The sequence below is a fragment of the Ligilactobacillus ubinensis genome (genome assembly GCF_024160875.1).
GTDB lineage: Bacteria > Bacillota > Bacilli > Lactobacillales > Lactobacillaceae > Ligilactobacillus > Ligilactobacillus ubinensis.
On sequence record NZ_JAIULA010000003.1, the window covers coordinates 57,672 to 115,342 of the forward strand.

Sequence of the window (57,671 nt, forward strand, 5' to 3'; positions counted from 1 at the left end):
CAGCTAACATATCACTAGGATTCTCACTAGCATTAACATTTTCGTATGCTTTAGTAATTATTCCTTTTTCATCAATAAGATAAGTTGTACGCACAATTCCCATTTTTCCTTTTGTTTTTTCATGCCAAACATCATAAGCGCTAATTGCATCTTTATCAGTATCTGAAAGCAAAGTAAATGGCAATTCATATTTCTCTTGGAAATTCTTATGTGATTTAACTGAATCCTTACTGATGCCTAAAACAACTGCACCCTTTTCCGTAAATTGCGGATAGAGTTCTCCAAAAGAACATGCTTGTTTAGTACAACCCGCTGTATTGTCTTTAGGATAAAAATATAAGACTACTTTTTTCCCTTGATAATCTTCTAATGTATGAAAAATACCATCTTGATCTGGTAATTTGAATGTTGGTGCTTTTGTACCTATTTGTAACATCCATATCATCTCCTAAACACTTTAATGTCTTTATTGTATCAATTCAGTTTATTCTACGTCAAAAAAGATGCACTTTTATACCTCACTAGGGTATGCGTGCGCTTTGCTCATGCCCCGGCGGGGTATAAATAGTTTGTTGTTAATCTGAGGAACTGTTAATCTTTATATTTTCAAAGGATATGGTATAATAACATTGTTAGTTAAAGTAACATTTTATGGAGGTACCTTTATGAACTTTCCGTATGCAAAAAGATTTCGCTATTATTTACAAAATGATAGAATGCTAGAAAACTCTACTATTAATGATATAGAGCATGATGTTGACGATTTATTTAATTATCTACGAAAATTCAATGTTTTATATCAAAACAATCCTGATCTTTCCGATTTAGAAGAAACCGATATTAAAACATACTTCAATATGCTACAACTAAATCGCAATATTAAAAATACAACGTATAATAAAGTTTTAACTCACCTTAATACTTACTTTATATTCTTATTTCAAAATAAGCTTTCTAATAGTCTACCTACCATCGCTTTAAAAGGTTTAAAACGTACAAAAGAGTCAACTATTCGTTTAGATTGGACTAATAGTATAACTGAATATCTAACCGATGAAAATTTGTCGTATTATACTCGAATGGTATTATTATTAATTAGCCATTTTTACACTATTACAGAAATACTCCAACCAAATTTTTATCAAGTTGTAGCACGTGAAAATTTTGCTGATTCAGAACTAAAATTTCTTACGGCATATAATAGTTTCCTTGCTCCTCTTCAAAAAAAACAAGGCACTTCAAATCTATTTTTAAAACAACATATCAATTTAGCTGATCCATGTCTCACCCTCCCTGCTTTACACAAATATCTAAAAAAAGATCAGCCCAAAATTAATATTACACTTCAGCCTAGACAACTTTATCAAAATGCTATTTGTTATTTTATAATCAGCCACCAAGAGTTAAGTGACTCTACCTTATCAAATCGTTTACGCTTACAAAGTGCTTCGCTTAATTACTATCGGCAATTAAATGGTAACTTTTTCAAGAGTTAATTTCGTATGATTGCAAAAAAACACCCATACATCTAATTAAAGTAATCTTTAAATGCTAGACTAAAACCTAACATTTGTCCCTTACTTTAACGCTCTGATGTATGAGTGTTTTTTATTAATTACCCTATTAATGTGTTGAGAGTTGTCGTGCTTTAGCTTGTAACCAAGCATGTAATTTTACATAAATCACTGCAAATAATGCACTTACAACCACACCTTTTATAAGATTAAAAGGTACAACTCCAAATAAAATAAGTTGATTTAAAGGTACACTTAATTTCATTCCTAGAACTGCAATATATAACGGTGTAATAACAGTCCAGTTAGCTATAGATAAGAAAAAGGTTAAACTTGTTGTTCCCGCTATAGTAGCTAAAGTATAATCTTTTATACCTGCATTAATTTTTTTATTCAATACATAATAAATTGGAAGACATAAAGCAAAACTAGCTAATAAATTAGTTCCAACACCAATTATGCTAGCAACTGAGATACCTGAAATAATCAAATACAAAATTGAACGAACGATCGCAATCATTACACCACCTAATGGACCCAGTGTAAAAAAACCAAGTAAAATAGGAATGTCCGCAAAATCAATTTTCATCCATGGTACTAATGGAATAATTGAAAATGATAAAAACATCAATAAATAAGATATTGCCGCTAAGCACGCTATTATAACGTACTTTCTAGTTGATAAATGACTCATAATAAGCCCTCCTATTATAACAGGTATATCTTCATGCAAAATTTTATCTAACAAAAAAACTCTATTGCCGTTTCAGAGCAATAGAGTTTTCATTTTACTTTTCTCGTTAAATAAAACCCTATCTTCTTTCATCCAGACTATACTGTCGGTATTGGAGTTTCACCAATTCAACCTCTAACGAGGGTCGCGGACTATACCGCCGGTCGGGAATTTCACCCTGCCCTGAAGATAAACCAAAATATATTAATTTATACGATTATATTACCATAGCTTCAGTATAAAAACAAGTTAATTTTTAAATATTTATTACTTAAATTTTGTCGTTAGTTCTTTAAGCCGTTCAACTTCTGCATTTGTTAGTTTTCTATACTTTCCAGCGCTAAGTCCGGTTAAATCAAGAAAGCCATATTGCTCTCTTTTAAGTTTTTGCACAGGATATCCCAATGCTTTAAACATTTTTTTAACTTGATGATATCTACCTTCATGAATCGTCAATTGCACAATCGATGTTTTCTTATTTTTATCACTACTTAAAACCTTAGCCTTAGCTCGCGCTGTTTTTTTGCCGTCAATCATTACTCCTAAGCGTAATTTCTTCAAATCATCGTTTTTAAGCAGCCCTGTTACCTTAGCCACATATACTTTATCAACCTTATAGCGCGGATGCATTAAAATATTGGCAAGCTGTCCGTCATTTGTTAATAATAAAATACCAGATGTGTCGTAATCAAGTCTTCCAATCGGATAAATACGTTCAGGTATATCTTTAAAATAGTCAGTTACCACTTTACGGCCTTTATCATCACTAACTGCTGAAATAACACTGCGTGGTTTGTAAAAAAGATAGTAGACTTTTTTCTCTACATCAATCCCCTGACCATTTACTAAGATAACATCACTGCTGTCAACTTTAGTACCTAGTTCATGAATAACTTGGCCATTAACACTAACTTTACCTTCTAAAATCATTTTTTCACTTGAACGACGTGATGCAATTCCAGCATTTGCCATTACTTTTTGTAGTCTCTCCGCCATTAAATATCTCCTTCATCATCGTTATCATTAGATGCAAGTGTCTGTTGAAATAATTCTAAATAATCCGTATCTGTTGGCTCTTTTTCGTCTTCAGTAATACTTTTTTCAAGCGGTGGTAGGTCAGATAAGGATTGTAACCCAAAGTAATCCAAAAAGTTCTCTGTTGTTACATACAGTATTGGTCGTCCAGGTAAATCTAAACGTCCATTTTCAGCAATTAGATCTAGCAAGAGTAGTTTTTGAACCATCCCACTTGATTGAACTCCACGAATTTCATCAATATCAATTCTAGTCACGGGTTGCTTGTAAGCAATAATTGCTAACGTTTCTAATGCAGCTCCTGAAAGTTCAGTAACTGTTGGCGATTCAAAATACTGTCTTACTAATGGCGAAAAACTTTTTTTCGTGGCGAGACGATAGCGTTCATCAGCTTGTAATAACGCTAGACAACTGCCTTTATCAGCTTTATATTTTAAATCTAATTTCTCCAACTGTTCCAGTATAGCTGGTTTCAAAAGACCAGTTAATTGTGCAAGTTCACCTAATGTGATACCTTGCGCGCCACTAACAAATAAGAGACTTTCAATTTTAGCTTGATTCGAGAGCATTATCTTCCCCACTTCTCATTATAATTGGACCTAGCGTCGTTGCTTGAGATACTATCACTGCACCTCTTTTAATTAATTCTAAAAGAGCTAAAAAAACCGTTACTAACTGTTCTGTATCAGTTTCATCACTTACTACTTCTGTAAATTCAATAGCATTTTTAGTAGTAAAAATGCGTGCTTTTAAACGAACCATTTCTTCTTTTAGAGTATAACGTTCAATATGTACTTGTCTGGTCACAGGCCTAGAAAGTTGCTTTTTCGTTATTAAACGTGCAAATGCATGCTGTAATTCATAAACCGAAGTACCTTGTTTTAATTGACCAAGCTTGGCATCTGATGGCACCGGTTCTTGTTCACGACTTGTACTTTTTTGACGTTCAGATGCATAGTCCTTGAATTTTCCTGCAGCCATTTGAAATGTTTGGTGTAAAATCAGTTGTTGAACCAATTCCTCACGCGGATCATCAAACTCTTCTGATTCTTGCGCTTGTTCATTTGGTAAAAGCATCCTACTTTTAATATTTAATAGCATTGCAGCTGTAACCAAATACTCCCCAGCAATATCTAACTCAAGTGTCTGCATTTGATGCAAATAGTCGATATACTGAGAAGTAATAGTTGCCATTGAAATATCATATATATCCATTTGATTCTCTTTTATTAAGTGCAACAATAAATCTAATGGTCCTTCAAAAGTCGCCAGTTTAAAGGTTAGTTTCTGGTTTTCTATTTTGTTTTTCTCGTTCATTTTTTCTTCGTTCCCATTTCGTGATAATTGATGCTACCTCTAAACTGCCCATCATTTTAGCACTAGGATATAGTTGTGCTACTTCATCTAAAACAGTATATGTTATTCCTTCATTTCTCTCAGCTGGTGATAACGCAATATGACGTATAACAATAATATCATCACTAACTTCCAACCCTACAATGCCACAAAAATCACCATGCTCATTTTTCCACAAATACAAACACCTTGAGCTCTCACTGGTATACCAGTTTAGTTCTGTTTGAAGATGTGAAATTTCTTTTAATCCAGGAATAAATGAGAGCAACCCCATTGCAATTTTTTTGTAACTTTCTTTATATTTATAGAGCATCTTTGCCTCCCTAGCTGTACAATTAACATCTTTTACACAATAGCATACTTTTATTTTAAATACAAACTACGCACGTGGATGAGTATTGTTATAAATTGCACTTAAACGTTTCTTCGACAAATGTGTATATAACTGTGTAGTTGAGATATCAGCATGACCTAATAATTCTTGTACAATTCTTAAGTCTGCTCCATTTTCTAAAATATGTGTTGCAAACGAATGTCGCAGCGTATGTGGCGTGACATTTTTTTCAATTCCAGCTTGTCTAACTTGTGCTTTCAAATTTTTCCAAATACCTTGTCGCGTTAATTTACTTCCATGAAAATTTAAAAATAGATAATTGTTGCGCTTTTGCTTTAATAACTTAGGGCGACTAAGCTTTAAATAATTACCAACCCAAGTAATCGCAACATCACCAATTGGGACTAAACGTTCTTTTTGTCCCTTTCCTATCGTTTGAATAATTCCAAGTTCAAGGTGTAAATCCGCTAATCTTAAATTAGCAATCTCACTAACACGTAATCCAGTGGCATACATTACCTCCAACATTGCACGATCTCGCAATCCTAGCGCTTTACTTGTATCTGGCACTTGTAATAATTTATCAACCTCTTGCAGCGATAGAACCTCTGGTAATCTCGTTTTTTTCTTAGGTGTATCTATCAAAAGCAATGGATTACTATCAATTATTTTTTCTTCAATTAAATACTGAAAAAACTTTCTTAAGCTAGTAATTAATCTTAAAATACTAGCATTTGCTATTTTCTTATTTGTTTGAGCCTCTAAAAAATCAAGAACTACTTGTTTAGTTACTTTATCAAAACTAACAATTTTATTCAACTTTAAATATTGGCAAAACTTTTTTAAATCGTTATGATAGCTAGCGACTGTATTAGTTGACAAGCCACGTTCAACTAATAAATAGTGTAAATAATCTGTTACAATATTGTTTATTCTAATCGCCCTCTTAATTTAAAACCAAAAGACCGTCTTTTTGTTGCACAAGACCTGCTTTCATTAAATGTCCAACTGCACGTTTAAATTGCCCTTTGCTAATTCCAAAATAGGCTTTAATTTCATCAGGCGTACTCTTATCTGTAAAAGGTAAAGTCTTGTCTGCGCTATGCTGTAACGCAGCTAATAACATCTGAGCATCATCACTTATAGCTTCATACGCTCGTGGTTTTAAAGATAAGTTCAACGTACCATCATCACGCACACCAATCACACGTGCATGTACAACTTGCCCCAAACGAGGTTCTTCATCTCGTTCCGTCGGATGAATAAATCCTAAGTTGTAATCAGTTGTAATTACATAACTACCAACAATTTTTAATCGATATACTGTGGCCGTAACATCCTTGTTTTTCAACTTATTTTCAGCTTTGACTGAAACAGCATGAATCATTTCTTCAGATGCTAAATCACCCCATAAACGCCCTTTGCTATCTACCTTTAAACCAATCATTAGTCGATCACCTTTTTTGGGCCATAAATTGGTTAGTTCAGATAATTCATCTAATGAAACAGCAACATCTTTATTGGGTAAACCGATATCAACAAAAACACCTAGGCTACGATTAACATTTACCACTTCTCCCCAAGCGTAACGATCTATACCTATCTTAGGAACAATTTTTGTTAATTGTAACTGATGGTCCTCGTTTTCGTATGCAAAACCTGTTATGTTTGCACCTAGTTTTGGCAATTTCAACAGTTCTTTTTTAGCTAAACGAAAAGTTAATCCCTCGGCTTGTGCGAATACATATTCTTCATTTTCATCCATCACCTGTGCGGTAATTTGATGACCTATTAAATCTGCTAACATTTTTTCTCCTCAATTCTTAAAAACTAAGATGCAATAAACTTACTAAACAAAAAGTAATCCCTGCAGCAATTACAGGACCTGCCGCTACACCCTTCAAAAAAACAACACCGATTATTGTTCCCAGGACCAAAGCAACTGTTACTTGCGGTGAACTGGTTAGTAAACTAACACCATTTCGTGATAAAACTGCAACTAAAATACCACATGCTATCGCAATCCACCCTACCGGGCCTTTGGATGCAGCTATCAAATCTGAAAAACCAATTTGTCCAGTAGCAATTGGTACTAAGACTGAAATTGTTATTATAATAACTCCCCAATTAATCCCTTCAGTATGCAAAACAGAAAAGATTTTATTCGACACTGGTAACAATTTTAATAACATTACAACGCCTGTAGCAATAATCAGTGACATATTTTTTCCAAAATATGCAACTAACATAATAACTGCTAAAAATAACCAACTCTCCAAAAATACCACCCCGTCCGTCTAAATATCCAGATTACATTGTACATTAGTTCCAGAAAAAAAGCGAATTTAACACAACTAATCTACAATTTCTAAATTATAACGTTTAGATGTGTACATAGCATCACCATTATACTTAGCAATAGATTCTATTTTTAATGTTTTATCTTGACTTTCGACAAGGACAATTCTTTCTTTAAAACTAGCATCTGGATTTATTACTTGCTGATTTTCAAAAAAATATCCGTCCTTTTTTAACTTTGTTAGAATCTTTTTATACCCTTTTTCACTTCGAATTAAATATGCCTTTCTTACCACTATTGATCCTCATTTCTAAGTTAACTCTTACATAGTAGAATACATCCTCTAATTAAAAAGGGCAAGATTATCATAGATATTGTTTGGTAAAAAATAAGTCTGGCACAATGACATATCCCCCAAAGTTAAGTGATTTTCACTTTAACTTCAGGAATATGCCTAAAGTCCAGACTTATTTTTATCTTTGCATATTTGATATTTACAGGCAGTAAATTGTGCTCAAACGTAACTATACATTTTAAGCTCCAGATTATCCTCACTAAAGCAACCTAGCTAACTGCACTATGTTACAATTTTATTCATTCTATTTAATATAATCCTGAAATAGTTCCATCGCTATCTATATCCATCCCATTTGCAGCTGGAGATTTAGGTAGACCAGGCATCGTTAAAACATTACCTGTTAGAGCTACAATAAACTGTGAACCTAATTTAGGTATAAACTCGCGAACATGTACTGTAAAACCTTTAGGCGCTCCTAAAAGTTTAGCATCATCTGATAATGAATATTGTGTTTTTGCCATACATACAGGAAGTTTATCCCAACCCAATTCAGCAAATTGTTTTAATTGTTTTTTTGCTTTCGGACTGTACTCAACTTTTGCACCACCGTATATTTCAGTAACTATTTTTTCAATTTTACTTGTTATTGAATCTTCTGGTGCATATAATTGCTTAAAATCATGTTCTTGATCAGTTGTTTCAAGTACTTTTTGAGCTAGCTCTATTGCACCTGTACCACCCTTTGCCCAAACATTCGCTATACTTGCGTAGGTATCGTCTGTTGCACATAATTCCTTTATTCGATTAAGTTCAGCTTGTGTATCCGTTGTAAATTGATTAATTGCAACCACAACCGGAATATTGTAACGCTTCATATTGTAAATATGTTTTTGCAAATTAGCATATCCTGCTTCCAATGCAGCTATATTTTCGTTGTCTAAATCATTTTTAGCAAGACCGCCATTCATTTTTAAAGCACGTACAGTTGCCACAATTACAATTGTATCTGGAGTCTTTTTCAAAACAGGTGTTTTTATATCTAAGAATTTTTCAGCTCCTAAATCAGCTCCAAAACCTGCTTCTGTAATTGTGTAATCAGCTAAGTTCAACGCTGTCTGTGTCGCAAGCACGCTATTACAACCGTGTGCAATGTTAGCAAACGGTCCTCCATGAATTATTGCAGGTGTGTGTGCTAGTGTTTGTACTAAATTAGGTTTAACAGCATCTTTCAATAACATAGCCAATGCACCAGTCACATCCAATTGTCCAACTGTGACTGGCTTTTTTGTATATGTATAACCAATTACTATTTGACTTAATCTTTGTTTTAAATCAGCAATATCTTTAGCCAAACATAAAACAGCCATCATCTCGGATGCAACCGTAATATCAAATCCATCTTCACGTGGTATTCCTTGCGTTAATCCACCCAAGCCAATCACAACGTGACGCAATGCGCGGTCATTTATATCTAAAACTCGTTTCCAAATAACTCGTCGTGGATCAATATTTAAGGCGTTTCCTTGGTAAATATGATTATCTATTAAGGCTGCTAATGTATTATTTGCAGCAGTTAAAGCATGCATATCACCAGTAAAGTGAAGATTGATATCTTCCATTGGTACAACTTGTGAATATCCTCCACCAGTCGCACCACCTTTCATACCCATAACAGGCCCCAATGATGGTTCACGTAAAGCAATTATAACCTTTTTATCTAACTGCTGTAATGCATCGCCTAAGCCAACAGTAACTGTTGATTTCCCTTCTCCAGCAGGTGTTGGATTAATTGCAGTTACCAAAATTAATTTTCTTTTTGTATTATAAGTTTTCTTTAACGGTAACTTTATCTTAGCTTTATATGCACCATATTGCTCAATATCATCAGGTTCTAAACCCGCTTTCTTAGCCACATCAACTATTGGTGCCATTTCGCTTTGCTGTGCAATCTCTATATCTTTCACTGCAAAAACCTCCTTATCAGATAAAATAAGTATACCGTTAAAGTTTCTTTTTGTCAGTAATTAGGTTCTAAATAACCAAATTTTATTAATTCAGCTATTAAAAATCATCAAAAGACGAATATTATACAAAAGATTTCAAAATATTGTAAATATTATTTTGCGTTTTACTTCTTACTAAAAGTGTATACTTAATATATTTTGTTTCTAATAATATTCTTTGCTTTTTTTTCTTAACTGCAACCAATTCATTAAGATTAATTTCTTTGTTGTTAAGTGGTATTACTGCCTGTATTGTTATTTTATTTTCATTAATAATTAAACGGCGTCTAAGAATCTGAATTCCAGCTACTAATAAAAACAAAACAAATGCAATCACCGTCCAAACTTGAAAAACTGTAATTTCTAGCCATAATAATAAACTAGCTAAAAGAATCATTGCTGTATACGACCAGCAAGTAACGCTTGTCGCAATATCTGGTTGATAATAGAATTTTTTTTGCAAATAAAACACCTCATTTCTTTTTTAATTATACCAAATATAAGAACTAGACAGCTATTAAGATTTAGCAATATAATATAACAAAAGTAAAAGGAGTTATAAAAATTGATTAAACTTTATACAGATGCAGCTACTCGGAAAGATTTAAGTAGTGCCGGCATTTTAATTATCCATAAAAATATACAATTGCAACTTAAATATCCCTTAAAAGCAATGGACAATCACGAAGCTGAATTTTTAGCTGTAATTAAAGGTTTAACAGAAACGCTAGCCCAATTTAATTCAACAGAAGCCATTTTTTTATATTCTGATAGTAAGATAGTAATAGATAGCATCAATAAACAATATAGTAAACATTATTCAACACAATTACAACAGATTCTACTTTTACTTGAAAAGTTCTCTCTGGTAACATATCAATGGATTCCTGAAAAACAAAACCAAGGCGCTCACACTTTAGCACTGCAAGCTTTACACGCACAAAATTCTTAAAACTCTATACACCACAAAAAGACCCACAAAGTGAGTCTTTTTGTTTAACTTTATATTAATGATTAAAGTACGTTTGAAGCACCATGATATACAATACCACGACGAGAATCAACTGTGATAACTTCACCGTTAGCAACTAAATCTGTTGCATTAGTTGCGCCAACAATTACAGGAATTCCCATAGAAATACCTACAACAGCTGCATGTGATGTTAAACCACCATTTTCAACAACTAAAGCTGCTGATTTTTCAATTGCTGGTAAATAATCTTTATCAGTTGCTTTAACAACTAAGATTCCGCCTTCTTCAGCTTTTTCATTAGCTTCAGCTGCAGAATTAGCAACAACAGCTTTACCAATAACTGTTTCATCACCTACACCTTGACCATCAACTAACTTAGAACCAATTAATTGAATTTTCATTACATTAGTTGTACCCTTTTCACCAACTGGCACACCAGCAGTAATTAAGATTAAGTCGCCTTCTTTAGCAAAACCTGCTTTCTTAGCTTCTTCAGTAGCTAAAGCAAACATTTCATCAGTTGATGCTGGAGCTTCTGCCATAACAGGATATACACCCCAGTTAATAGCCAAACCGCGACGAGTACGATCATCAAATGTAACCGCCAAAATTTCAGCATCTGGACGATACTTAGAAATCATGCGTGCTGTATGACCAGATTTTGTAGCAGCAACAATAACCTTAATGTTCAAATTATTAGCAGCTTCAGCAACAGCGCGACCAATTGCTTCTGTAACATCTGTCTTATCAAAACGGTTTAATGAAAATTCACGATGTTCACGCAAAGCATTTTCTGCCTTAACGTCAATCCGTGCCATAGTTGCAACAGATTCAACTGGATAATCACCATTAGCTGATTCACCTGAAAGCATTGTAGCATCAGTACCATCAAACACAGCATTAGCAACATCAGATGCTTCAGCACGTGTAGGACGTGGATTTTCTTGCATAGAATCTAGCATTTGTGTTGCAGTAATTACGGGTTTACCCAAAGCATTACACTTCTTGATTAAATTCTTTTGTACCAAAGGTACATTTTCTGCAGGAATTTCTACACCCATATCGCCACGAGCAATCATCAAGCCATCAGATACTTTAATAATTTCATCAAAGTTATCGATACCTTCTTGAGATTCAATCTTAGGGAAGATTTGCACATGTTCCATGTGCTTTTCTTCTAATAATTCATGAATATCTAATACATCTTGTGGTTTACGAACAAATGAAGCAGCAATAAAGTTAATTTCATTGTCTAAACCAAAACGAATATCATCAGAATCTTTTTCAGTAATACCAGGTAAGTTGATTGAAACACCAGGTGCGTTAACGCCTTTACGTGAACCTAGCTTGCCTTCATTCAAAACTTTACATACTAATTCTTTATTAGCGTCATCTTTCTTTTCGATTTGCATGTCAATTAAACCGTCATCGAATAGTACATGACCGCCTTCATGAACATCATCGTATAATCCTGGATAAGTAACAGCAATTTTTTCCTTTGTTCCTTCAAGAGTGTCATCCATTGAAATGCGAACTTCATCGCCAATATCAAAATGTAGTTTGCCCTCTTTTTGAACTGTTGTCCGGATTTCTGCACCTTTTGTATCAAGCATCAATCCAACCATCTTACCCGTAATCTTTTCAGCTTCACGAACCAAATTCATACGGCCTAAATGTTCTTCGTGATCACCGTGTGAAAAGTTGAAACGGAAAACATTAGCACCTGCTTCAATTAATTTTACGATTGTGTCCAAATCTGAACTAGCTGGTCCAAGTGTACTTACAATCTTGGTTTTTTTCATGAGTAAAGTCTCTCCTTTAAGAGTATTGTAAAACTGACTTTTATGTCTGTTATTACTAACTTAATATAATTTATTTTCCAAAAGTAGCTTAAAAACGAATCCGATCGTTTAAATCTGCTAATGAAACATCTGTTTGATGCTTATGATTTTCTAAAGTATCGATGATATCTTTTGCAACAAGCTGATTATCGCGAATACCAATAGCCAAACCGCCTTTGCCTTCAAGTAATAAATGAATAGCATAATCACCAAAACGACTAGCTAATACCCGATCTTTAGGGGTTGGAATTCCTCCACGTTGGACGTGTGCAAGTGTCACAGCACGACTATCAAAGTCACCATGTTTATCTAATTCAACTTTAAAGTCTTGTGCTGACATTACGCCTTCAGCTATCACAATAATTCCATAATCTTTACCCTTTTTACGATTAGCGGTTAACTTATCAGCAATAGCCTTAACATCAAACTTGCGTTCAGGAATAACAATTGCATCCGCGCCAGATGATATACCAGACCACAATGCAATATCACCAGCACCACGTCCCATAACTTCAACAACAAATATACGTTGATGAGAACGTGCTGTATCAATTATGCGGTCTAGCGCATCTGTTGCAACACCAACAGCGGTATCAAATCCAATTGTAAAATCTGTTCCTGGAATATCATTGTCAATTGTTCCTGGAACTCCAATAGAATTGAAACCGTGTTTTGTTAGTTTCATTGCACCATGATAAGAGCCATCTCCACCGATTACAACTAAAGCATCAATTCCCAACTTTTTAAGTTGTTCAATTGCTTTTAATTGCGTTTCTTCTTCTGCAAATTCTGGAAAACGAGCAGAACGAAGAATAGTACCTCCACGGTTAATAATGCCATCTAAATCATTTAAAGAATCCATCTTAAAGACATTTCCTTCAACTAGGCCTTTATAACCAAATTTAACACCGTATGCTTCAAGGCCTGCGTTCATTGCAGAACGAGCGATTGCACGAACAGCTGCGTTCATACCTTGTGAATCGCCACCACTTGTTAAAATACCAATGCGTTTCATTTCTTCACCTCAAGTAAAAATTCTGTAGCACTACACTCTCCACATGTAATATTACCACTTTTAAAAGCTATTGTCTTGTAAAAAAAGAATTTTCTCAGATTATTTACAAAATGTTTTCATATGTTTTCATTCCTGTAAAACCACATTTTCTTTGCCTAATAATGCTATAAGCAGACTCTGAGTTTCAGAGTCATCTTTCAACCAATATTTTTCATGCATTACCACTTTGTTTTCTTTTTGCACATCATAAATAATTACTGGTGTTTCACCATGCTGTTTTTGCATTAATGCTAGTAATTCCCGTTTATTAACAGCTGTAGCTTCTTTCGTGAGTCGTAGATACCAACGTTTAGTAGTTATTGTATCAGCTAGTACCATTTTACTTACTATAAACGATAATCCATTATGTTCCCTTACTTGTCCACTAACAAGCCAACTCTGAGCTTCACGTATTCTTAAGCCATAACGTTGATATTCACTAGGAAAAAGGGTTATATCCAATTCGCCGGATTGATCACTTCCGGTTATAAATGCCATATCATCGCCTTTTTTAGTTGTAATAACCCGGATATTCTTTATATAAACTAATATATTTGTTTTCATACCCACTTCTAATTCTGAAATATATTTTGTCCGGTAGGTTTTAGCAATTGACGTATACTTCTCAATTGGATGTCCAGAAAGTGCCATGCCTAGATACTCTATTTCTTTTTCCAATCGTTCATTCAAACTTTGTTCTTTAACTTCTCGCTCTGCCGGTGTCATTAAAAGCTGACTTGATAAATCATCTGTAAGTTCAAGAGTCTTTAGCTCCGCATCTTTTAAACTAATCAGTCGATTACGATTTGTATCAAATCCATCTAAAGCTCCAGAATAAATCAAAGCGTCAATATATTCATCTTTTCTAAATTTAGGATCAATTCTTTTAAGAAAATCACTAAAATTTTTATACTTTCCATTTTGACGTCTTTCTTGAATTAGATTACTAATAAAATCACGTCGTAATTTTTTTATGCAGCTTAACCCAAAATAAATAGTCTTTTGTTTTAAGACATAACCCTGTTCACTTTGATTAATATCTGGTCCTTTAATATCGACATTATATTTTTTAGCTTCAAAAACATAGTCACGCGTTTTTTGACTACCAATAACTGTATTAAGTAATGCTGCATAAAATGCGGCTGGATAGTGTGCTTTGATAAAGGCCAATTGAAATGCAAGCTTTGAGTATGCAATTGCATGTGATCTATTAAATCCATAATCGGCAAATCTTTCAATATACGTATATACTTGATTAGCTATTTGCTGAGTAAATCCCTTTTTTTGAGCTCCTTGCAAAAATTTACTTTTCATTTCTTCAATAATAATTTGTTTTTTTCCACTCATAGCACGACGTAAAAGATCAGCCTCACCTAAACTAAAGCCTCCCATAATAGAAGCAACTTGCATGACTTGTTCTTGATAAACAATAATCCCATACGTTATTCGCAAAATTGGTTCTAGCGCTTTATCTGGATAAGTTATTTTATGTTGCTGCTGTTTTCTAGCAACAAATTCATCAATATTATCCATTGGTCCTGGTCTATATAAAGCATTAACTGCCACTACATCTTCAAAGGACGTTGGTTTAACTTTTCGTAGCACAGACCGAATCCCACCAGACTCAAATTGAAAAACACCAACTGTGTCGCCCTTTTGAAAAAGAGCTAAGGTACTTGCATCATTTAAATCAATCTTATGCACATCAAAATTTGTTATGCCATAACCTTTTTTCACTAAATATACTGCATTACTTAAAAGCGATAAATTTCGAAGACCTAACAAGTCGATTTTTAAAAGACCAACTTCCTCAACTTGCCCTTTAGCATATTGGGTTAACCAAATATTATCATTTCCCATACGAACAGGTACTGTTTCACGCAAATCATGATCACTTAATATTATTCCAGCAGCGTGCTTTGAATAATGTCGCGGTAAGCCTTCTAGCTGCAGTGCAGTTTCATATAGTAATTTATTTATATAATTGTCTGCCACTAAGTTGCGCAAAGCTTGTGATTTTTCATAAGCATTTTTCAAACCTATTTTCATAGTATTTGGAATTGCTTTACTCCATTCATCTAATTCATAAGTTTTAAAACCTAAAACGCGCCCAACATCTCTGATAGCTTGCTTTGCACCTAATGTATCAAACGTAATAATTTGCGCCATATGACTTTCACCATACATAGTATATATATGATGGATTACCTCATCTCGTTTATTATCAGGTAAATCAATATCAATATCTGGCATTTGCGCTCTTTTACTGTTTAAAAAACGCTCAAATAATAAATTATATTGTAGTGGATCAACATCTGTAATTTCTAATACATAAGCAACCAATGAACCAGCAGCTGAACCTCTACCCGGATCTAACATAATCTGTTGTTGTTGTGCAAATCGTGTGATATCAGCAACAATTAAAAAATAATCATTAAATCCCATATCTGAAATAACACTTAATTCATGTTCTAATCTTTGCTGGTATGGCTGTATATTTAAAATTTTTTCTTCATTAATTCTTTTAGTCAATCCTTTTAGACATAAATCACGCAAATATTGCTGTGAACTCATTTTCTTAGGTGTCTTATAATGAGGTAGCTTGGTTTTAGGAAAATCTAACTCTAGATTACTCTTAGCACAAACTTGTGAAACAGTGTCAAAGGCTCGCTCTAATCCACAATCCATGTATTCCTTTTTTATTTCAGAAATGCTTTTCAAATAGTTAGCTCCTAATATCTTAGGGTTAATCTCGCTTTTTTCTAAAATAGTATTATTTTTAATAGCTTGTAAAACCTGTTGTCCAAAATAATCTGTTTGATGTACATATTGAACAGGTTGAGCAGCCACAATAGAAATCCCTTGTTTATCAGCTAAAGTTACTAAACTACGCCGCGTAACTAAGTCCATTGTTGAACTTACACCCATATATAAGTCTTCAGATTTCACAATATTTTGCAATATTTCAAGTCTATTGACAATCATTTTTAAAGCATCGCTGTTCATCTCGCCATCAACAGCAGGAATAATTACGGTTAAGTCAAGAAAGTATTCAGAAATATCTTCTAAATTTAGCGCTACTCCTTCTGGTTTAGCCAGTTTAAGCGAACTAATTTTCATTAGATTGTGATAGCCTGTAAGACCTTGCGCAATTAAAATGAGTTCATTACCAATTACCCTAGTTTTCTCATTTTTAAGCTGTAACGTTAGACCGAGTAACGGTTTAATACCATTAGCCTTGCAAGCATGATAAAAAGTCAGCATACCGTACATTACATTGTAATCAGTTAGTGCTAATACTTTATAACCCATGTTTTTAGCCGTAGTTACATAATCATCTATTTTCAACGAGCTTTGCAGTAAACTATAAGAACTAATTACTTGTAAAGGACTAAACACGTAACTCACCTCATTTCAAAATATATTATTATCTTCATTATAACAAACGTTATAAAAACTTGCTCTCCAAAAAAACTATGCACTTTTAAGATAAATGTGATAAACTACTAGTAAATGTGAGGTGTTTAACATGGGAAAACAATTAACAATCCTTTTTTGGGGTTTTATCTATGGTGAAGTTTTTGGTTACATTGTATCCGCACTTACAGGTTCAACTTTTAACGCTAAATTAAGCGGTTTGATTCCTATGATAGCAGGTTTCATTATCATTAATTGTTTATCATACTTTGTCAAAGACACTGCAAGTACTAAAAAAATATAGTGTGCTAATTTATAAAAAAGAATTGGATGTCTATAATTTTAATAAGACATCCAATTCTTTTTGGTTTAATTGTTTATTTTAACTAACCATCAAGTTCTTTTGTTGTAAAAATTAAATTATCCTGCTGTCCAAGTGAAATAGTAACTTCGGAATGTGGCATTATTTTACCCGTTATTATTTCTTTTGCGAGCGGTGTTTCAACTTTATTTGTAATAAAACGTTGTAACGGTCTTGCCCCATAAGCTGGATTATATCCATTTTCGGCAATCCATTTACGTGCTTCTTGTGTAATCAGGAGTTTTATCTCCTGTTCTTCGAGCCGTTTAGAAAGCAAGTCGATAAACTTAACTACTATTTGTTCAATTGCTGCTAACGTTAGTGGTGTGAACATAATAATATCATCAATTCGATTCAAAAATTCAGGTTTAAAATGGTTTTTAGTTAAAGCCATAACTTCTTGACGTGTTTTTTGATCTATATTTCCATCTTGATTAACTTTATCCAATAAAATGTCTGAACCTAAATTTGAAGTCATAATTAAAATAGTATTTTTAAAATCAACTGTTCTTCCTTGTCCATCGGTTAAACGTCCATCATCTAAAACTTGCAATAAGATATTGAAAACATCCGGATGTGCTTTTTCAACCTCGTCTAACAAAATAATCGTGTATGGATTGCGCCGCACAGCTTCCGTAAGTTGACCACCTTCTTCATACCCTACATATCCTGGTGCAGCCCCAACAAGTCGTGAAACAGAGTACTTTTCCATATATTCACTCATATCAATCCGAACCATATGTTTTTCTGAGTCAAAAAGATTTTCAGCCAAAGCCTTTGCTAGTTCTGTTTTACCAACTCCTGTAGGCCCTAAAAACATAAATGAGCCTAAAGGTTTGCTTGGGTCTTGTAAACCTGCTCGAGCACGCAAAACTGCATCAGCAACTGCATTTACTGCTTCATCTTGACCAACAACACGATTGTGTAAACTTGCTGCTAAATGCATTAACTTCTCTCTTTCGCCTTCAATCAGTTTTGCAACAGGAATACCTGTAAGACGGCTAATTACAATTGCAATTTCATTTTCAGTAACAGATTCTTCAACTAACTTACTCTCAGAAGCTGTTTCTTTTTCCAATTCTTGTAATTCTTTATGCAATTGTGGTAGCTCTGCATTTTGCAATCGAGCAACTTTCTCATAGTCTGCATCATTTGTAGCTGCTTCTAACTCATGTTGGAGATGATCAATTTCTTCTTTTTTATCGCTAATCTTCTGGATATCATCTTTTTCTGTATCCCAGCGTAATTTCAGTTTTGCTACTTCTTCTTTTGTCTCTGCTAATTCACTTTGCATATCTGTTAACCGCTTTTTAGAAGCTGGATCAGTTTCTTTTTTCAATGCACTTTCTTCAACCTGCAAACGCAATAAATGTCTATTTGCTTGATCTAATTCAGTAGGTACCGAATTCATTTCTACTCTAATTTCTGCGCAGGCTTCATCAATCAAATCAATTGCCTTATCTGGCAAAAAGCGATCGGTTATATATCTATTTGACAGTGTCGCTGCCGCTACTAGAGCATTATCGTGAATTCGAACACCATGATGGATTTCATAACGTTCTTTTAAGCCTCTAAGAATTGAAATAGTATCTGTTACACTTGGCTCTTTTACCAACACCTTTTGAAAGCGTCGTTCAAGCGCCTTATCTTTTTCTACATACTCACGATACTCATCGAGCGTTGTTGCACCAATAAGATGAAGTTCGCCTCTTGCCAACATTGGTTTGAGCAAGTTTCCCGCATCCATACTCCCCTCAGTTTTACCTGCACCTACAATATTATGAATCTCATCAATAAACAGTAAAATTTTTCCTTCGCTTTTGCTTACTTCTTTTAAAACCGCTTTTAGACGTTCTTCAAACTCACCACGATATTTAGCACCGGCAATCAATGAACCCATATCCAGTGAAAAAATAGTTTTATCGCGCAAATTTTCAGGAACATCTTTGCGCACGATTCTTTGCGCTAAACCTTCCACGATTGCTGTTTTACCAACACCTGGTTCTCCTATTAAAACAGGGTTATTTTTCGTTTTACGCGATAAAATACGAATAACATCCCGAATTTCTTCATCTCGTCCAATAATTGGATCTTGCTTTCCACTTTGAACCTGTTTGACTAAATCAATACCATATTTTTCTAATACCTTATACTGAGATTCCTGATTTTTAGAAGTCACTTTTTCACCCCCGCGCAAATTTAAAACTAAAGCTGTCAATCCTTTTTCAGTAACCTGATGTTTCGCTAAATATTCAGTTAATGGATTGTATTTTAATTTCATCAATGCCAGTAAAATAGTATCAATTGCAATAAATTCATCACCTTGCTGTTGGCGTATTTTATCAGCTTCTTGCAAAAGATTAAATAAGTTTTGGCTTAAACTTTGACCATACTGAACAGTTCCCTCAACAACTGCTATTTTATCTAATTGACGATCAATTAAATCTTCAAATTCAGTTAAATTAACTTTGGCTTGCTTATAAATATCAGCAGCCATTTCACCTGGTTGTATCAAAAATTTAAATAGGTGATAAATTTCAATTTCTTGATGCCGCCTTGTTACTGCAATCTGTTGGGCTTGTGCAAGCGCATCTTGTACAGCTTGGGTTAACTTATCATTGTTCAATTTATGCCGCTCCCCTTCAATAAAAATCAACTGTCATAAAATATTTAAGTATCAAGTAAAATTATCTGTATTAGTCTTTTTGCACATTCTTAACTAATGCAATTATCTCTAAAATAACATCAACCGCTTGTTCCATGACTTGTTCTGAAACATATTCATACCGTCCATGCATATTTTCGCCACCCGCAAATAAATTAGGCGTTGGTAATCCCATAAAGGATATTTTAGAGCCATCAGTTCCCCCACGAACCGGATAAATTTCTGGTTTAATATCCAAATTTTCCATTGCCTTTTTAGCTATATTTACGACAGTCATATCTTTTTCAATAACTTCGCGCATGTTGTAATATTGATCATACATCTTTACTGTAACTCGTTTAGCAGTCGCAGCTTGATTCATCATATCAGCAATGTGCATAATTAAGGCTTTACGTTGCTCAAATTTTTCTTTATTATGATCACGAATAATATATGTCAAATGTGCTTCTTCAACATTGCCAGTTACTTCCACCACATGGAAAAAGCCTTGGCGTCCATCCGTTAACTCAGGGACTTCATTTTGAGGTAATTGCGCGTGAAAATCAGCAGCTAACTGAATTGCATTAACCATAATTCCCTTAGCCGTTGCTGGATGAACATTTTTCCCATGAAAAGTAATTTCAGCTTGTGCAGCATTAAAAGTTTCATATTCTAATTCACCTAAAGGCCCACCATCAACTGTGTATGCTATATCTGCTCCAAAATCGATTACATCAAACTTATCTGCACCGGTTCCAATTTCTTCATCTGGTCCTATCCCAATTTCAATTTCACCATGTTTTATCTCAGGATGATTCACTAAATACTCAACTGCAGTAATAATTTCGGCTACACCCGCTTTATCATCAGCTCCAAGTAATGTTTTTCCGTCAGTCGTAATAAGCGTTTGATTCCGATATTTTTTCAAATTAGGAAATTCCGTTGGATCAAGAACGTATTCACCTGTACTGTCTAGATTAATCACACTTTGACCATCATAGTCTACAACTATCTGTGGATTTACATTTTGCGCATTAAAATCAGCCGTATCCATATGAGCAATAAATCCTACTTTAGGAGCTTTTATATTTTTTTCTAAATTACTTGGTAGTGTCGCAAATACATAACCACTTTTAGCAGAAATGCGCACATTATTCATTCCGATTTTTTGTAATTCCTCTGCCAGCTTTTTAGCAAATTCAACTTGCGTTTGTGTGGATGGAATTGTGGTTGCTTGTGCATCTGAACGAGTTTCAGTTTTTACATATTTCAAAAAGCGCGGTACTAATTCTCCATATTTTTGCATAAAATTTCTCCTTATAAAAAAGTAAATGGGTCTGTATTTACTTTTGAGATATAAATTTCAAAATCCCAATTATTTTTAGTTTTATAATCTTTAAATAGCTGTGCTAAATGTGGTTTACAAATTGACTCAACATAATGACCTACATCAAAAACATTTAGATTAGCAGCAAGCATATCATGCGCAGTATGATAGCTAATATCGCCTGTTACATAAGCATCCGCTTTACTATTTAATGCGGCAGGATAAAATTTACCCCCACTACCGCCTAAAATAGCTACCCGTTTAATTTTTTTGCCTAAGTCATTAGCAATTACCCGAAGTCCTTGTAAATTAAAAACCTGTTTACATTTATCGGCAAACTGTTGCACTGTCATGACATGATTTAGATTTCCTATCCTACCTAAGCCATAAACTAAATTACCAATTTGCTGATTTGGTTCAAGAACTTCTACTTGCTGTAGTCCTAATGCCGTAGCTAGCCAATCATTCATACCATTTTGCGCACTATCAAGATTAGTATGTGCACCATATACCGTTATCCCATTTTGAATAATTTGTGCATACATTTTATTTTGTGGAACTGCTAAATCAAAATGCTTAATAGGTCTAAACAAGACTGGATGATGTGCAAAAATAAAATCAACGTCCTTGGCTATTGCTTCTGCCACAACCTCTGGTCTAACATCTAACGTCACCATCATTTTATGAACCTCTTGATCTAAATTACCTATTTGTAATCCAATCGGGTCACCAGGTTCTGCTAATTGGCTAGGTGCAAATTCTTCAAAACATGTAACAATATCTCTAACTTTCACCATGTAAAACACCCTCAATTCTAGCTACATTATCTTCCATTAGCTGCTTTTTTTCCAATGGAACAACTTTGGCCTTGTCCATTTGCTGAATGACACGCTTCATTTTATGAACTTCTTCACTCCACTTGGCGATAAAAGCTGCATTTTTTTCTTTTCTAAGATATACGCCAAATTCTAAATCTAAATCCGTCATATGTGCTTGGTTTGGAATATAGTCAGCAACTATTATCTCATAAATATGACCGTCTTCACTTAAAATTTCTTCGGCTACTACTGTATATTCTTCTTGCATCAGCCAACGCCTAACATCAGCAGCCCCTACATTAGGTTGTAAAATCAGGCGTGGATGATTAACTAACTTTGCTCTTCCATCCTCTAAAATATTGCAAATTAACGGACCACCCATACCACAAATCGTAATTGTATCAATTTTATCCGTTACTTTGATTGCTTCTAAACCATTAGCTAATCTAGCCTTAATAATGTCTGTTAAGCCTTCTTTGCGTAATTCATGACATGCATTTTCATATGGGCCTCTAACCACTTCACCAGCAACAGCAAATCTAATTTGCTCTTTTAAAGCTAAATAAGCTGGTAAGTATGCGTGATCTGAACCAATATCTGCTAAACTTGCATCTTGTGGGACATAGTTTGCTACAGTTAATAAACGTTTTGATAAGTTCCTTGCATCCATGTATTTATAACCAAACTAATTGTGTGTACAGTTAGTTGGTATTCCTTTCTTATTACTTATAACTATTTTCTATTGTACCGAATTTTGATAATAGTGACAATATCTTCAATCTTTACGGGTTATTAAATTAGTATTATCAATTTAATCCAGAACAAAAAAGCTAGATTCTTTTTATCTCCAAATATTAGGTACAAAATGTGCAACAATAAAAAAGAAGCGGATTTCTCCGCTCCATAAAACTAACTTCTGGGAGTTACTATCTTAATCTACCCATCTTCATCTATTTTTTATTTAAACCTACTATGCTTTTAGCCAATATTACATAAAAAGTAATCTTAAACTAAAAGAATTCATCTATTCCAAAAAATCCCTTAATTGTTTCGAACGGGAAGGATGACGTAATTTGCGCAATGCCTTAGCTTCAATTTGACGAATACGTTCACGTGTAACCCCAAAAACCTTACCAACTTCTTCAAGCGTGCGCGTCCGTCCGCCGTCATCTAAACCAAAACGCAAACGCAATACATTTTCTTCACGATCAGTTAATGTATCAAGTACACTTTCTAATTGTTCCTTCAATAATTCATAAGCAGCATGATCAGCTGGACTAGTTGCATCTTGATCTTCAATAAAATCACCTAAATGCGAATCATCTTCTTCACCAATTGGTGTTTCCAAAGATACCGGTTCTTGTGCAATCTTTAGAATCTCACGGACTTTTTCTGTAGGCATGTCCATTTCAGCCCCAATTTCTTCGGGTGTAGGTTCACGCCCTAAATCCTGCAACATTTGACGTTGAATTCTAATTAATTTGTTAATCGTTTCAACCATGTGCACTGGGATTCTTATCGTTCTTGCTTGATCAGCAATTGCACGTGTTATCGCCTGTCTAATCCACCATGTTGCATAGGTTGAAAATTTAAACCCTTTGCGATAATCAAATTTTTCAACGGCCTTCATCAAACCCATATTACCCTCTTGGATAAGATCAAGAAAAGACATTCCCCGACCAACATAACGTTTGGCAATCGAAACGACTAACCTCAAATTTGCTTCTGCTAAGCGTTGTTTAGCCTCTTCATCACCGTTTTCAATTCGTAATGCAAGTGCAACTTCTTGATCTGCAGTTAACAAGTTAACACGACCAATTTCTTTTAAATACATCCGAACTGGATCATTTATTTTCACACCAGAAGAAGGTTGTTCTTCCTTTTCTGCATCCTTTTTAACTTCTTTAACTTCTTCATCAGCTACTTTTAAACTAGCTTCACTAGGATTACCATCCTCATCAACAACAGAAATGCCTGCATCTTCAATTCGACCGATTAACGTATTTATCTGCTCTGCATCTAACTGATATGGCTTAACTAACGAATCAGCCAACTTAGTATACGTTACTTCTTTTTTCGGCTTAAATGTACGAATAAGTTCACGTAATGTTTTATTATAAGCAACTCCATCTACTTTGTTGTTTGTCTTCTTCTCTTCTGCCAAAATGAAGGCCTCCTTATTTTATGGCTTGTTCGCCAAACTGCTGTTGTTGTAATAAATTAATCAAGTTAACTGCTAAACTTGACGCTAATTCTTGATTACCAATGCTTGTTGCTTGATTAAATTGCTCTTTGATATCTTTTATTTGTTGTTCAAGTGGTGCTTCTTGCATAACTACACCTAAACAATCATTAACTTCCTGCTCAGTTGAATCGGCTACAAATTCGCTCATTTCAAGCGAAACAACCACACTACGCAACTCATCATCTGGAAGAAAATCAAGAAAACTTGCACTCTCAAAATCAGTATGTTGCTCAAAATATCCCTGTGCTAACAAATAAATTGCCTGGTATTTTTCATGAATAAAAGTAAAATGTAAATGATTTTTAATTTTTAATCTAGCTGCTTGGTCGTGTAAGAATCGATACAGCAATAGACGCTCTGCCCACTCTATTTTATCATACTTAGTTGTTCTCGTTGTTATTTGTTGCACGACTTGATGTGCTTGACTTGTTTGTTTTACAAGGGGGGCTTGTTTGTGTTGCTCTGTTTTAAGTTGTGCTTCAAGATTTAATTTATCTATTCCAAAACGTTGACTAAGCCTATTAAGATAGATATCGCGTTCAATTGGATCGGACACACTGACTAATTCATTTAATATTTCACTAACGTATGTTAACTGTGCATTTTCATTAGTAAGGTTTTTCCCCTGTTCATAAAAACGCATATAAAAGTCTAATGGTGATTCCCGTTGCTTTTGAAGAACTTGCACAAGTTCTTGAGCCCCATACTTACCAATAAATTCATCGGGATCAAGCTTATCTGGTAGCGTAATTACACCCATCGTAAACTTTCCTAATGATTCAAATAATTCTAATGCCCTTTTAGTTGCATGTTGTCCTGGCTCATCACCATCATAACAGATATATATTTCTGAAGTAATTCGTTGTAACTGATAAATTTGTTCATTAGTTAAACTTGTTCCCATTGAAGCTACACCGTTTTTTATTCCAGCTCGATAGGCCGCTAAAACATCCATAAAACCTTCAAATAAAATTACATGCTTTTTTAGTCGTATTTCTGCTTTGGCTTTATCAAAATTAAACAATATAGTTCGTTTATTAAAGATTTCTGTTTCAGGTGAATTAAGATATTTAGGCACATCTGGCTTAACCGATAAAACTCGACCTGAAAAAGCAACAATTTGTCCATTGGCATCACGAATTGGGAAAACAATTCTATCACTAAATCGTTCGTGTAAACTACCATCTTGCCATTCTACAAACAAACCTGATTTTCGTAATAATTGATAGTTATTTTCATCAGTATCATTACCTTTTAAAACCGCTTCTAATAATGACTTTTCAGGCGCAAAACCTATTTCAAACTCATTTATTAAATCAAGTGTCAATCCTCTTTTTTGTAGATAATCAAATGCCTGCTCACCTAATTTGGTATTGATTAAGATATGATGATATAACTCAGCTGCTTTACTATACAAATCTCGCAGTTTTCCTACCTTAGATTGGTTCTTAGGAACCTGCGTTGCACTTTCAATTTCTGTTGGCAATGTAATTCCGGCAATCTCAGCCGTTTTAATAACTGCTTCTGGAAACGTTAACCCTTCTAAATCCATCAAGAATTTAAAGACATTTCCACCGCGATGACAGGAAAAACAGTTAAAAATCTGTTTTTCTTCATTAACTGAAAATGAAGGTGTTTTTTCCGCATGAAATGGGCATAAACCAAACCAGTTTTTGCCTGACTTATGCAATTGAACCGATTGACTAACAACATCCAAAATATTAACACTACTACGAACTCTATCAATCACTTCTTCTGGAATTAAGTTCAATTGACTACCCCTTTCAATTCTAAAAATAAGGTCTAAATAAAAGGCATCACCAAAGTTGTGCCTTCTACACCCATTTTGTATAATCATTATCTATTTTATCTCAATCATATAATCTTGGCAAGCAAAATACACTCAAATATAAAAACTCCTTAAACACAGATAGTACGTTTTATTACCTTATGTTTAAGGAGCTTTATTTAGTTTAATATCGTTTAAATTCTATCTAATGCTTGTGCTAAATCATTTATCAAATCATCTGCATTTTCGATTCCGACTGAAATCCGAATTAAATCTGGTGTTATGCCTGATTCCAGTAACTCTTCTTCACTTAATTGCGCATGTGTTGTAGAAGAAGGTTGAATAATTAAGGACTTGGCATCTGCTACATTTGCAAGTAGCGAAAACAACTTAAGATTGGCAATTAATTCTTTTCCTGCCTGTGCACCGCCTTTTAATCCTACTGTAAAGATTGAACCTACACCCTTTGGAAAATATTTCTCTGCTAAAGATTGATAAGGACTATCGGCTAATTTAGGATAGTGTACCCAAGATACTTTAGGATGGTTAGCTAAAAATGCAACTATTTTTTCTGTATTTTGAACATGTCGTTCAACGCGTAAAGATAATGTTTCTAGACCTTGCAATAATAAAAATGAATTGAAAGGACTGATTGTAGCTCCAGTATCGCGCAAGACTTGTGCTCTAATCTTAGTTGTAAATGCACCACCACCTAAACTGCTCCATACCAGCCCGCTATAATGTTTGTCAGGTTCTACAAAACCTGGATATCTTCCGGATTTTTCATAATCAAATTTTCCGTTTTCAACTACAATACCACCCATTGTAGTCCCATGGCCTCCAATAAACTTTGTAGCTGAATGGATTACTACATCAGCTCCTAAATCTAATGGGCGAATCAAATATGGCGTTCCAAAAGTATTATCTACGAGCAATAAAATACCATGTTCGTGTGCAATTTTTGCAATTGCTGGAATATCTACTAGATTAGCATTAGGATTGCCTATTGTTTCAACGTATAAAGCTTTGGTGTGTTCATTAATTTGGGCTTCAAAATTTGCTGGATCATCTGAATCAACGAAATGCGTCGTTATTCCTAAAGGAGGCAAAGTAGAAGCAAACAAATTGTATGTCCCGCCATAAATAGTAGTTGCGGAAATAATTTCATCCCCTGCACTAGCAATATTTAAAATTGCAGCAGTAATTGCAGCTGCTCCTGTAGCTAATGTCACTCCGCTTGTACCATTTTCAAGTGCTGCTACCCTAGCATCTAGCACTGCTGTTGTTGGATTGGTTAGACGAGTATAAATATTACCCGGATCTGTTAACCCAAACCGTCCTGCAGCTTGATCAGCATCTTCAAAAACATAAGATGTTGTTTGATAAATAGGCACGGCGCGTGCTCCTGTTTCATCTATGGGTTGGCCAGCATGAACTTGTAAAGTTTCAAATGATAGTCCATCTAAATCAATTGGTTGCTTTGTCATATTAATGATCTCACCTTTCTAGTCTATAATTTTTAAAGTTTAACAGATATAGGAACACTCTGGAGCCAATTTGCAAAAAGTCTTTGACTGTAATAGCTCCAAGTATTTACAATATTTGCAACGTTAGTGCCATTCCCTCGTACAAAATAGTCGTGGGGTGCAGCAATCTTAAGGTCTTTATTTAAATCACGTTGATATTCATCAAATAGTGTTTCTTTACCATATTCAGGATGTCCCGTAATAAAGGTATATCGTCCATCTTTAGTGGCTGCAACCATTGGTCCTGTTTTGGTATTAGTAGCCAGAATATCAAAACCAGCCTCAATAACATCTTGTTCATTATTAGTTGTATACCTTGAAAATGGTACTTTGATAGGGATTTTAATATCTGTAAATAAATTATTCTTTTTAACTGTTATTTCAGAAGTATATATTCCAAATAACTTATCTGGTAATGTTTTTTTAGGAACTGCGGCTAATTGATACATTGCCGCTTGCGCTGCCCAACAAATACATAGAACTTTGTCACATTTTTTTTGTGCCCACGCGATAATATCACAAAATTCACCCCAGTAATCTACATCTTCAAATTCCAATTGTTCTACAGGCGCACCCGTAACAATTAAGCCATCAAAGTGCTTATTTTCGATATCTGATAGTATGGCATACTTCTCACTAATAATATTAGAAGAAATAGACTTAAATTGATGCGTCAGTGGGTACATAAAAGTTAAATTAATATTGCCCTCTACTGCTTGCAAAACATTTCTAATCTGAAGTTCTGTCTGTTTTTTATTCGGCATTAAATTCAATACCAATAGCTCATATGTCGCAGTCGAAATATTTTCTTGTGCAGTAAAACCATTTTTGCTATAAACAGTCATCTGTCTCACCTCTCTAAAAATAAAAAAGCTTTCATCTCGTAATATAACTTCTTAGTTATATTACGGGACGAAAGCTTTCGCGGTACCACCCTTATTCGTTTGCTTCTTACGTTACAAACCTTTGCAAGTACGGCACTATTAAAAATAATAGTGATTATACTTCGCAAAATATCGCTTGCCAACGGAAAACGTAGCTATCAACAATAACCACATCATCTAGCTCAGAGCTCATCTTCAGCTTATCTCAAACACTTCTTTCACCTAAATCGAAGCTCTCTGTAGTTTGAGAACGTACTTACTCTTCTCTTCAATGCCATTCAATATTAATTCGTTGATAATAATATACCGCCACTTATCATTAATGTCAAATGTTTTTTTAATATAAATAGCATAAAGATTATTCCTCTAATTTAGAATATAAGACTACTACTTAACATTCAAATTACGCAAATCACCAAAATCATTTGTTAAATCAGCAACTTCTAATAATTGGGATAATCTGTTATTTTTAACACGTTCATCATCTACCATAATCATCGTCTCATCAAAATAGGCATTAATAGGCGCTTTTAGCTTACGTAATTCTTGATATTGCTCTTCTAAACAAGTTTGTTTCTTGTCTTTTAAAGTTTGAACCGCTAGATATAGTTTCTTTTCACATTCATTTTCAAACAAATCTTGTTTGATTTCACTATTTCTTATACTTTCTGGTGCTTTTTTTGCTAATCGGATAACACGAGTTAAAGCTTCAATGCTTTCCTTAAAATCAGCATCTGTATGGTGCTTACTTAAAACTTGTGCAGCTTTTTTTATAGTAACAAAAGCATTTGTCTTTTCTGATACTACAGTTTCCAAAATATCATGGCGGAATTTTTCTCCACTCAATACTTGTTGCAATCGATCAATGATGAATGTCTGTATTTCACTTTCATTTATCTTAGGGTCAATATTACTGTATAATTCAGGGCTTTTTTCGTATGCTGCAGCTACTGCTTGCTTTAAAACAACTGTTGATAATGGCCATTCTTTTGCTAATGCAATTCGCACAATTCCAAGCGCTTGTCTTCTCAATGCATATGGATCATTTGATCCAGATGGTACCATTCCTGCACTAAAAAATGCCTGAATGCTATCTAATTTATCTGCAATTGATAAAACTGAACCTACCGTTGTAGTGGGCAACTCACCTTCTGCACTTGTTGGCATATATTCTTCACGAATTGCAACTGCTACGTTTTCTTTTTCACCCATTATCCGTGCATAAATTTCACCCATTATCCCTTGCAACTCTGAGAATTCTCCTACCATACCAGTTACTAAATCAAACTTATAAATCATTGCTGCTCGGTTTAAATCAGCTAATTGTTCTGTACTCAAACCAAGCTTTTGCCCTAAATAATTGGCTAACAATGTAACTCTTTGCATTTTTTGATAGACTGTTCCAATCTTATCGTGGAACATTACCGTTTTAAGTCGCTTTACATAATCAGCAATTGATTGTTTTTTATCTTCATTAAAAAAGAATTTAGCATCCTCTAGTCGAGCTGTTAAAACTTTTTCATTTCCAGAAATAACATTTTCCAAATATTGCTTATTACCATTTCTAACCGTAATAAAATATGGCAACAATTCATTTTGTTGATTTCTTACATAAAAATAGCGCTGATTATCCTTCATTGAAGTTATCAAAACAACTTCAGGTACCTCTAAATATTTTTGATCAAATTTTCCTGCTAAAACAGTTGGATATTCAACTAGATTGTTAACTTCTTCTAATAAATCGGCATCAATATCTACAACCCAATCATTTTGGTTTGCTAAAGCGATAATTTGCTCTTTAATCATTGCCTTGCGTTTATCAGCATCAGCAATTACGCTTTGCACTTCTAACTGACTTGGATAGTCAGCAGCGTCACCTAATGCCACTTCTTTCCCTAAGAAACGATGTCCTTTTGTTATTCGATCAGTTGTAATGTTTAAAATAGAAAATGGAATAACGTCAGTATCTAATAAAGCAACTAACCACCTAATCGGTCGAACATATTCAAAGCTATTACTTGCCCACCGCATCATTGTTGGAAACTTCAAGTCCATAGCTACATCTTTCATACCAGTTAAAACATCTTTTGCTTCTTTACCCGGTATAAAACGTTCAATATACACATATTCAACACCTTTTAATTCTTTAAAAAAGATATCATCAGTAGATGCCTTTTGACCACGCGCAAAACCTTGGGCAGCCTTAGTCCAATTGCCATCTGCATCTTGCGCAATTTTTTTAGCTGGGCCTTTTGCTTCTTCTTTAATATCTGCTTGTTTATCTGCCAAGCCAAAAACTTTTACAGCTAAACGCCGGGGTGTAGAATACGATTTGATTTCTGTATATTCAAGGCGTTGCTCCTTTAAAAAAGTTGCCGTTTTTTTAACTAACTGTTCCACACTTGGAGTCACAACATGTGCTGGAATTTCTTCCAACCCTATTTCTAATAAGAAAGTATGTGCCATCTACTTGTCCTCCTCTAGTAACTTCTGACGTAGTTTTTCATCCTTAATTAAAGGAAAACCTAATTTCTTACGTTCAGTTACAAAAACCTTTGCAACTGCTTTTGCCATATTTCTGATGCGAGAAAGATAGCCTGCTCGTTCAGTTACCGAAACTGCACCACGTGCATCTAATAAGTTAAACGTATGGCTACATTTTAAAATATAATCATAAGCTGGATGAACTAATCCATTAGCAATTTGTTTTTTTGCTTCTTGTTCATACACATCAAATGCTTTAAACAACATCTCTTGATTACTTTCTTCAAAAGCATATTTTGAATTTTCATATTCTGGTTCCTTGAAGATGTCGCCATATTTAACCCCATCAGCCCATTCTAAATCAAATACAGAATTAACATCCTGTATATATGATGATAAACGTTCTAAACCATATGTTACTTCTGCTGCTACCGGTTTTACTTCTAGCCCACCAACTTGTTGAAAATAAGTGAATTGAGTAATCTCCATACCATCTAACCAAATTTCCCAACCAACACCGGCACAACCCATAGATGGGTTTTCCCAGTTATCTTCTACAAACCGAATATCGTGTTCTTCTGGAACAATACCTAATGAACGCAAGCTGTCTAAATACAAATCTTGAATATTACTTGGTGATGGTTTCATAATTACTTGAAATTGGTGATGTTGGAATAATCGATTAGGGTTATCTCCATAACGTCCATCTGCAGGACGTCTCGAAGGTTCTACGTACGCCACATTCCAGGGCTCTGGTCCGATTGCGCGTAAAAATGTATAAGGACTCATTGTTCCTGCACCTTTTTCTGTATCATATGCTTGCATTAACATACAACCTTGTTTTGCCCAAAACTGCTGCAAGGTTAAAATAATATCTTGCATTGCTAATTTTTTTGTCATATTAAAAGCTCCTTGGTTTGATTTTTCGAAAATCATTTATAAACATCACACAAAATTTGTACAAAAAAAGTCCCTATGCGACGCCATAAATGGTCACATAGGGACGATCTTCGAGAATCGCGGTTCCACCCTATTTCTAGTTTTGCCTAGCAACTTAATTACGTTAAGACTCCAAAAGTGCCTCTTGTACTTTCGTAACACCTGCTCTCACTAACCAGGCTCGCTTTGCTACTCTATATACAATATTCTTTTATCAACATCTCTTCTTATTAAACAATACTAGAATAAGCGTTTTTTAAGTAACTGTCAATACTTTATTAAAGTATTCTAGTTATATTTCCCAATATTGCATCTGATCCAAAAAATGCTTTGCTTTAACGTAAACACCTACCTGTTGCCGATAAATTTCGTCTAAAGTTCGGCGTAAACGTAATTTTGTTTCTTTTTCTAAAGTTATCCCATTTATTTTGTCTAATTTAACTGCTGAAAACAAACGTAAAAAGTAAATAGTACGTTGATCTAAGTGTAAACGATTTGGATCCAAATGCCAATGCCGTTGGCATAACAAACCACCATAGCTTTCAGAATAATCAAATTCTAGTTCAGTTCGATGACATATTGTACAGCTTTCAAAAAATGGTTTAACCCCAAAAAATTCTAACAACTGGACTTCAATAATATTAGTGATAACGGCTGCATCGACATTTTCATCGATTAAGATAAGCGCTTGTTCAAGTTTAGCATACCAATAAGGAACCCAATCTTCTTTAAAAGCTTGTTCGCTTAAACTGAGAATATAGGCACTGTATGCATTTAATTCAATATCTTGACTGATGTTTTGAAATTGTTCAATTTCACGTGGTGTGGTTATAAAGGATAAACCTTGATCATTTATACTACCCAAGTATGTACCATGTGTATATGTCAAGATTGCCGCACCCAGCTTAAAGCCACGCTTGCGAACGCCTCGAACAAAGAAGGTCTTAAATCCAAACCGATCTGTTAGTATTTTTACTAACATATCACGTTCACGATAATTCTTTCGCGAAACAACAATTCCTCTAAATTCTTCGCCTTGATGCAGCGTCATATTATAATTTCACCACCCATATCTCGAGTCAAAAATTAATAATCGTCTTGCTTATAACCTAGTGCTCTTAGATCTATTTGGCGATCCTTCCAGTTAGGTTGAACTTTAACCCAAAGTTCCAAGTAGACTTTGTCGCCTAACATTAACTCAATATCTTTACGTGCTTTAATGCCAATATTTTTAAGCATTTGCCCGCCTTTTCCAATTAGTATGCCCTTTTGGGTTTTACGCTCTACAATAATAGAGGCCTGGACGTGAACTTTTTCTTCATCAGAGCGTGTAATACTTTCAACAATTACTGCCACTGAATGTGGTACTTCTTCACGTGTTAGTTCAAGAACCTTTTCTCTAATCAATTCCCCAGCAATAAAACGTTCTGGGTGATCAGTTACCATATCACTTGGATAAAATTGGGGACCTTTTGGAAGATTTTGAACTAATGAAGCAACTAACTCTGGACAATTATTTCCTTCTAATGCTGAAATTGGAAATACTTCTGTATAATTAAGCGTTTTACGATAATCATCCATTATTTCCAATAATTTATCCGGATGAATTTTATCTATTTTATTAATCACTAAATAAATAGGCTTATTAACATTCTTAAGGCGTTCGATAATAAAATCATCACCTCGCCCCCGCTTTTGTGTTGCATTAACCATAAATAAAATAGCATCTACTTCATTTAGTGTTGAAAGTGCTGATTCCACCATGAAGTCACCTAGCCGACTATGTGGCTTATGAATTCCTGGTGTATCAATAAAAACAATCTGCGCCTCATCTGTTGTATATATTCCTTGAATCTTATTCCGCGTTGTTTGTGCTTTATCACTCATAATCGCAATTTTTTGACCAATAACACGATTTAAAAAAGTTGATTTACCAACATTAGGACGTCCTAAAATGGCAACAAAACCTGAATGAAATGAATTATTCACTAGCTAAATTCCTTCCTTTTTTTAATTAAAAAACAATACCCATATCTTAGGTAAAAAGATTACTGTCCCAATAAGTAGTGCAAATATCGCCGCCAATAAAACCGCTCCAGCCGCCATATCTTTAGCTTTTTTAGCAAGCGGATTACGTTCATAATTAGTAGCTAAATCAACAACATTTTCAATTGCTGAATTCCAAATTTCACTGGAAAGAACTGCAAAAATAGCTAAAATTAGCCATAACCATTCACTTACGCTAACATGTAGGAAAGCACCTAACATTACGACCAAAATGATAGATGCAACATGAAATCGTACATTTCGTTCTTCTTTATATGCTGTTAGTAATCCGATAACTGCAAATTTAAACGACTGTACAAAATGCCGATTCTTCCAGTTATGTTTAGGCTTATCTTTTAAGACCATATGCATCCAGAATTTCACGTTGAAGCCCAAACATTTCTTTTTCATCTTCAGCGCGCATATGGTCGTAGCCGTTTAAATGTAAAAAACCGTGTAAAACTAAAAAACCTAATTCACGATTTTCTGAATGACCAAGATACTCTGCTTGTTCTTTTACCTTTTGCATTGATACCATAATATCACCAATATTCTTAGGTATCGCAAAATCTACATCCTCAGGTAAAATAATCGGCATTTCATCTGACTCTTCTTCGATAGCAAAACTAATTACATCAGTTGCTTTATCAACACCACGATACTTTTTGTTAATCGCATGAATATGCTCGTTATCCATTAGTGTTACAGACATTTCTGTATTATCTGGAAGTTTTATATACTTTCCAGCAAAATTTAATACATCTTTGATTAACTCAATTTGCTGTTGAGATACAGCATTGGTATCATCGTAAACCTCTAAATCCATTATTTTTCCTCTTCTTCTTTAACTTTGACTCTCACTTTCGTAAGCCTTAATAATTGAAGATACCACTGGATGACGCACAACATCACCTGCATCAAAATGTACAAACCCAATATGTGCAATGTTTTGTAATATACGTTCGGCATCAACTAAACCAGATTGGCTATGTCCCTTTGGTAAATCAATTTGTGTTTTATCACCATTAACCACCATCTTCGAGCCAAAACCTAAACGAGTCAAAAACATTTTCATTTGTGAGCGTGTCGTATTCTGTGCTTCATCTAAAATAACAAATGCTTTATCCAAAGTTCTGCCCCGCATATAGGCTAATGGTGCAATTTCAATTACTCTACGTTCAATTAAACGCTCGGTATGTTCAGCACCCAAAATTGAGTTTAATGCATCATAAATCGGGCGTAAATACGGATCTACTTTTTCCTTTAAATCGCCTGGTAAAAAACCTAACGACTCACCAGCTTCAACCGCTGGTCGAGTTAAAATCAAGCGTTCAACTTCATGTCGTTTTAAAGCAGCCACAGCCATTACCACAGCTAAGTATGTTTTTCCCGTACCCGCTGGACCAATACCGAATGTCAAATCGTTATTTTTGATTAATTGAACATACTGCCGCTGTCCATAATTTTTCACACTAATCGCGTGCCCATGATTATCTTTCAATAAGACATCTGTATATAAATCTTGAAAATACTCCAATGTACCGCGTTCGGCCATTTTCATTGCTGATACAATATCGGCAGCATTTAGATGCACACCATTTTTCAATAGCTTAATTAATTCTTGCATTATTGCTATCGTATCAGTAACATCTGTTGTATTTCCTTCTATTTTTATAATATCACCAAAAGGTTTGATACTAACATTTTTGCCTTCTTCAAGCAACTTTAAATTACTATCATTAATGCCAAATAATGCAACTTGCAGATTAGGATTAGCAAGCTGAAAGTTTTTCTCAATTAACTTTTCTTCTGACAAACATATTCTCCTCTTCATAATGACATAGTTTCACGCTAATTTTAACACAATCCAACTCACTTGAAAACTTAGAGATAATATCTGCTAATAAAAAACCATACCTATAATATAAAAAAAGTCGAGAAAATTCTTACATTTCCCGACTTTTTTAGCCACAGATTAATTCAATAATTCCTTAACAGTGGTATTAACTATTTTCCCGTCAGCTTTACCTTTAAGTTTAGGCATAACCGCACCCATTACTTTACCAAAGTCAGCTTTAGATGTCGCTCCAACCGCCTTTATCGTTTCTTGAACCACGGCCTTCACTTCATCAACGCTTAACTGCTCTGGCATATAGCTTTCTACGACACTAATCTCTTTTTCAAGGTCAGCAACCGTTTCAGCACGTCCAGCAGCTTTGAATTCTTCTAAGGAATCCTTGCGTTGCTTCAACTCACGAGACAACACGCTAACTTCCTCATCAGAAGTTAAATCGTGTCCAACGTTTATTTGTTCATTAGTTATAGCAGCTTTAAGCATCCGGACAGTACTTAATTTAGCCTTATCCTTAGCTTTCATTGCAGCCACCATATCTTTTTGTAATGACTCTAACAGACTCATCACTTCATGCCTCCTCTAGAAACTAGAAACGCTTTTTATTTTTGCGTTTCCGAGCTGCTTCGGACTTTTTCTTGCGTTTTACACTTGGCTTCTCGTAGAATTCACGTTTCCGATATTCTTGCAAAGTACCTGTTTTTGAAACGGAACGTTTGAAGCGACGAAGAGCGTCATCAAGAGATTCGTTTTTACGAACGACTGTTTTTGACATGGTTGTTTCCCTCCCTCCGAGCTTAAAATGTAACCGTCTTAAATTGCATAAGTACACAAACTTCAACAGTTCTTTTCCATTATATCCAAACATGAATGTATCGTCAACAAAAGATTACAAAAGTTTCAATTTTTTCTTAATATTTAGCCTTAATATATTCATCGAAAAACCTTTTTTTCTATATTTCTATGCTTAAATATAGTATACTTTATATATAAAAGCGTTTTATTTATAGGAAAGTGAGCATTCTAACATGACTAAACCTCAAATTAATATTTTTATTATTTCAGATTCATTAGGCGAAACTGCTTTTAACCTTGCTCAAGCAGCAAGCGTTCAATTTCCAAATACTGACTTTAATTTTTCAAAATTCCCCTTAATTAGAACTCAATCAATTTTACAAGGAATTTTAAATAAGGCTCAACGCGAACATGCCTTTGTAGTTCATACTTTTGTCGAAAGCGGATTATCAGACTTTGCAAACTCTTTTTGTGCTAAAAATAATCTAAACTGTATTGATGCTATTTCAGATGTTATCCAGCAAATTAGCAAGCTAACAAACTCCGAACCCCTGCATAAAGCAGGTATTAATCACAATACTGACACTGAGTATTTTAATCGAATTGAAGCAATTGAATTTGCGGTTAACTTTGATGATGGTAAAGATCCTAGCGGCTTTTTAAAAGCTGATATTGTTTTATTAGGAATTTCGCGAACTTCAAAAACACCACTTTCGTTATATCTAGCAAATCGAGGTTACAAGGTTGCTAACCTGCCTTTGGTTCCCAAAACAAAAATTCCAGATGAAATTTATCAAGTTACTCCAAGCAGAGTATTTGGTTTAACTAATAATGTTTCAATTTTGAATGATATTCGGAAAGCTCGTATGATTTCATATGGACTAAATCCAGATACTGCGTATTCAAATGTTGACAACATTAAAGCTGAATTGAAATTTGCTACAGATTTATATCAAAAATTAGGTTGTCTCCAAATTAATGTGGCCAACAAGTCGATTGAGGAAACAGCTACTTTAATTATTGAAAGTTTAGCACAAAATCATGTCGATTCAATTCGTAAAAACGAGCAGGTTTAATTATACAAAATCCACAATGTTACACTAAAGAGAATTAACAGTTTAGTTTGTTGGCTTACAGATTACGGGATTAAGCGTAACTAACCGTCCTTAGACCGATAAATATTCAAATATAAAGAGTCCAAGGCTTTGAGGATTGAAGTGTTTCACTTCAAATACATCATTTTGTCTTGAACTCTTTACTTATTTTGAAAAATTAAATCAGCCAATTAGCTGGATCTTCACGCCATTTTTCTAATAATTTACGCTCATCGGCAGTTATATATGCTTCTTTATTAGCAACATCCAATAATTCAGTATAATTTGTTAAAGTTGTAAATTCCATATTTGCAGCAGCAAAATTTGTTTTGGCAGCTGCTAATTGATAACTAAAAATCCCGGCAACACCTATTACATTAGCACCTTCATTTTTGGCTGCAGTTACTGCCTGTAAAACACTACCACCAGTTGAAATTAAATCATCAATCAAAACCGTCTTAGCTCCTGCTTGTAAAACACCTTCAATTTGTTTACCACGACCATGGTCTTTAGGCTTAGAACGTACATATACCATTGGTAGATTTAACTTTTCAGCAATCCAAGCTGCATGCGGAATACCTGCAGTTGCTGTACCTGCAATCACTTCTGTATCAGGCCATTTATCTTTAATTATTTGGGCAAGACCACTTGCTATTTGAGTTCGAATTTTAGGATAGCTGATTGTCAGACGATTATCACAATAAATTGGACTTTTTAAACCACTTGCCCAAATAAAAGGTTTTGCTGGCGCTAATTTGACCGCATTAATTTCCAATAAATCCTTAGCAATTTCTTTCATTAGTTTTCCCTCCAAAGTTTTTCAACTAATCGATATGCACTAATTGGTTCAGTTGCTTGCGTAATAGCACGGCCGACAACAATTGCTGATGCTGCATTTTGCGCCGCTTTATCTGGTGTCATGACACGCTTTTGGTCACCATTATCGTTTCCTGCTAATCTAATACCTGGAGTTACCCGTAAAAAATTAGTATCTGTTATTGCTAAAATTTGCTTTGCTTCTTGTGCAGAACAAACAACCCCATCTAAACCCGCTTTTTGCGTAAGGTGCGCATAATTTAAGACACTTTTATTTAAAGAAACTGAACTAAGCTGTTCATTTTTAACTAAATCTTCATTACTTGATGTAAGTTGAGTAACTGCTATCAGTTTTGGTACTTTTTTACCAGCAGCACCGTCTAATAGTCCCTCTTTAGCCGCTTGCATCATTTCAACACCACCGCTTGCATGCACATTAGTTAATGTCACGCCTAGCTTTCCTAACACACGCATTGCTCTTTCAACCGTATGTGGAATATCATGACATTTTAAGTCTAAAAAAATGTCATGTCCCATACTTTGAACTTCTTTAACTAAATCAGCACCCTCGCTATAGAATAGTTCCATTCCAATTTTAACGAAGAGTTGCTCTTCTTTTGGAAAAAGTTTCAAAAAACGAACTGCTTGCAATCTATCAGCAAAATCAAGTGCAATTATTGGACGACTAATCTGCATGACGATTCCCCCTTACTTGCTCTCTCAAATTTTCAAAATTAGTAATCCCTAATTCATCTAATTTAGCTGGAAGTTTATCAATTATGTGTGGACATGCTAATGGATCTTTAAAATGCGCAGTCCCTATAGCCACAGCAGATGCTCCCGCTAAAAACATCTCAATAACATCGTCTGCTGACTCAACGCCACCCATCCCTATAATTGGTAAATCAACTACCTGAGATACTTGGTAAATCATCCGAATCGCTATTGGTTTAATTGAATGACCAGAAAAGCCACCCATTACATTACCTAGTACTGGTTTTCGCGTTTTAACGTCAATATGCATCCCTAGGACTGTATTAATCATACTCAGACCGTCGGCACCACCAGTTGCTACTGCTTGTGCAATCTCGACAACATCTGTCACATTTGGTGTTAATTTAACATAAACTGGAACATCAACGACATCTTTTACCCTTTTAGTTAAATCTTCAGCAACACTAGCCTTAGTTCCAAATGCCATCCCACCTTCATGTACATTGGGACAAGAAATATTAAGTTCAAGTGCTGCTACTTTTTTCGATGCTGACAGTTTTTTTGCAACTTGGATGTAATCATCAACAGTTGACCCGCCAATACTTCCAATAATTGGAAGATCTGGGTATTTTTCTTTTAAAGTAGCCAATTTTTCATTAACAACTGCTTCAATTCCTGGATTTTGCAGCCCCACAGCATTTAAGACACCATTATCTATAACCGCAATTTTAGGATCTGGATTCCCTGTTCGTGGTTCAACTGTTGCTGTTTTAATAACTAAAGCACCTAATTGATTCAAATCAAATTTTTTTGCACTACCAACATCCCCAAAACCAAAAGTACCACTAGCTGGCATGATTGGATTTTTCAAAGTTAATCCGGGTAATTCAACTGCTAAGCGACTATCTGACATTTGACGCCCTCCTAATTTTAAAGTACATCTGTGGCAAACGAACGATTCTCTAAAGCTTTAAGTAGCGCATCCGCTGTATTAAGTGATGTCAACAAAGCAATATTATGTTCAATTGCTGTTTGACGAATTACAAAACCATCTGAAGCTACTTCTTGATCATGCCCCATTGTATTAATTACCATATCTACTGTTCCATCCATCAAAACTTTTAGGATATCACGATTTTTAGCATTGTCTTCGCCTATTTTGTTAACAGTTACCGCATGTAACTTGTTTTCTTGCAAGAACTTGGCTGTTCCGTTAGTTGCCATAATGCGATAACCAACTTTACTAAACCTTTTGGCTAACGGTAAAACCGCATCCTTATCCTGATCTTCGATTGTCAATAAAATAGTTCCATCATCTGGCAACTTTATGTTTGCTCCTCTAAAAGCTTTATAGAGTGCTTTTTCAAACGTACGGTCACTTCCCATAACTTCGCCAGTTGATTTCATCTCAGGACCTAAAAAGCTATCTACATCGGCTAATTTACTGAATGAGAAAACGGGTGCTTTTACATGAATTGATTTACTTTCAGGATACAAGCCCGCTTTAAAGCCCTGCTCTTTTAAAGATTGACCTAAAATTACACGCGTTGCAACTTGTGCCATTTCAACACCTGTAATTTTGCTCAAGAAAGGAACAGTCCGACTAGCCCGAGGATTTACTTCAAGAACATATGCCTCATTTTTATGAATAATAAATTGAATGTTCATAATTCCAATACACTTTAGAGCAACCGCTAATTTTTGTGTTGCATCAACAATTTGATTTTTTACTTTTTCACTAAAACTTTGTGGTGGATAAACTGCCATTGAATCTCCTGAATGAACCCCAGCATGTTCGATGTGTTCCATAATTCCTGGCAATAAAACTTCTTTACCATCACAAATCGCATCTACTTCACCTTCCAGTCCTTCAAGATAAGCATCAACTAGAATTGGATGATCTATCTCAGCTGGCGCATTGTGTGAGAGATATTCGCGTAATTCTGCTTCATTATAGACAATCTCCATTGCACGTCCCCCTAATACATAACTAGGACGAACTAAAACAGGATAACCAATTTCAGTAGCACACTGCAAAACCTCCTCCTGGGTTGTAGCAGTTTTTCCAACAGGTTGTTTTAAGCCTAACTGATTTATTACTTGATCAAACAACTCGCGATCTTCTGCTCGATCCAAATCTTCCACAGTTGTTCCTAGAACTTTTACTCCATTTTTCTCTAAATCCGCAGCTAAATTAATCGCCGTTTGACCACCAAATTGTACAATAACACCTACTGGATGCTCTAATTCAATTACGTTTAACACATCTTCTAGCGTTAGAGGCTCAAAATATAGTTTATCAGAAACAGAAAAATCTGTTGAAACCGTCTCAGGATTTGAATTAATCACAATTGCATCATAGCCCATTTTTTGTAATGCTTTTACACTATGAACTGTCGCATAGTCAAATTCTACACCTTGGCCTATTCTGATTGGTCCTGAGCCAATAACTATAACTGATTGTTTAGCAGTTGGTAAACTTTCATTTTGCTCATCATATGAACTATAAAAATATGGTGTATTTGATTCAAATTCTGCAGCACACGTATCTACCATCTTATAGACAGGTACAATTTGATTATTTTTACGCAAAGAACGTACTTTGCTTTGTTCACTGTTCCAAAGTTTAGCAATGGTATAATCACTAAAACCATACCGTTTAGCCTTTTTTAAAACAGCGATATTTTCTGGATTCTTACATATTTCAACTTCTAGTTCCACAATATGCTTGATTATATCTAGAAAATATACATTTATTTTCGTCAATTCATGAATTTCTTGTAATGAATACCCTCTTCTAAATGCTTCAGCTAGATAAAATAAACGGTCATCTTGTGCATTTACAATCTTTTCTTCTAATATATCATCACTAACTTCACGAACATAATCAGCTAACAAGTCTTTTTCATCTATTTCAAGTGAACGTACTGCTTTTTGAATGGCTTCTTCTGCGTTACGACCAATTGCCATAACTTCTCCAGTCGCTTTCATTTGTGTACCTAATCGTCTATTAGCACGTGCAAATTTGTCAAATGGCCACCGTGGAATCTTAGCTACAACATAATCTAAAGCCGGTTCAAATTCAGCATACGTTGTTTTAGTAACCGGATTTATAATTTCATCTAGGTTCAAGCCCACAGCAATTTTAGCCGCCATTTTTGCAATTGGATAGCCAGTAGCTTTAGAAGCTAGCGCTGAGGAACGTGATACACGTGGATTAACTTCGATAACATAGTAATTAAAACTATTGGGATCTAGTGCTAATTGAACGTTACAACCACCTTCTATTTTTAAAGCTCGAATAAGTTTTAATGAGCAGTCGCGCAACATTTGATATTCACGATCAGATAATGTCTGGGTTGGTGCAAGAACAATCGAATCGCCAGTATGAATACCAACTGGATCAAAGTTTTCCATTGAACAAACTACCATTGCATTATTAGCTGAATCACGCATAACTTCATATTCTATTTCTTTAAATCCAGCAATTGATTTTTCTATTAAACATTGAGTTGCAGGTGACAAGTCTAACCCATTTGCAACTATTTCTTCTAATTGCTTTTGGTTATAACATAACCCGCCTCCGGTTCCTCCCATTGTAAAAGCAGGCCGAACGATAACCGGATATCCGCATACTTCAGCAAAATCAAGTGCTTCATTTACCGTATTAACAGTTTGTGAAGGTGGAATAGGTTCGTTTAAGTCTTGCATCAATTCTTTAAACTTTTCACGATCCTCTGCTTGGTCTATCGCTGTAAGTTTTGTTCCTAATAGTTCTATCTCTAGTTCATCTAAAATTCCAGTTTGAGCTAATGAAATAGCTAAGTTTAATCCAATTTGCCCTCCCAAAGTTGGCAACAAAGCATCTGGAAATTCTTGGCGCATGATACGTGAAACTGATTCTACTGTTAATGGCTCAATGTAAACTCTATCTGCAATTTCTGTATCTGTCATGATAGTAGCTGGATTTGAATTAACTAACACAACTTCATATCCTTCTTCACGTAGTGCCATGCAAGCTTGTGTTCCAGAATAGTCAAATTCTGCAGCTTGACCGATAATAATTGGTCCAGAACCAATAACCATAATTTTATGAATATCCTTACGTTTAGGCATTGTGTTCTTCCTCCTTTCGAATATCAATCATATGCATAAAATCATCAAACAAATCAACTGCATCTGATGGCCCAGGTGCAGCATCTGGATGAAATTGCACTGAAAACGCAGGATAATATCTATGTCTAATTCCTTCTATTGTTCCATCATTAATCTCACGATGCGTTACTATCAGTTCATTTGGATCAATTGACTCAGGGTCCACCGCATACCCATGATTTTGCGACGTAAATGTAATTCGACCTGTAGCAATTTCGCGAACTGGATGATTAAATCCACGATGCCCAAATTTCATTTTGAAAGTTTTAGCACCATTTGCCTGTGCCAAAATCTGATGACCTAGACATATTCCAAAAACAGGAATCTTTTTCTCAACTTCACTAACCATATTGACAGCATCCTGCATTACTTCTGGATTTCCTGGTCCATTTGACAACAATACACCATCTGGTTTTAACTTAAAAATATCCTCAGCAGTTGCTGTATAAGGTAACACAATTGTATTGCAATCTCTAGCTGCTAGTTCACGTAAAATACTATGTTTTGCCCCATAATCAATTAGAACAATGTTACGTTTGTTACCTGGATTAGGATATGGCTTAGTTGTAGAAACTTGAGCTACTAATTGATCTGACATCACAGTTGCATGTAGTTGATCAAAAGCATGTTCTAACTCATCTGTCGCATCAATAATACTGCCTTTCATAGTACCGTGGACACGTAACTTTTTAACCAGTGCTCGTGTGTCAATGCCACTAATACCAGGAATATCCATATGTTCCAAAAAAGCAGGAAAAGTTTCTTGTTGACGCCAACTAGTAGAAACACGGGCAACTTCGCGGCAGATAACACCTTTACAGTTCGGCTGCAAAGATTCATAATCATCTAACGTTACACCATAATTACCAATTAGTGGATTAGTAAAGACTAAAATCTGATTAGCATATGATTGATCTGTTACGGCTTCTTGATACCCCGTCATTCCTGTTGTAAAAACAACTTCACCGGTCGTACTATTTTTAGCTCCAAAACCAGTTCCCTTAAAAACGGAGCCATCATCTAAAATTAAGTAACGTTGCACTCTTAGCCCTCCTTTTGATATACTTTAACTCCTGAAACGAACGTTAAAGTTGTCATACCAAAAACTTTTTCACCTATAAATGGTGTATTAGTTCCCTTTGATAGAAAATCTTCTTCCTTAATCTCGACCTGATTTTCCAAATCAAAAACTGCAATATCAGCAAAATTCCCCGGTATTAACGTTCCTTTGCCTTTTATAGCAAATAATTTTGCAGGGGCAACACTCATCCATTTTAAAAGTTGTTCTAGTTTAAAAACACCACTTTTTACATATTTCGTATATAGTAATGCAAAGGCCGTCTCACTTCCAGTGATTCCAAATGCTGCCTTGAGCATATCGCCTGTTTTTTCATCAACACTATGTGGTGCATGATCCGTCGCAATCATATCAATTGTGCCATCAAGCAAGCCTTCTATTAAAGCTTTTTGATCTTGTTTAGACCGTAATGGTGGATTCATCTTAAATTTACCATCATTTTCTGTAATATCGGCATCAGCAAGTAACAAATGATGCGGTGACACTTCGCATGTAACGTTTATCCCATGCTGCTTAGCCAAACGAACTAATTCAACACTTTCTTTAGTCGAAACATGACAGATATGGTAGTGAACACCTGTTTTTTGTGCTAGTAGTAAATCACGTGCAATTTGAGATGATTCACTAACTCCTAAAATACCTGGCAAACCAAACTCGTCGGCCTTTTTCCCTGCATTCATTACGCCTCCAAATAGAAGTGAATTATCTTCGACATGGGCGACAATTGCCATCTTCAACTTTGCTGCTTGCTGCATAGCTAAATACATTGTTCCAGCCGTTTGAACGCCGCAACCATCATTACTAAATGCAAACGCCCCAGCTTTTTTCATAGCGACAAAGTCCACTAACTCTTCACTTTTTAATTCTTTGGTTATTGAACTATATTGTTCAATATTTACTCGCCCTTCTTTTTTATTGCGCAACACCATATTACTTAATTTATCAGGCGTATCAGGAACAGGTTTTACATTAGGCATCGCACATACAGTTGTATAGCCGCCTCGTGCTGCTGCAGCTGAGCCAGTTGTAATTGTCTCTTTATATGTAAGACCTGGATCACGATAATGAACATGAACATCAACTAATCCTGCGGTTACTAGTTTGCCAGATACATCAATAACATCCGCAGATGGCACCAATGCTGCTAGATTCTTACCAATTGCCTTTATCTTTCCAGCCTCAATTAGTATGTCTTCTTTAGTCAATTCATCTGCTTGATATACAAGCCCATTTTTTAGTAATGTTTGCATTATTCAAGTCCTCCTAATTTTCTACCTCTAAGAACCGCTTCAATCATTGCCATTCTTACAAAGACACCGTTTTGCATTTGTGTATAAAAGCGTGATTTAGGTGCTTCAACTAAATCATCTGCCCATTCAACCCCACGGTTTACAGGACCTGGATGCATAATAATTGCATTTTTCTTTAAATGAGCATAACGCACATGATTTAATCCATATTTTTCATGGTATTCTGCTGCCGAAAAAGTTTCTTCATTACTATCTTCACCATGGCGTTCATGTTGAACACGTAATAAGATAATCGCATCCATTTCTGGTAAAATTTCGTCTACTGCACCATATTGGCCATATTCATCAAATTCTGAACTGTACCAGTACTTAGGACCTGAAAAGTAAACTTTGGCTCCTAAACGTGTTAATAATTGCATATTACTCTTAGCTACGCGTGAATTAGTTATGTCTCCAACAATAGCTACTTTCAAACCCTTAAAATAACCAAACTGTTCATAAATCGTCATCATATCTAGCAAGCTTTGTGATGGATGCTGACCACTACCATCACCCGCATTAATAAGTCCTATATCTAGATGCTGTTCTTTTGTTAAATCAATCAGTTTCTTATAGTATTCATTTTCAGGATGCCGAATGACAGCAAAATCAACACCAATTGCATCCATCGTAAATAATGTATCGTAAAGTGTCTCACCTTTTTTGACTGAAGACTGTGACGGATTGAATGGTAATTCAGTAATATTCAGTTTACGCTCAGCCATTTCAAAACTAGTATGTGTTCGTGTTGAATTTTCAAAAAACATATTTACACAGTATGTTGGTTTGTCTAAGCATGGTACTTGTCCGCCATTTTTAAAATATTGTGCTCGCTTTAGTAATGTTTCAACCATTTTGATTGAAAGATCTTCTACAGTTACAAAATTGGGTAAGCAAAGCAAATCAGAAACCTCTTGAGTTAACATTTAAAGCATCTCCTTAATTAGTTTTCACTAGCAGCTTTCGAAGGTAAAATTAGATTTAAAACTATTCCAAATAATGTGGCTAGAGCAATACTTGTTAATTGGAAATTACCTAATTTCAAGTATGTTCCCCCTATACCCACAACTAAAACCACTGAAGTAATAATTAAATTGCGTTTCAATTCAAAATTGACCTTATTATCAACGAGAATTCTTAACCCATTAGAAGCAATCATTCCAAATAAGAGAAATGATATTCCACCAATTACAGGGCTTGGAATCGACTGAATTAATGCTGAAATCTTACCGACAAAACTAAAGACAATGGCAAACAGTGCTGCACCACCTAAAACCCACACGGAATGGACCTTTGTCATAGCTAAAACACCAATGTTTTCACCATAAGATGTTGTTGGAGGACCACCAACAAAGCCCGCAAAAACACTCGATAAACCATCACCCAATAAAGTTCGATGTAATCCCGGGTTCTTAAAAAAATTCCGCTTAGTTAATTTGTTTAATACCATTACATGTCCCATATGCTCGGTCATTGTAACAAAAGCAATTGGCGCCATGGTTATTATTGCAGCTGGATACCATTTAAAACTGTAGTTAACTCCCATTACATCAAATGCTGGTAAAGAGAGCCATTTTGCTTGCATAACACTTGTAAAGTCCACGATTCCAACTAAAGCAGCTAATATGTAGCCAGAGACAATGCCTAGTAAAACTGGAATCATGCTAGAAAAACCCTTAAGAAACATATTAAAAATAATTGTGATAACCAAGGTAAAAATAGCTACTGCAAAATATTTAAGATCATATTTTGAATTATTTAGCATTGCATCATTAGCGGCGGTTGTTGCAAGGGATAAACCGATAACAATGATAATTGGTCCAACCACAACTGGTGGTAAAATTTTATCAACCCAATCTGAACCAAATTGGCTAATGATAAGTGCAACAATCACATACACCAAACCAGCCGAAATTGCTCCTTGCCCAACAGCAGGATAGCCATAATGTTTCATTAACATTTGCATAGTTGCAATAAATGCAAAACTTGAGCCTAAATATGCTGGAATTTTTGCTTTAGTACATAAGATATAAATTAATGTACCTACACCTGAACTAAATAACGCAATACTTGGATTTATTCCTATTAAAATTGGAACTAACACTGTAGCTCCAAACATGGTAAATAAATGCTGAATTGAAAGTACCAACCAATGCTTAAATGGTGGCTTATCCTGAATATCTAAAACTGCTTCATTATTTCTAAATTCTTCTTTTTGCTTATTCATGCAAGAATTCTCCTCTTTAAAAATGTTATAAAAAAACCTGTTTCAATTGAACTTATCAACTGACCCAGGTTTGTGCATAGCTACCCTAAATTAATTAGGATAGCTACAACCCTTCTGCTCTCTCTGGAGTCAGTTAAACGGTTGAAGCTATTCTGTTAAATTTTTTAAATCAATGCCGTCTTTTCCATCAATTTCTTCGACATAAACTGCTATTTGCTCATCTAAAGAAGTAGGAATATTTTTACCAACAAAGTCTGCCCGAATTGGTAATTCACGATGACCACGATCAACTAAAACAGCTAAGTTGATTTTTTTAGGTCGCCCTTGATCCATTAATGCATCTAAAGCAGCGCGAATTGTCCGACCTGTAAATAAAACATCGTCAACTAAAATAACGTGCTTATCTGTTATATCAAAAGCTAATTGTGAACTTTTAACAACTGGTTCTTCACTACCTGCAACATGTAAATCATCACGATACAAAGAAATATCAAGTTCTCCTACCGGCACGGTTGCACCTTCAAGTTGCTTCAAACGAGCTGCAATTCGTTTAGCTAAGTAAATACCACGTGTTTTAATCCCAATTAAAACGAGATTATTAATTCCCTTGTTTTTTTCAATAATCTCATAGGTCATCCGTGTTAATGCTCGTTTCATTGCCATTGAATCGTAAATCTTCTTTGCCATTTAAGCAATTCCTCCTTGTAATTCACCCTTTTGCTCACAGCTACTTCCATAATTTTTACTTGATAGCAATTTACAAAAAAATACCTTAGCCAAACGACATATAAGCATATATGCGCGTGACTAAGGTATCGACAACAGTCTTGTTTACCGAGCTAATATAAGACGTGCCTTCTTAGCCTCACGGGACTAATTTTAAAGGGCCTTTCATTATTTTTAATGATACTTAATTTAATCTATTCTGTCAAGTGTTTTTAAGGTTCTTGCAAAGTTATCTGGTAGAGGCGCCTCAAATTGCAACCACTTACCGCTAACTGGATGGGCAAACCCTAGTTTTGCGGCATGTAGGAATTGACCATTACCTTTAATTGTTTTTTTGGGTCCATACAAAGGATCTCCAACTAATGGATGACCAATATACTTCATATGCACCCTAATCTGATGGGTACGTCCAGTTTCTAATTTGCAGGCTATATAAGTATAATCTTTAAACCGAGCCAACACTTTAAAGTGCGTAACAGCATGTCTGCCATTATCTACAACTGCCTGTTTTTTACGATCACGCGTTGATCTACCTAAAGGTGCAGTGATTGTCCCACTATCTTCCTTAATATTTCCATGCACTAAAGCTAGATATTCACGTTCGCTTGTTTTTTCTTTTAATTGTTGTGCTAAGCTTTGATGTGCTCTATCATTTTTAGCAACCATCAATAAACCCGAGGTATCCTTATCAATACGATGAACAATTCCTGGACGAAAAGTCCCATTAATTGTTGATAGTGGGCAGTGATATAATAAAGCATTAACTAGCGTGTGGTCTACATGTCCCGGTGCTGGATGCACTACCATTCCTTGCGGTTTATTGACAACTAAAACATCCGCATCTTCATATACAATATCTAACGGAATATTTTCGGCTTTCAAATCAAGATGTTTAATTTCTGGTGCGGTAACTTCTATTTCATCATCTTTTTTTACTTTGTATTTAGCTTTGACTTTACTGCCGTTTACAGTTAAATCGCCTTGTTCAATTAATTGTTGTAATTGCGAACGCGAATATGTTTCAAAAAGTAGCCTGGCCACCTTATCTAAGCGTCCTGTTTGTGTTGTGATTTTGATTTTAGCAGTCATAGGTTTTCATCCTTAAACATCACGATTAACAAAATAATCACACCTACCGTTAGTGCACAATCAGCGACATTAAAAATAGGAAAATTGATAAAATTCAATTCAAACATATCGACAACATAGCCGTAATGAATTCGATCAATAAAATTGCCAACAGTTCCTCCTATCATTAGCGCTAAGCCTAATCCATAGCCCCAATTAGTCCACTTTTCTTTTAAATAATATAGCATGATAGCTAAAGCAACAATCGAAATAATAGTAAAAAACCAACGCTGCCCGATTAAAATACTCCAAGCAGCTCCATAATTTCTGATATGTGCAATTGATAAAACATGTGGAATCAAATCTTGACTTGTATTTAATTTAATACTTGTTTTTACAAAATATTTAACCAATTGATCAAGTAAAACGACGGCTAAACTTAATACGATATAAATCGGCATTCTCTGTGCCCCTTTTAAAAATTAGTAAACTTAACTTTTAATTATATCGTGTTTCATTAAGGATAGCAATATCAACTCCAAAGCCCTTTAGAAATAGATAACATTTAAAACTAGCTAAGCTTCCGTACTTTCAATCTTTCTGCGTTTGCCACGTCGATCAACTAGTGCCACTTTTCCACCATCCATAAATTTTTTAACCCATGAATAGACTTGTGCGTATGAAACTCCATATTTTTCGGATGCTGCACTATAATTATATTGATTATCTATCGTCCATTCAACAATATTAATACGTTCTTTAATAGTTGTTTTACATACATATTTGATTTTTTCTTTTTCATCTTCATCAAGTACAAGTTTATTGTCTTTGCAGTAAGTTGTTACCCAACGTTGGACAACTCCTTCATTAGAAATATCATATTTTTCGCATAACTTAGCTAATGAAGTACCTTCCATATGTTTTTTTACTACAGATACTTTAAATTGTTTTGAGTAATGACGCATTGGTCGTTGCTGTAATCCAGTAATTCCATCTTCTTCATATCGATTTAACCATCTTTTCAAATTATGATGATCAACGCCATATTTTTTTTCAATTGAAATAGTAGTTGCGCCTTGTTTCATCATCTGAATATAATTCATCTTTTCTTCTAATGAATAACGATACCCCTTCTGTGCCAATGTCTCAAACTCCTTCCGTGAAAATTTTCGTATAGAATAGGAAGGAATCTTTAATAATACCTTTATCACCTAATTTCGTATTACCCACAATTCAAACGCAGTAGAGCTAGTTGTGCAGGCTGATACTGCTTAGCGGCGGTATAATAAGCTATAGCCTGCTGTATATTATTCTGCTGCTCTGAAATAAAGCCTAAATAATAATTAGCTAAAAAACTATTCCTTCCCTGTACCCTTATAATCGGCTGTTTTAGCACTTCTTTAAAGTATTTTTCGCTTGAATTATAGTTTTTATTTTCCAACATGACTAAGCCACTAAGATACTGATAATCTCCATCCTTTTTGAATTCAGGATATAAGTGTAAATAATCTTCTGCTTCATCTAGCCGTTGTTCATCAAGCAATAACAGGACTAAACATTCTAAACAATTAAATACATAACCTAAAGAAAACACCGGCTTGTTTTTTAAAGCTGCAATAAAATAATCAATGGCTAATTCGTGCTGATTGGCTTGAATATAGTAACATTTTCCTATTTGAAATAATAAATATGAATCGTTAGGTTTAAGTTCTAATTCCGTCAATAAGATAGTCAGATTCCGCTGCGCTTTTTTTATTAATTGTTGCTTAGTTTGATAACCATCATGATATACGACAACAGCAATATCTTGATAAATTGGGGACGCAAAAGAATCCTTGGGTACAAGTTGTTCGTGAATTTTTCCCGTATAGTTAAAGTAACTTTTTGTATATAACCTAGGCTCCATATTTTGTGTTTGACTATTCTTGTTTTTATTGATGCGAACTACTCTGCCAATCGTTTTAGTACTCGCTGCTGTCTGGATAAACTTTTCGAGATCAGTTAAATCAACCCCTGCAAGCCACTCATCTGTATCGAGCATCAGCACTAACTCTTCTGTCGCTTTGGCGGCTGCAAAATTGCGGGCAACTGCAAAATCACCAGTCCATTCAAATGAAAATACTTTTGCCCCATAACTGCTAGCTACAGCACAACTATCATCCGTCGAACCTGTATCAATAACAATTATTTCCGCAAGATATGGTGCTAGTTGTTTTAGTGATGTTAGACATCTTTTTAATTTGCTTGCTTCATCTTTTGTAATAATACAAACAGAAAACCTCATGTTATCCCTGCCTTTTTAATAATTCATCAAATGCTCCATATATTCCAGCAAGATTTCCTAATTGCGCCGGTACTATCTGTGGTTGATATAGGGGTAAATCGGCAGTTAAAGCTTGATATTTTTTTTCTACCAGCTTAATTAGTGTTAATTCCTGACCTAAACCTCCACCAATTACGATTTTTTCTAAGTCATATAACGACTGGATGTTTAATAACAAAAATGCAAGTTCTAAACTATATGCTTCAATAAGTTCACTCGCTTGTGGATTTGCCAGTGCTTGGGCAAATAACTTCTTATCACTAATTGCTTTATCTGCTTTAACTATTTTATATAATTTATGCATTAGTTCAACCGCTGATAAACTTTCACCAAGAAATTTATCTTGTTGCACCATATATGAAATTTCTCCCGCATGCTTATGTGCCCCTTGAAATAGTTGGCCGTTTAACATAATACTGCCACCTACGGCAGTCCCCAATGTAATCACAACCGCATTAGTTTCACCGTTTAAGCTACCATGGTTTTTCTCGCCAATCAAAGCGGCTTTCGCATCGTTTTGGATAACAACCGGTACTTTAAATTCAGCAGTTAGTAGCTTTTCTATTGGATATTGAATTGTTGTATCTTGCTCAACAATATTAACAACTCCAGCGGGACTATCCACCATTCCAAAGATACAGATGGCGATTCCTGCGATTTGATTTCGATAAGGTTCAATCGTTTTCTTTAGTAATTGAATTTCTTCATCAAAATCAGCGACTGAATTCAAAATTACACGTTTACTTATAGTATTTCCAACTTCATCTAATATCACTTGTTTAATCGTAGTTTGTCCAACATCCAGTGCCAGATACTGTTTAATCTTAAACTGCGCTAAATCATGTTTCTTTTGTAACAAAGCAATAGCTTCTCTGCCCTGTTTACCTGCTTGCTGATAATACTTTAGTGCTGTCGCATAATTTTTTTCAATTTCCGCAATGCTACCTAACATAAACTGAGCTAATGTTGTACAACGGGCCTGAACCCGTGCGTTTGAAAAAGAGGTAGCTTTTTCAAATGCTATTTTGGCCTCTTCAAAACGTTTGGCTTCACTATAGATTAAACCTGTTAAAAAATAATTATCAGCATCTTTGTTAATCATTCCAAAAGCATCTAATAACTTTGTAGCAACATCAAACTGCTTTAACTCAATTAATGTCTCTAAATAACCTTGCAACCCTACTTGAAAATAACTTTGTTCTAAACTTGTTTCATGTAATAACCATTGTTTATAATATAGCAACGCCATTTTTTTTCGACCAGTTTGTTGATACATCTGGGCTACCTGGCATAAAACATAAGGGTCAGTTGCTTTTTCTTTCGGAATACCACGTTCTTTTAATAATAGTAACAAGTTGCGCTGGGCTTTTTGTGCAAAAACTTCCTGATTTGTATATCCATCATGATAAACATGAAAAGCTAATGGTTTATCTATTCGTTTTATTTGCTGATTGCGTGGCATCGGTGCCTCATGTACTTTGCCAATATAATGAAAATACTTTCGTGAAAAAAGCCGCGTTACAGGGTAAGCTCCAACTTGCCAAGTTCCATTTGCTTCTTGATTATAGCGTTCAAACGTTCCTACACAAGCACTTAAATCTGCCTTTGAAAGGAAAGCAGTTATTTCGTTTTTAATTACTGCACAATCCTCTATTGCAAACCATTCATCACTATCAACTACTAAAACATTATCATACTTTGCGCAAGCTAATGCATAATTACGTGCTGCAGAAAAATTATCTTGCCACAAGAAATCAGCACCACGCACCTGATTGTTTTCGATGATTTCTTTTGTATTATCGGTCGAGCCAGTATCTACAACTACAACATCTAACTTTAATGGAGCTAATGATTTCAAACAGCGATCCAGTTTAACTGCTTCATCACGTGTAATGATACAAACGGAAACGTTAAGCGATTCTTCCATATTTTTCCCTTCTTACTCTTATTTTAAGCTCTTCTAAAGTTATAAAAAATTGCTTTATATAATAAAGAAAGCTGAGGAAAAAATCCCCCAGCCTTCTTTACGTACCTAAAACAAAATTTATCTAACCTATTAACTAATATTTTGTAACAATGTCAATACTGAATCTGGCATTGAGTTAGCCTGTGATAACATTGATGTTGCAGCTTGTAACAAGACATTAGCACTTGTATAACTTGTCATTTCTTCAGCCATATCAACATCTTTAATTCGTGAATTAGCAGATGCTAAGTTGGTCGTGGTTGTATCCAAACTATTGATAGTATGTGTTAAACCATTTTCAGATGCACCTAATTGTGCGCGTTGGTTAGAAACAGCATTAATAGCCTTGTCTAATGCTGTTAAAGCATCTGAACTAGCAAATGACTGTGTAAATGCAGTAGTTGTACCAGCTGCAAGTGCTGAAACATTAGTAGATAAAGCTGTCAATCCTAAAGAAGTTGCATCCATTGACTTAATTTTTACAGAAGTCTTTTCACCTGCATTTGCACCGACCTGGAATGTAAATGTTGCTGTTGTTTGAGAAGTACCACTTGCGCTACCTGTACCAAACAATGTCATTCCATTAAACTTAGTATTGCTACTAATTGAATTGATATTTGAAATCAAAGTGTTCATTTCCAAAGCAATTTCTTGACGGTCATCACTTGTAAGTGTGCTGTTAGATGCTTGCACTGACAAATCACGCATCCGTTCTAGCATTGTTTGTGTTTCTTCAAGTGCGCCTTCAGCCGTTTGCGCTAGTGAAATACCATCTTCGGCATTATCACTAGCTTGTTTCATCCCACTGATTTGAGCGCTCATCTTGTTAGAAATAGCTAAACCAGCAGCATCATCAGCAGCTGAGTTAATTTGTGAACCAGATGAAAGTTTTTCCAAAGCTGAAGTTTTAGCATTTGCTGCTTCTGTATACTTAGAATATGTATTCATTGCAGCCGTATTTGTATTAATACGCATATTAAATTCCTCCCAATCGGAATAGTTTTGATAAACTATTAAACCTCTTTTTTTAGTTTAGGGATTAACTTATCCCCTTACAAAGATATATATCGGCAAGCTTTTTTTTTATTAAACCTTTTTCTACTAAAAAATTTATTTTCTTAGTTAAGTAGTCTGATTAGACCTTCTTTTGCCGGCTTATACCCGTTACTTAAGTGATATTTTCCAATTGCTTCTTTTTTCTTGCCTTGAACTTCAAAAATAACACCTTGATTATATGAGGATAAATAACTATTAATCCCTAGTGAACGGGAATTAGCTTGTCTTTGGGCTTGCTCAAACGCATTAAGAGCTTGCTCAAATTGCGCCATATTCATATAAGCCGTTCCAGCTGCAAATAAGAAATCTGACAGTTCTGCATAATATCCTTTAAAAATTCCGACTATTTTAAGTGCATCTTGATACTGTTTTTCATTTACCAAAGCATTTATTAAATTAGTAACACTATTTAATGTTAGTTCATCTTGTAAATCTAACGGTAATGTTAATAACTGATAGTAGTACTTGATAGCATGAACATTATCACCATTGCTAAAATAATTAGTTGCTAACTCAGCTAACAATGTTACATCTATGCTATTTTTAAGCTTATTTTTTAATTTTGTTCGACGTATTTCATTATACTTTTGATATTCTTCTTTGGTTAAATTATGTTTCAATGTTATAGGTAATTCAATTTGCTGAATGTTCTGACCCTTTTTTTTAGTTATCGGACTTGCAATATATTTCCCATCAAATTTAATAAATTTGCGGTAGCCAAATCTTGTTTGTGACTGTAAAACCGGTTCTTCACTCTTTGTTAAAAGTGGTTCTTCTACAAGAATATTACCAACATAGTTACCGACTTTTACAAGAAATTTATCTAGTGCTGAAAAATCTGCCCCTTGTAATTTTTCATCAGCATTAATCCAAAATACATAATTCCCTTTTGCTTTAGCTAACGCAAAATTATATAGATCTGCTTCTAATTTTTCCTTAACCATATAAACCTGTTCCGTAAATTGATGTGCTATTTTGCTTGAAGCTAATGAACTTCCTAGAATAATCACTACATATTCTGCTTTAAATAGCGCAAGTGATACCAAACATTCTTCTAACTTTACTGTCTCGTTATTTCTAACAAAAACAACAATACTTAGATTTTTATTCTCAGTGACACTCCACAATTCATTCTTAATTTGTCGTGTTTGCGGTAATAGTTTTTCATATTGTTGCATTAGCAGCCACTTGCCTTTTCTAGCATAGATTTCTGCTAATTGTTGATACACATCTTGTTTTCGATATCCAAATTCTTGATATGCCGCTGTAACAGGCAATTTTTCAGCTATCTTTAACACTTCGATTGCTTTTTCATCTTGATCACTAGCCACATAGACATTTGCAAATAAACAGAGCATATCTAAAGATTCCATACAGTCTTGCTTGCATTTTTGGACACAATCTAGAGCCTTGTCATACTTTTTAGTAATAAAACATAACTTGATATAAGAATCGATTGCATCTCTTGTCCATAAATAAATATACTCTTTTTGAAATCTAAAAAATTCCTGATAGATTCTAAAAGCTTCTTTGTATTTTTTTAGTATGCTGTATGTTTTAGCTAATTGAAACATATAATAAGTGTTCGTTGGATCATTTTTTAGCTGCTTCACTAGTAGCGCTTGATTACGTTGATTTTTTTTAACTAATTTACTTTGATTAGTATAACCATAATGTATACATTGTAATTTTAAATCATAAACAGGATCATTATCTACTTTATCTTTGTATATTTGAGTTAATTGTTCATGTATTGGAAATAAAAACTTATAATACCGTTTATCATAGACTCTACTTACTGATGCTATATAAGGACGTTGCTCTTTACTCTTTCCTAACATATTTACTTGCAGATAACAACCCACCTTTTTTCTAGAATTGATACCATCAAAGAACTTTTTCAACTCATCTTGTTTTGGTTGTAATAAATATTCATCACTGTCAATTGTCATTATATAATTATATTTTGCCAATTTAGCAGCATAATTGCGCGCTGCTGCAAAATCGTCTATCCATTTAAAATGATAGATATTGCGTGTATATTTAGTGGCTATTTTTAATGTTTTATCGGTTGAGCCTGTATCAACAATGACAATTTCTGCATTTAATGCAGCTAAAGATACTAAACAGCGAGCAAGCGTCTTTTCGTTATCTTTCGTAATAATACAAATTGAAACTCCCAAGCTTTCGTCTGATGCATCTAACTCTGCTAATTCCTTTTTGGCAGCTTGGTTATCTGGACAATTTTCTAAATATTTACGAGCTAGATTTTTTGGGCCTTGCTTTAAGGCTGTTTTTGCTAATTCATATTGTTTGTCATCTGCTCCAGTCATTATTTTCTCTCTCCTTATCGATAATTATCTTTAACGCCCCATATAAGTTAGCATCACTTTTCAAGCTTGCTGCCAAAATTTGCGGTTTTTTTAGTGTGATTGCTTGATTCAAAATATCATATTGTGTATTGATTGTCTGTATAAGTAATGGTTGTTGACTGATAGCGCCAGCGATAACTATTGTGTCTAAATCTAATGTAATTTGTAAATTATAAATAACTTTGGCAACTTGATAACAATAGTCTTCAAAGATAGACCA

The 57,671-nt window shown here is 34.7% G+C and carries 53 protein-coding genes and 1 riboswitch (2 of these 54 cut by a window edge); of the genes, 4 read left to right on the plus strand and 49 right to left on the minus strand.

The window, feature by feature from the left end:
- Window positions 1-436, minus strand: partial view of a peroxiredoxin gene (locus LB941_RS02255; protein ID WP_253359134.1) — the 5' portion only. Its footprint begins 8 nt before the window's first position; the window shows 436 of its 444 coding nt (coding positions 1-436); its start codon is at window positions 434-436; its stop codon lies beyond the left edge, outside the window.
- A gap of 229 nt (window positions 437-665) precedes the next feature.
- Between LB941_RS02255 and LB941_RS02260 the strand changes: the two genes are divergently transcribed.
- Window positions 666-1,496 carry an integrase gene (locus LB941_RS02260; protein ID WP_253359136.1) on the plus strand — a complete coding sequence of 277 codons (831 nt, stop codon included), beginning with the start codon at window positions 666-668 and terminating at the stop codon, window positions 1,494-1,496.
- A gap of 127 nt (window positions 1,497-1,623) precedes the next feature.
- On the opposite strand, the gene LB941_RS02265 is transcribed toward LB941_RS02260, so the two are convergent.
- From LB941_RS02265 to LB941_RS02315, 11 genes are all read right to left on the minus strand, one after another.
- Window positions 1,624-2,208: an ECF transporter S component gene (locus tag LB941_RS02265; protein WP_253359137.1), complete on the minus strand. Its 585-nt coding sequence runs from the start codon at window positions 2,206-2,208 to the stop codon at window positions 1,624-1,626.
- 116 nt (window positions 2,209-2,324) lie between these two features.
- Window positions 2,325-2,442: riboswitch (FMN riboswitch) on the minus strand.
- A gap of 72 nt (window positions 2,443-2,514) precedes the next feature.
- Complete coding sequence (locus tag LB941_RS02270; RefSeq protein ID WP_253359138.1) at window positions 2,515-3,243, minus strand: pseudouridine synthase; 729 nt, start codon at window positions 3,241-3,243, stop codon at window positions 2,515-2,517.
- Window positions 3,243-3,851 carry an SMC-Scp complex subunit ScpB gene (gene scpB, locus LB941_RS02275; protein ID WP_253359139.1) on the minus strand — a complete coding sequence of 203 codons (609 nt, stop codon included), beginning with the start codon at window positions 3,849-3,851 and terminating at the stop codon, window positions 3,243-3,245. Before scpB ends, LB941_RS02270 begins: the two co-directional genes overlap by 1 nt.
- On the minus strand, window positions 3,832-4,599 hold the full coding sequence (locus LB941_RS02280) for a segregation and condensation protein A (RefSeq protein ID WP_253359140.1): 768 nt from the start codon (window positions 4,597-4,599) through the stop codon (window positions 3,832-3,834). Before LB941_RS02280 ends, scpB begins: the two co-directional genes overlap by 20 nt.
- On the minus strand, window positions 4,556-4,951 hold the full coding sequence (locus LB941_RS02285; protein ID WP_253359141.1) for an N-acetyltransferase: 396 nt from the start codon (window positions 4,949-4,951) through the stop codon (window positions 4,556-4,558). Before LB941_RS02285 ends, LB941_RS02280 begins: the two co-directional genes overlap by 44 nt.
- Window positions 4,952-5,017: 66 nt before the next feature.
- Window positions 5,018-5,911, minus strand: a complete 894-nt coding sequence (xerD, locus tag LB941_RS02290) for a site-specific tyrosine recombinase XerD (RefSeq protein WP_253359292.1) — start codon at window positions 5,909-5,911, stop codon at window positions 5,018-5,020.
- Window positions 5,912-5,918: 7 nt separating this feature from the next.
- The gene (locus tag LB941_RS02295; protein ID WP_253359142.1) at window positions 5,919-6,779 is read right to left on the minus strand and encodes a S1-like domain-containing RNA-binding protein; all 861 of its coding nucleotides are present in this window, start codon (window positions 6,777-6,779) and stop codon (window positions 5,919-5,921) included.
- A 16-nt stretch (window positions 6,780-6,795) separates the two neighbouring features.
- On the minus strand, window positions 6,796-7,251 hold the full coding sequence (locus LB941_RS02300) for a DUF441 domain-containing protein (RefSeq protein ID WP_253359143.1): 456 nt from the start codon (window positions 7,249-7,251) through the stop codon (window positions 6,796-6,798).
- Between the two features lie 75 nt (window positions 7,252-7,326).
- Complete coding sequence (locus tag LB941_RS02305; RefSeq protein WP_253359145.1) at window positions 7,327-7,566, minus strand: hypothetical protein; 240 nt, start codon at window positions 7,564-7,566, stop codon at window positions 7,327-7,329.
- Between the two features lie 308 nt (window positions 7,567-7,874).
- On the minus strand, window positions 7,875-9,533 hold the full coding sequence (locus LB941_RS02310; protein WP_253359147.1) for a formate--tetrahydrofolate ligase: 1,659 nt from the start codon (window positions 9,531-9,533) through the stop codon (window positions 7,875-7,877).
- A gap of 121 nt (window positions 9,534-9,654) precedes the next feature.
- Window positions 9,655-10,035, minus strand: coding sequence for an EbsA family protein (locus LB941_RS02315; RefSeq protein ID WP_253359149.1), 381 nt, complete (start codon window positions 10,033-10,035; stop codon window positions 9,655-9,657).
- Window positions 10,036-10,137: 102 nt separating this feature from the next.
- Between LB941_RS02315 and LB941_RS02320 the strand changes: the two genes are divergently transcribed.
- Window positions 10,138-10,524 carry a ribonuclease HI family protein gene (locus LB941_RS02320; protein ID WP_253359151.1) on the plus strand — a complete coding sequence of 129 codons (387 nt, stop codon included), beginning with the start codon at window positions 10,138-10,140 and terminating at the stop codon, window positions 10,522-10,524.
- A gap of 62 nt (window positions 10,525-10,586) precedes the next feature.
- Here the strand turns inward: LB941_RS02320 and pyk are convergent, their stop codons facing one another.
- The 3 genes from pyk to LB941_RS02335 form a co-directional block, all read right to left on the minus strand.
- Window positions 10,587-12,347 carry a pyruvate kinase gene (gene pyk / locus LB941_RS02325; RefSeq protein WP_253359152.1) on the minus strand — a complete coding sequence of 587 codons (1,761 nt, stop codon included), beginning with the start codon at window positions 12,345-12,347 and terminating at the stop codon, window positions 10,587-10,589.
- Window positions 12,348-12,435: 88 nt separating this feature from the next.
- Window positions 12,436-13,401, minus strand: coding sequence for a 6-phosphofructokinase (gene pfkA, locus LB941_RS02330; RefSeq protein ID WP_253359153.1), 966 nt, complete (start codon window positions 13,399-13,401; stop codon window positions 12,436-12,438).
- A gap of 126 nt (window positions 13,402-13,527) precedes the next feature.
- Window positions 13,528-16,839 (minus strand): DNA polymerase III subunit alpha, encoded by a 3,312-nt coding sequence (locus tag LB941_RS02335; RefSeq protein ID WP_253359154.1) that lies wholly within the window; start codon window positions 16,837-16,839, stop codon window positions 13,528-13,530.
- Window positions 16,840-16,969: 130 nt separating this feature from the next.
- Between LB941_RS02335 and LB941_RS02340 the strand changes: the two genes are divergently transcribed.
- Window positions 16,970-17,161, plus strand: coding sequence for a YjzD family protein (locus LB941_RS02340; RefSeq protein WP_253359155.1), 192 nt, complete (start codon window positions 16,970-16,972; stop codon window positions 17,159-17,161).
- An 82-nt stretch (window positions 17,162-17,243) separates the two neighbouring features.
- Here the strand turns inward: LB941_RS02340 and clpB are convergent, their stop codons facing one another.
- The 17 genes from clpB to rpsU all read right to left on the minus strand — a co-directional run bounded on the left by clpB (window position 17,244) and on the right by rpsU (window position 36,547).
- A complete protein-coding gene (gene clpB / locus LB941_RS02345; protein WP_253359156.1) occupies window positions 17,244-19,844 on the minus strand; it encodes an ATP-dependent chaperone ClpB in 2,601 nt (866 codons plus the stop codon).
- Between the two features lie 70 nt (window positions 19,845-19,914).
- A complete protein-coding gene (gene pepT / locus LB941_RS02350) occupies window positions 19,915-21,168 on the minus strand; it encodes a peptidase T (protein WP_253359157.1) in 1,254 nt (417 codons plus the stop codon).
- 11 nt (window positions 21,169-21,179) lie between these two features.
- Complete coding sequence (locus LB941_RS02355; RefSeq protein ID WP_253359159.1) at window positions 21,180-21,986, minus strand: Nif3-like dinuclear metal center hexameric protein; 807 nt, start codon at window positions 21,984-21,986, stop codon at window positions 21,180-21,182.
- Window positions 21,973-22,677 (minus strand): tRNA (adenine(22)-N(1))-methyltransferase, encoded by a 705-nt coding sequence (locus tag LB941_RS02360; RefSeq protein ID WP_253359161.1) that lies wholly within the window; start codon window positions 22,675-22,677, stop codon window positions 21,973-21,975. Before LB941_RS02360 ends, LB941_RS02355 begins: the two co-directional genes overlap by 14 nt.
- A 354-nt stretch (window positions 22,678-23,031) precedes the next feature.
- The gene (gene rpoD, locus LB941_RS02365; RefSeq protein WP_253359163.1) at window positions 23,032-24,171 is read right to left on the minus strand and encodes an RNA polymerase sigma factor RpoD; all 1,140 of its coding nucleotides are present in this window, start codon (window positions 24,169-24,171) and stop codon (window positions 23,032-23,034) included.
- Between the two features lie 13 nt (window positions 24,172-24,184).
- Window positions 24,185-26,023 carry a DNA primase gene (dnaG, locus tag LB941_RS02370; protein ID WP_253359165.1) on the minus strand — a complete coding sequence of 613 codons (1,839 nt, stop codon included), beginning with the start codon at window positions 26,021-26,023 and terminating at the stop codon, window positions 24,185-24,187.
- Between the two features lie 212 nt (window positions 26,024-26,235).
- The gene (locus tag LB941_RS02375; RefSeq protein ID WP_253359167.1) at window positions 26,236-27,528 is read right to left on the minus strand and encodes an O-acetylhomoserine aminocarboxypropyltransferase/cysteine synthase family protein; all 1,293 of its coding nucleotides are present in this window, start codon (window positions 27,526-27,528) and stop codon (window positions 26,236-26,238) included.
- A 32-nt stretch (window positions 27,529-27,560) separates the two neighbouring features.
- Window positions 27,561-28,412, minus strand: a complete 852-nt coding sequence (locus LB941_RS02380) for a homoserine O-acetyltransferase/O-succinyltransferase family protein (RefSeq protein WP_253359169.1) — start codon at window positions 28,410-28,412, stop codon at window positions 27,561-27,563.
- 426 nt (window positions 28,413-28,838) lie between these two features.
- Complete coding sequence (gene glyS, locus LB941_RS02385; RefSeq protein ID WP_253359171.1) at window positions 28,839-30,917, minus strand: glycine--tRNA ligase subunit beta; 2,079 nt, start codon at window positions 30,915-30,917, stop codon at window positions 28,839-28,841.
- Entirely contained in the window at window positions 30,918-31,835 is a 918-nt protein-coding gene (glyQ, locus tag LB941_RS02390; RefSeq protein WP_253359173.1) for a glycine--tRNA ligase subunit alpha, read from the minus strand.
- A gap of 331 nt (window positions 31,836-32,166) precedes the next feature.
- The gene (gene recO, locus LB941_RS02395) at window positions 32,167-32,925 is read right to left on the minus strand and encodes a DNA repair protein RecO (protein ID WP_253359175.1); all 759 of its coding nucleotides are present in this window, start codon (window positions 32,923-32,925) and stop codon (window positions 32,167-32,169) included.
- A gap of 35 nt (window positions 32,926-32,960) precedes the next feature.
- On the minus strand, window positions 32,961-33,863 hold the full coding sequence (gene era / locus LB941_RS02400; RefSeq protein WP_253359177.1) for a GTPase Era: 903 nt from the start codon (window positions 33,861-33,863) through the stop codon (window positions 32,961-32,963).
- 21 nt (window positions 33,864-33,884) lie between these two features.
- Window positions 33,885-34,286 (minus strand): diacylglycerol kinase family protein, encoded by a 402-nt coding sequence (locus LB941_RS02405; protein ID WP_253359293.1) that lies wholly within the window; start codon window positions 34,284-34,286, stop codon window positions 33,885-33,887.
- Entirely contained in the window at window positions 34,270-34,746 is a 477-nt protein-coding gene (gene ybeY, locus LB941_RS02410; RefSeq protein WP_253359179.1) for an rRNA maturation RNase YbeY, read from the minus strand. Before ybeY ends, LB941_RS02405 begins: the two co-directional genes overlap by 17 nt.
- A gap of 18 nt (window positions 34,747-34,764) precedes the next feature.
- On the minus strand, window positions 34,765-35,754 hold the full coding sequence (locus tag LB941_RS02415) for a PhoH family protein (RefSeq protein WP_425270479.1): 990 nt from the start codon (window positions 35,752-35,754) through the stop codon (window positions 34,765-34,767).
- A gap of 141 nt (window positions 35,755-35,895) precedes the next feature.
- On the minus strand, window positions 35,896-36,339 hold the full coding sequence (locus LB941_RS02420; protein WP_253359183.1) for a GatB/YqeY domain-containing protein: 444 nt from the start codon (window positions 36,337-36,339) through the stop codon (window positions 35,896-35,898).
- Between the two features lie 22 nt (window positions 36,340-36,361).
- Complete coding sequence (gene rpsU, locus LB941_RS02425; RefSeq protein ID WP_253359185.1) at window positions 36,362-36,547, minus strand: 30S ribosomal protein S21; 186 nt, start codon at window positions 36,545-36,547, stop codon at window positions 36,362-36,364.
- Window positions 36,548-36,800: 253 nt separating this feature from the next.
- On the opposite strand from rpsU, the gene LB941_RS02430 reads away from it, so the two are divergent.
- Complete coding sequence (locus LB941_RS02430; RefSeq protein WP_253359188.1) at window positions 36,801-37,643, plus strand: pyruvate, water dikinase regulatory protein; 843 nt, start codon at window positions 36,801-36,803, stop codon at window positions 37,641-37,643.
- Window positions 37,644-37,839: 196 nt separating this feature from the next.
- Here LB941_RS02430 and pyrE read toward each other — a convergent pair whose 3' ends face one another.
- The 17 genes from pyrE to LB941_RS02515 all read right to left on the minus strand — a co-directional run.
- The gene (pyrE, locus tag LB941_RS02435; RefSeq protein WP_253359190.1) at window positions 37,840-38,460 is read right to left on the minus strand and encodes an orotate phosphoribosyltransferase; all 621 of its coding nucleotides are present in this window, start codon (window positions 38,458-38,460) and stop codon (window positions 37,840-37,842) included.
- Window positions 38,460-39,173, minus strand: a complete 714-nt coding sequence (pyrF, locus tag LB941_RS02440; protein WP_253359191.1) for an orotidine-5'-phosphate decarboxylase — start codon at window positions 39,171-39,173, stop codon at window positions 38,460-38,462. Before pyrF ends, pyrE begins: the two co-directional genes overlap by 1 nt.
- A complete protein-coding gene (locus tag LB941_RS02445) occupies window positions 39,163-40,104 on the minus strand; it encodes a dihydroorotate dehydrogenase (protein WP_253359192.1) in 942 nt (313 codons plus the stop codon). Before LB941_RS02445 ends, pyrF begins: the two co-directional genes overlap by 11 nt.
- A gap of 17 nt (window positions 40,105-40,121) precedes the next feature.
- Complete coding sequence (gene carB / locus LB941_RS02450) at window positions 40,122-43,307, minus strand: carbamoyl-phosphate synthase large subunit (protein WP_253359193.1); 3,186 nt, start codon at window positions 43,305-43,307, stop codon at window positions 40,122-40,124.
- Entirely contained in the window at window positions 43,300-44,388 is a 1,089-nt protein-coding gene (locus LB941_RS02455; protein ID WP_253359194.1) for a carbamoyl phosphate synthase small subunit, read from the minus strand. The genes carB and LB941_RS02455 overlap by 8 nt, the downstream gene beginning before the upstream one ends.
- 2 nt (window positions 44,389-44,390) lie before the next feature.
- Window positions 44,391-45,674, minus strand: a complete 1,284-nt coding sequence (pyrC, locus tag LB941_RS02460; protein ID WP_253359195.1) for a dihydroorotase — start codon at window positions 45,672-45,674, stop codon at window positions 44,391-44,393.
- Window positions 45,674-46,639 carry an aspartate carbamoyltransferase catalytic subunit gene (locus LB941_RS02465; RefSeq protein ID WP_253359196.1) on the minus strand — a complete coding sequence of 322 codons (966 nt, stop codon included), beginning with the start codon at window positions 46,637-46,639 and terminating at the stop codon, window positions 45,674-45,676. The genes pyrC and LB941_RS02465 overlap by 1 nt, the downstream gene beginning before the upstream one ends.
- 17 nt (window positions 46,640-46,656) lie before the next feature.
- On the minus strand, window positions 46,657-47,940 hold the full coding sequence (locus LB941_RS02470; protein ID WP_253359198.1) for a solute carrier family 23 protein: 1,284 nt from the start codon (window positions 47,938-47,940) through the stop codon (window positions 46,657-46,659).
- 147 nt (window positions 47,941-48,087) lie between these two features.
- Window positions 48,088-48,627 carry a bifunctional pyr operon transcriptional regulator/uracil phosphoribosyltransferase PyrR gene (gene pyrR / locus LB941_RS02475; protein WP_253359200.1) on the minus strand — a complete coding sequence of 180 codons (540 nt, stop codon included), beginning with the start codon at window positions 48,625-48,627 and terminating at the stop codon, window positions 48,088-48,090.
- A 228-nt stretch (window positions 48,628-48,855) separates the two neighbouring features.
- Window positions 48,856-49,755 carry an RluA family pseudouridine synthase gene (locus tag LB941_RS02480; protein WP_253359202.1) on the minus strand — a complete coding sequence of 300 codons (900 nt, stop codon included), beginning with the start codon at window positions 49,753-49,755 and terminating at the stop codon, window positions 48,856-48,858.
- Window positions 49,752-50,195 carry a signal peptidase II gene (gene lspA, locus LB941_RS02485; protein WP_253359203.1) on the minus strand — a complete coding sequence of 148 codons (444 nt, stop codon included), beginning with the start codon at window positions 50,193-50,195 and terminating at the stop codon, window positions 49,752-49,754. Before lspA ends, LB941_RS02480 begins: the two co-directional genes overlap by 4 nt.
- Window positions 50,196-50,309: 114 nt before the next feature.
- Window positions 50,310-50,876, minus strand: coding sequence for a helix-turn-helix domain-containing protein (locus LB941_RS02490; RefSeq protein ID WP_253359204.1), 567 nt, complete (start codon window positions 50,874-50,876; stop codon window positions 50,310-50,312).
- Between the two features lie 80 nt (window positions 50,877-50,956).
- A complete protein-coding gene (locus LB941_RS02495) occupies window positions 50,957-52,018 on the minus strand; it encodes a tetratricopeptide repeat-containing glycosyltransferase family 2 protein (RefSeq protein ID WP_253359205.1) in 1,062 nt (353 codons plus the stop codon).
- 1 nt (window position 52,019) lies between these two features.
- Window positions 52,020-53,984 (minus strand): ROK family protein, encoded by a 1,965-nt coding sequence (locus LB941_RS02500; RefSeq protein WP_253359206.1) that lies wholly within the window; start codon window positions 53,982-53,984, stop codon window positions 52,020-52,022.
- Window positions 53,985-54,113: 129 nt separating this feature from the next.
- Window positions 54,114-54,998 (minus strand): flagellin N-terminal helical domain-containing protein, encoded by an 885-nt coding sequence (locus tag LB941_RS02505; RefSeq protein WP_253359209.1) that lies wholly within the window; start codon window positions 54,996-54,998, stop codon window positions 54,114-54,116.
- Window positions 54,999-55,141: 143 nt separating this feature from the next.
- Complete coding sequence (locus tag LB941_RS02510; protein WP_253359210.1) at window positions 55,142-57,412, minus strand: glycosyltransferase; 2,271 nt, start codon at window positions 57,410-57,412, stop codon at window positions 55,142-55,144.
- A protein-coding gene (locus tag LB941_RS02515; protein WP_253359211.1) for an ROK family protein crosses the window boundary here: on the minus strand, window positions 57,396-57,671 show its end. 3,174 nt of this gene lie beyond the right edge of the window; only the last 276 of its 3,450 coding nucleotides appear in the window; the start codon falls outside the window, past its right edge — the gene reads right to left on this strand; it ends in the stop codon at window positions 57,396-57,398. The genes LB941_RS02510 and LB941_RS02515 overlap by 17 nt, the downstream gene beginning before the upstream one ends.

Excerpts from the sequence above, each read along its gene's own strand:
- pyk (WP_253359152.1), bottom strand. The coding sequence starts at position 12,347 with ATGAAAAAAACCAAGATTGTAAGTACACTTGGACCAGCTAGTTCAGAT.
- pfkA (WP_253359153.1), bottom strand. The coding sequence starts at position 13,401 with ATGAAACGCATTGGTATTTTAACAAGTGGTGGCGATTCACAAGGTATG.
- rpsU (WP_253359185.1), bottom strand. The coding sequence starts at position 36,547 with ATGTCAAAAACAGTCGTTCGTAAAAACGAATCTCTTGATGACGCTCTT.
- LB941_RS02260 (WP_253359136.1), top strand. The coding sequence starts at position 666 with ATGAACTTTCCGTATGCAAAAAGATTTCGCTATTATTTACAAAATGAT.
- LB941_RS02355 (WP_253359159.1), bottom strand. The coding sequence starts at position 21,986 with ATGGTGAAAGTTAGAGATATTGTTACATGTTTTGAAGAATTTGCACCT.
- LB941_RS02465 (WP_253359196.1), bottom strand. The coding sequence starts at position 46,639 with ATGTTAACTCAAGAGGTTTCTGATTTGCTTTGCTTACCCAATTTTGTA.
- LB941_RS02375 (WP_253359167.1), bottom strand. The coding sequence starts at position 27,528 with ATGACAAAGCAACCAATTGATTTAGATGGACTATCATTTGAAACTTTA.
- LB941_RS02380 (WP_253359169.1), bottom strand. The coding sequence starts at position 28,412 with ATGACTGTTTATAGCAAAAATGGTTTTACTGCACAAGAAAATATTTCG.
- LB941_RS02420 (WP_253359183.1), bottom strand. The coding sequence starts at position 36,339 with ATGAGTCTGTTAGAGTCATTACAAAAAGATATGGTGGCTGCAATGAAA.
- LB941_RS02445 (WP_253359192.1), bottom strand. The coding sequence starts at position 40,104 with ATGTCAGATAGTCGCTTAGCAGTTGAATTACCCGGATTAACTTTGAAA.
- pyrC (WP_253359195.1), bottom strand. The coding sequence starts at position 45,674 with ATGCAAACATTACTAAAAAATGGGCTTGTATATCAAGCAGATGAATTG.
- LB941_RS02270 (WP_253359138.1), bottom strand. The coding sequence starts at position 3,243 with ATGGCGGAGAGACTACAAAAAGTAATGGCAAATGCTGGAATTGCATCA.
- LB941_RS02480 (WP_253359202.1), bottom strand. The coding sequence starts at position 49,755 with ATGACTGCTAAAATCAAAATCACAACACAAACAGGACGCTTAGATAAG.
- glyS (WP_253359171.1), bottom strand. The coding sequence starts at position 30,917 with ATGGCACATACTTTCTTATTAGAAATAGGGTTGGAAGAAATTCCAGCA.
- LB941_RS02280 (WP_253359140.1), bottom strand. The coding sequence starts at position 4,599 with ATGAACGAGAAAAACAAAATAGAAAACCAGAAACTAACCTTTAAACTG.
- LB941_RS02285 (WP_253359141.1), bottom strand. The coding sequence starts at position 4,951 with ATGCTCTATAAATATAAAGAAAGTTACAAAAAAATTGCAATGGGGTTG.
- LB941_RS02510 (WP_253359210.1), bottom strand. The coding sequence starts at position 57,412 with ATGACTGGAGCAGATGACAAACAATATGAATTAGCAAAAACAGCCTTA.
- LB941_RS02505 (WP_253359209.1), bottom strand. The coding sequence starts at position 54,998 with ATGCGTATTAATACAAATACGGCTGCAATGAATACATATTCTAAGTAT.
- ybeY (WP_253359179.1), bottom strand. The coding sequence starts at position 34,746 with ATGGATTTAGAGGTTTACGATGATACCAATGCTGTATCTCAACAGCAA.
- recO (WP_253359175.1), bottom strand. The coding sequence starts at position 32,925 with ATGACGCTGCATCAAGGCGAAGAATTTAGAGGAATTGTTGTTTCGCGA.
- LB941_RS02405 (WP_253359293.1), bottom strand. The coding sequence starts at position 34,286 with ATGGTCTTAAAAGATAAGCCTAAACATAACTGGAAGAATCGGCATTTT.
- pyrE (WP_253359190.1), bottom strand. The coding sequence starts at position 38,460 with ATGAAAGAAATTGCTAAGGATTTATTGGAAATTAATGCGGTCAAATTA.
- LB941_RS02500 (WP_253359206.1), bottom strand. The coding sequence starts at position 53,984 with ATGGAAGAATCGCTTAACGTTTCCGTTTGTATCATTACACGTGATGAA.
- LB941_RS02495 (WP_253359205.1), bottom strand. The coding sequence starts at position 52,018 with ATGAGGTTTTCTGTTTGTATTATTACAAAAGATGAAGCAAGCAAATTA.
- LB941_RS02470 (WP_253359198.1), bottom strand. The coding sequence starts at position 47,940 with ATGAATAAGCAAAAAGAAGAATTTAGAAATAATGAAGCAGTTTTAGAT.
- LB941_RS02295 (WP_253359142.1), bottom strand. The coding sequence starts at position 6,779 with ATGTTAGCAGATTTAATAGGTCATCAAATTACCGCACAGGTGATGGAT.
- scpB (WP_253359139.1), bottom strand. The coding sequence starts at position 3,851 with ATGCTCTCGAATCAAGCTAAAATTGAAAGTCTCTTATTTGTTAGTGGC.
- lspA (WP_253359203.1), bottom strand. The coding sequence starts at position 50,195 with ATGCCGATTTATATCGTATTAAGTTTAGCCGTCGTTTTACTTGATCAA.
- carB (WP_253359193.1), bottom strand. The coding sequence starts at position 43,307 with ATGCCTAAACGTAAGGATATTCATAAAATTATGGTTATTGGTTCTGGA.
- pyrR (WP_253359200.1), bottom strand. The coding sequence starts at position 48,627 with ATGGCAAAGAAGATTTACGATTCAATGGCAATGAAACGAGCATTAACA.
- glyQ (WP_253359173.1), bottom strand. The coding sequence starts at position 31,835 with ATGACAAAAAAATTAGCAATGCAAGATATTATTTTAACCTTGCAGCAG.
- LB941_RS02415 (WP_425270479.1), bottom strand. The coding sequence starts at position 35,754 with ATGAAGAGGAGAATATGTTTGTCAGAAGAAAAGTTAATTGAGAAAAAC.
- pepT (WP_253359157.1), bottom strand. The coding sequence starts at position 21,168 with ATGCAAAAATATGGAGAATTAGTACCGCGCTTTTTGAAATATGTAAAA.
- LB941_RS02360 (WP_253359161.1), bottom strand. The coding sequence starts at position 22,677 with ATGGATGCAAGGAACTTATCAAAACGTTTATTAACTGTAGCAAACTAT.
- pyrF (WP_253359191.1), bottom strand. The coding sequence starts at position 39,173 with ATGCAGATTAGTCGTCCAATAATTGCACTTGATTTTGCTGATAGATTG.
- LB941_RS02265 (WP_253359137.1), bottom strand. The coding sequence starts at position 2,208 with ATGAGTCATTTATCAACTAGAAAGTACGTTATAATAGCGTGCTTAGCG.
- LB941_RS02430 (WP_253359188.1), top strand. The coding sequence starts at position 36,801 with ATGACTAAACCTCAAATTAATATTTTTATTATTTCAGATTCATTAGGC.
- LB941_RS02340 (WP_253359155.1), top strand. The coding sequence starts at position 16,970 with ATGGGAAAACAATTAACAATCCTTTTTTGGGGTTTTATCTATGGTGAA.